Source organism: Iodidimonas sp. MBR-22, assembly GCF_029946565.1.
Taxonomy (GTDB): domain Bacteria; phylum Pseudomonadota; class Alphaproteobacteria; order Sphingomonadales; family Rhodothalassiaceae; genus Iodidimonas; species Iodidimonas nitroreducens.
In genome coordinates, this window is sequence record NZ_JARKVQ010000012.1 from 1 (window position 1) to 57368 (window position 57368).

55 protein-coding genes and 1 tRNA gene (1 of these 56 running past the window's edge) are annotated in these 57368 nt (G+C 56.7%); 27 read left to right on the top strand and 29 right to left on the bottom strand.

Features of this window, described 5'->3' with window-relative positions; translation table 11 throughout:
• Positions 1-199: 199 nt before the first annotated feature.
• From QK300_RS09875 to QK300_RS09910, 8 genes are all read left to right on the top strand, one after another.
• Positions 200-637 carry a DUF2285 domain-containing protein gene (locus QK300_RS09875; protein WP_281301613.1) on the top strand — a complete coding sequence of 146 codons (438 nt, stop codon included), beginning with the start codon at positions 200-202 and terminating at the stop codon, positions 635-637.
• A 69-nt stretch (positions 638-706) separates the two neighbouring features.
• The gene (locus tag QK300_RS09880) at positions 707-1375 is read left to right on the top strand and encodes a MarR family winged helix-turn-helix transcriptional regulator (RefSeq protein WP_281301612.1); all 669 of its coding nucleotides are present in this window, start codon (positions 707-709) and stop codon (positions 1373-1375) included.
• A gap of 43 nt (positions 1376-1418) precedes the next feature.
• The gene (locus QK300_RS09885) at positions 1419-1655 is read left to right on the top strand and encodes a thioredoxin family protein (RefSeq protein WP_281301611.1); all 237 of its coding nucleotides are present in this window, start codon (positions 1419-1421) and stop codon (positions 1653-1655) included.
• 5 nt (positions 1656-1660) lie between these two features.
• Entirely contained in the window at positions 1661-2404 is a 744-nt protein-coding gene (locus QK300_RS09890; protein WP_281302302.1) for a hypothetical protein, read from the top strand.
• A 4-nt stretch (positions 2405-2408) separates the two neighbouring features.
• Positions 2409-2984 (top strand): redoxin domain-containing protein, encoded by a 576-nt coding sequence (locus QK300_RS09895; RefSeq protein WP_281301609.1) that lies wholly within the window; start codon positions 2409-2411, stop codon positions 2982-2984.
• Positions 2981-3682 carry a glutamine amidotransferase gene (locus QK300_RS09900; protein WP_281301608.1) on the top strand — a complete coding sequence of 234 codons (702 nt, stop codon included), beginning with the start codon at positions 2981-2983 and terminating at the stop codon, positions 3680-3682. Before QK300_RS09895 ends, QK300_RS09900 begins: the two co-directional genes overlap by 4 nt.
• Before the next feature lie 4 nt (positions 3683-3686).
• The gene (locus QK300_RS09905) at positions 3687-4463 is read left to right on the top strand and encodes a YggS family pyridoxal phosphate-dependent enzyme (protein ID WP_281301607.1); all 777 of its coding nucleotides are present in this window, start codon (positions 3687-3689) and stop codon (positions 4461-4463) included.
• The gene (locus QK300_RS09910) at positions 4460-5452 is read left to right on the top strand and encodes a universal stress protein (RefSeq protein ID WP_281301606.1); all 993 of its coding nucleotides are present in this window, start codon (positions 4460-4462) and stop codon (positions 5450-5452) included. Before QK300_RS09905 ends, QK300_RS09910 begins: the two co-directional genes overlap by 4 nt.
• On the opposite strand, the gene QK300_RS09915 is transcribed toward QK300_RS09910, so the two are convergent.
• The 11 genes from QK300_RS09915 to QK300_RS09965 all read right to left on the bottom strand — a co-directional run bounded on the left by QK300_RS09915 (position 5444) and on the right by QK300_RS09965 (position 19425).
• Complete coding sequence (locus tag QK300_RS09915; protein WP_281301605.1) at positions 5444-6841, bottom strand: FAD/NAD(P)-binding protein; 1398 nt, start codon at positions 6839-6841, stop codon at positions 5444-5446. The genes QK300_RS09910 and QK300_RS09915 overlap by 9 nt on opposite strands.
• A 48-nt stretch (positions 6842-6889) precedes the next feature.
• Complete coding sequence (locus tag QK300_RS09920) at positions 6890-8041, bottom strand: sulfate/molybdate ABC transporter ATP-binding protein (RefSeq protein ID WP_281301604.1); 1152 nt, start codon at positions 8039-8041, stop codon at positions 6890-6892.
• A 9-nt stretch (positions 8042-8050) separates the two neighbouring features.
• On the bottom strand, positions 8051-8893 hold the full coding sequence (gene cysW, locus QK300_RS09925) for a sulfate ABC transporter permease subunit CysW (RefSeq protein WP_348651870.1): 843 nt from the start codon (positions 8891-8893) through the stop codon (positions 8051-8053).
• Between the two features lie 34 nt (positions 8894-8927).
• Positions 8928-9785: a sulfate ABC transporter permease subunit CysT gene (gene cysT, locus QK300_RS09930; protein ID WP_281301602.1), complete on the bottom strand. Its 858-nt coding sequence runs from the start codon at positions 9783-9785 to the stop codon at positions 8928-8930.
• A gap of 113 nt (positions 9786-9898) precedes the next feature.
• A complete protein-coding gene (locus tag QK300_RS09935) occupies positions 9899-11368 on the bottom strand; it encodes an alginate export family protein (RefSeq protein ID WP_281320841.1) in 1470 nt (489 codons plus the stop codon).
• A 178-nt stretch (positions 11369-11546) separates the two neighbouring features.
• Positions 11547-12593 carry a sulfate ABC transporter substrate-binding protein gene (locus QK300_RS09940; protein ID WP_281301600.1) on the bottom strand — a complete coding sequence of 349 codons (1047 nt, stop codon included), beginning with the start codon at positions 12591-12593 and terminating at the stop codon, positions 11547-11549.
• Between the two features lie 154 nt (positions 12594-12747).
• A complete protein-coding gene (locus tag QK300_RS09945) occupies positions 12748-13218 on the bottom strand; it encodes an Rrf2 family transcriptional regulator (RefSeq protein WP_281301599.1) in 471 nt (156 codons plus the stop codon).
• Positions 13219-13329: 111 nt separating this feature from the next.
• Positions 13330-16455, bottom strand: a complete 3126-nt coding sequence (locus QK300_RS09950) for a CusA/CzcA family heavy metal efflux RND transporter (protein WP_281301598.1) — start codon at positions 16453-16455, stop codon at positions 13330-13332.
• Positions 16448-17713: an efflux RND transporter periplasmic adaptor subunit gene (locus QK300_RS09955; protein WP_281301597.1), complete on the bottom strand. Its 1266-nt coding sequence runs from the start codon at positions 17711-17713 to the stop codon at positions 16448-16450. Before QK300_RS09955 ends, QK300_RS09950 begins: the two co-directional genes overlap by 8 nt.
• Positions 17710-18855, bottom strand: coding sequence for a TolC family protein (locus QK300_RS09960; RefSeq protein WP_281301596.1), 1146 nt, complete (start codon positions 18853-18855; stop codon positions 17710-17712). Before QK300_RS09960 ends, QK300_RS09955 begins: the two co-directional genes overlap by 4 nt.
• 201 nt (positions 18856-19056) lie before the next feature.
• Positions 19057-19425 (bottom strand): hypothetical protein, encoded by a 369-nt coding sequence (locus QK300_RS09965; protein ID WP_281301595.1) that lies wholly within the window; start codon positions 19423-19425, stop codon positions 19057-19059.
• A gap of 174 nt (positions 19426-19599) precedes the next feature.
• Here QK300_RS09965 and QK300_RS09970 point away from each other — a divergent pair, with 174 nt between their 5' ends.
• The gene (locus QK300_RS09970; protein ID WP_281301594.1) at positions 19600-21822 is read left to right on the top strand and encodes a copper-translocating P-type ATPase; all 2223 of its coding nucleotides are present in this window, start codon (positions 19600-19602) and stop codon (positions 21820-21822) included.
• 23 nt (positions 21823-21845) lie between these two features.
• Here QK300_RS09970 and QK300_RS09975 read toward each other — a convergent pair whose 3' ends face one another.
• The 6 genes from QK300_RS09975 to QK300_RS10000 all read right to left on the bottom strand — a co-directional run bounded on the left by QK300_RS09975 (position 21846) and on the right by QK300_RS10000 (position 27449).
• Positions 21846-23138, bottom strand: a complete 1293-nt coding sequence (locus QK300_RS09975) for an MFS transporter (RefSeq protein ID WP_281301593.1) — start codon at positions 23136-23138, stop codon at positions 21846-21848.
• Positions 23139-23209: 71 nt separating this feature from the next.
• Entirely contained in the window at positions 23210-25537 is a 2328-nt protein-coding gene (locus QK300_RS09980) for a molybdopterin cofactor-binding domain-containing protein (RefSeq protein WP_281301592.1), read from the bottom strand.
• Positions 25521-26003: a (2Fe-2S)-binding protein gene (locus tag QK300_RS09985; protein WP_281301591.1), complete on the bottom strand. Its 483-nt coding sequence runs from the start codon at positions 26001-26003 to the stop codon at positions 25521-25523. The genes QK300_RS09980 and QK300_RS09985 overlap by 17 nt, the downstream gene beginning before the upstream one ends.
• A 133-nt stretch (positions 26004-26136) precedes the next feature.
• Positions 26137-26213 (bottom strand) — tRNA-Pro (locus tag QK300_RS09990).
• A gap of 70 nt (positions 26214-26283) precedes the next feature.
• Positions 26284-26832, bottom strand: a complete 549-nt coding sequence (locus QK300_RS09995; RefSeq protein ID WP_281301590.1) for a DUF192 domain-containing protein — start codon at positions 26830-26832, stop codon at positions 26284-26286.
• A 35-nt stretch (positions 26833-26867) separates the two neighbouring features.
• Positions 26868-27449 (bottom strand): cold-shock protein, encoded by a 582-nt coding sequence (locus QK300_RS10000; RefSeq protein WP_281301589.1) that lies wholly within the window; start codon positions 27447-27449, stop codon positions 26868-26870.
• A gap of 229 nt (positions 27450-27678) precedes the next feature.
• On the opposite strand from QK300_RS10000, the gene QK300_RS10005 reads away from it, so the two are divergent.
• From QK300_RS10005 to QK300_RS10015, 3 genes are read left to right on the top strand one after another with little or no spacing between them, the layout of a single operon-like run.
• A complete protein-coding gene (locus tag QK300_RS10005; protein ID WP_281301588.1) occupies positions 27679-28314 on the top strand; it encodes a carbon monoxide dehydrogenase subunit G in 636 nt (211 codons plus the stop codon).
• 4 nt (positions 28315-28318) lie between these two features.
• Complete coding sequence (locus tag QK300_RS10010) at positions 28319-29413, top strand: XdhC/CoxI family protein (RefSeq protein ID WP_281301587.1); 1095 nt, start codon at positions 28319-28321, stop codon at positions 29411-29413.
• Complete coding sequence (locus QK300_RS10015) at positions 29413-30081, top strand: nucleotidyltransferase family protein (protein ID WP_281301586.1); 669 nt, start codon at positions 29413-29415, stop codon at positions 30079-30081. Before QK300_RS10010 ends, QK300_RS10015 begins: the two co-directional genes overlap by 1 nt.
• On the opposite strand, the gene QK300_RS10020 is transcribed toward QK300_RS10015, so the two are convergent.
• The 3 genes from QK300_RS10020 to QK300_RS10030 all read right to left on the bottom strand — a co-directional run bounded on the left by QK300_RS10020 (position 30023) and on the right by QK300_RS10030 (position 33006).
• Positions 30023-31153: a fatty acid desaturase gene (locus QK300_RS10020; protein ID WP_281301585.1), complete on the bottom strand. Its 1131-nt coding sequence runs from the start codon at positions 31151-31153 to the stop codon at positions 30023-30025. The genes QK300_RS10015 and QK300_RS10020 overlap by 59 nt on opposite strands.
• A gap of 129 nt (positions 31154-31282) precedes the next feature.
• Positions 31283-32308 (bottom strand): NAD(P)-dependent alcohol dehydrogenase, encoded by a 1026-nt coding sequence (locus QK300_RS10025; RefSeq protein WP_281301584.1) that lies wholly within the window; start codon positions 32306-32308, stop codon positions 31283-31285.
• Positions 32305-33006, bottom strand: coding sequence for a regulatory protein RecX (locus QK300_RS10030; RefSeq protein ID WP_281301583.1), 702 nt, complete (start codon positions 33004-33006; stop codon positions 32305-32307). Before QK300_RS10030 ends, QK300_RS10025 begins: the two co-directional genes overlap by 4 nt.
• A 70-nt stretch (positions 33007-33076) precedes the next feature.
• Between QK300_RS10030 and QK300_RS10035 the strand changes: the two genes are divergently transcribed.
• On the top strand, positions 33077-34006 hold the full coding sequence (locus tag QK300_RS10035) for a DMT family transporter (protein WP_281301582.1): 930 nt from the start codon (positions 33077-33079) through the stop codon (positions 34004-34006).
• A 12-nt stretch (positions 34007-34018) separates the two neighbouring features.
• Here the strand turns inward: QK300_RS10035 and QK300_RS10040 are convergent, their stop codons facing one another.
• A complete protein-coding gene (locus QK300_RS10040) occupies positions 34019-35233 on the bottom strand; it encodes an aminotransferase class V-fold PLP-dependent enzyme (RefSeq protein WP_281301581.1) in 1215 nt (404 codons plus the stop codon).
• A 222-nt stretch (positions 35234-35455) separates the two neighbouring features.
• Here QK300_RS10040 and QK300_RS10045 point away from each other — a divergent pair, with 222 nt between their 5' ends.
• The 4 genes from QK300_RS10045 (at position 35456) to QK300_RS10060 (ending at position 39992) form a co-directional block, all read left to right on the top strand.
• Positions 35456-37306: an AMP-binding protein gene (locus QK300_RS10045; RefSeq protein ID WP_281301580.1), complete on the top strand. Its 1851-nt coding sequence runs from the start codon at positions 35456-35458 to the stop codon at positions 37304-37306.
• A 13-nt stretch (positions 37307-37319) separates the two neighbouring features.
• Entirely contained in the window at positions 37320-38339 is a 1020-nt protein-coding gene (locus tag QK300_RS10050) for an SDR family NAD(P)-dependent oxidoreductase (RefSeq protein WP_281301579.1), read from the top strand.
• A gap of 128 nt (positions 38340-38467) precedes the next feature.
• Positions 38468-38710: an acyl carrier protein gene (locus QK300_RS10055; RefSeq protein ID WP_348651871.1), complete on the top strand. Its 243-nt coding sequence runs from the start codon at positions 38468-38470 to the stop codon at positions 38708-38710.
• A 7-nt stretch (positions 38711-38717) separates the two neighbouring features.
• On the top strand, positions 38718-39992 hold the full coding sequence (locus tag QK300_RS10060) for an aminotransferase class I/II-fold pyridoxal phosphate-dependent enzyme (RefSeq protein ID WP_281301577.1): 1275 nt from the start codon (positions 38718-38720) through the stop codon (positions 39990-39992).
• Here the strand turns inward: QK300_RS10060 and QK300_RS10065 are convergent.
• Together QK300_RS10065 and QK300_RS10070 are read right to left on the bottom strand one after the other, a co-directional pair.
• Positions 39910-40923, bottom strand: coding sequence for a hypothetical protein (locus QK300_RS10065; protein WP_281301576.1), 1014 nt, complete (start codon positions 40921-40923; stop codon positions 39910-39912). The genes QK300_RS10060 and QK300_RS10065 overlap by 83 nt on opposite strands.
• A gap of 15 nt (positions 40924-40938) precedes the next feature.
• Positions 40939-41934: a diacylglycerol kinase family protein gene (locus QK300_RS10070; RefSeq protein WP_281301575.1), complete on the bottom strand. Its 996-nt coding sequence runs from the start codon at positions 41932-41934 to the stop codon at positions 40939-40941.
• Between the two features lie 379 nt (positions 41935-42313).
• Between QK300_RS10070 and QK300_RS10075 the strand changes: the two genes are divergently transcribed.
• From QK300_RS10075 to QK300_RS10095, 5 genes are read left to right on the top strand one after another with little or no spacing between them, the layout of a single operon-like run.
• Positions 42314-43618, top strand: coding sequence for an LptF/LptG family permease (locus QK300_RS10075; RefSeq protein ID WP_281301574.1), 1305 nt, complete (start codon positions 42314-42316; stop codon positions 43616-43618).
• 2 nt (positions 43619-43620) lie between these two features.
• A complete protein-coding gene (gene lptG, locus QK300_RS10080; protein WP_281320842.1) occupies positions 43621-44739 on the top strand; it encodes an LPS export ABC transporter permease LptG in 1119 nt (372 codons plus the stop codon).
• A gap of 2 nt (positions 44740-44741) precedes the next feature.
• Positions 44742-46310, top strand: coding sequence for an oligosaccharide flippase family protein (locus QK300_RS10085; protein WP_281301572.1), 1569 nt, complete (start codon positions 44742-44744; stop codon positions 46308-46310).
• 37 nt (positions 46311-46347) lie between these two features.
• Positions 46348-47496 (top strand): GNAT family N-acetyltransferase, encoded by a 1149-nt coding sequence (locus QK300_RS10090; RefSeq protein ID WP_281301571.1) that lies wholly within the window; start codon positions 46348-46350, stop codon positions 47494-47496.
• Positions 47497-47538: 42 nt separating this feature from the next.
• Complete coding sequence (locus tag QK300_RS10095; protein ID WP_281301570.1) at positions 47539-48204, top strand: DUF502 domain-containing protein; 666 nt, start codon at positions 47539-47541, stop codon at positions 48202-48204.
• Here the strand turns inward: QK300_RS10095 and metC are convergent.
• From metC to hspQ, 3 genes are all read right to left on the bottom strand, one after another.
• The gene (metC, locus tag QK300_RS10100; RefSeq protein WP_281301569.1) at positions 48201-49370 is read right to left on the bottom strand and encodes a cystathionine beta-lyase; all 1170 of its coding nucleotides are present in this window, start codon (positions 49368-49370) and stop codon (positions 48201-48203) included. The two genes, QK300_RS10095 and metC, sit on opposite strands and share 4 nt — an antisense overlap.
• Before the next feature lie 50 nt (positions 49371-49420).
• The gene (sseA, locus tag QK300_RS10105) at positions 49421-50305 is read right to left on the bottom strand and encodes a 3-mercaptopyruvate sulfurtransferase (protein WP_281301568.1); all 885 of its coding nucleotides are present in this window, start codon (positions 50303-50305) and stop codon (positions 49421-49423) included.
• Positions 50306-50420: 115 nt separating this feature from the next.
• Positions 50421-50744 carry a heat shock protein HspQ gene (hspQ, locus tag QK300_RS10110; protein ID WP_042084789.1) on the bottom strand — a complete coding sequence of 108 codons (324 nt, stop codon included), beginning with the start codon at positions 50742-50744 and terminating at the stop codon, positions 50421-50423.
• Positions 50745-51013: 269 nt separating this feature from the next.
• Here hspQ and queF point away from each other — a divergent pair, with 269 nt between their 5' ends.
• The 5 genes from queF (at position 51014) to leuD (ending at position 55746) form a co-directional block, all read left to right on the top strand.
• Complete coding sequence (gene queF / locus QK300_RS10115) at positions 51014-51478, top strand: preQ(1) synthase (protein ID WP_281301567.1); 465 nt, start codon at positions 51014-51016, stop codon at positions 51476-51478.
• A gap of 235 nt (positions 51479-51713) precedes the next feature.
• Positions 51714-52826, top strand: coding sequence for a hypothetical protein (locus QK300_RS10120; protein WP_281301566.1), 1113 nt, complete (start codon positions 51714-51716; stop codon positions 52824-52826).
• The gene (locus QK300_RS10125; protein WP_281301565.1) at positions 52823-53572 is read left to right on the top strand and encodes a glycosyltransferase; all 750 of its coding nucleotides are present in this window, start codon (positions 52823-52825) and stop codon (positions 53570-53572) included. Before QK300_RS10120 ends, QK300_RS10125 begins: the two co-directional genes overlap by 4 nt.
• 135 nt (positions 53573-53707) lie before the next feature.
• Positions 53708-55138 (top strand): 3-isopropylmalate dehydratase large subunit, encoded by a 1431-nt coding sequence (leuC, locus tag QK300_RS10130; RefSeq protein ID WP_281301564.1) that lies wholly within the window; start codon positions 53708-53710, stop codon positions 55136-55138.
• Positions 55138-55746 carry a 3-isopropylmalate dehydratase small subunit gene (gene leuD / locus QK300_RS10135; RefSeq protein WP_281301563.1) on the top strand — a complete coding sequence of 203 codons (609 nt, stop codon included), beginning with the start codon at positions 55138-55140 and terminating at the stop codon, positions 55744-55746. Before leuC ends, leuD begins: the two co-directional genes overlap by 1 nt.
• A gap of 25 nt (positions 55747-55771) precedes the next feature.
• On the opposite strand, the gene alc is transcribed toward leuD, so the two are convergent.
• The 3 genes in view from alc to puuE are tightly spaced (at most 35 nt apart) and all read right to left on the bottom strand, a layout consistent with a single transcriptional unit that may run on beyond the window.
• The gene (gene alc / locus QK300_RS10140; protein WP_281301562.1) at positions 55772-56779 is read right to left on the bottom strand and encodes an allantoicase; all 1008 of its coding nucleotides are present in this window, start codon (positions 56777-56779) and stop codon (positions 55772-55774) included.
• A gap of 35 nt (positions 56780-56814) precedes the next feature.
• Complete coding sequence (uraD, locus tag QK300_RS10145) at positions 56815-57333, bottom strand: 2-oxo-4-hydroxy-4-carboxy-5-ureidoimidazoline decarboxylase (protein WP_281301561.1); 519 nt, start codon at positions 57331-57333, stop codon at positions 56815-56817.
• Between the two features lie 19 nt (positions 57334-57352).
• Positions 57353-57368: the final stretch of an allantoinase PuuE gene (gene puuE, locus QK300_RS10150; protein ID WP_348651872.1), read on the bottom strand. It continues 875 nt past the right edge of the window; 16 of the gene's 891 nt are visible here — the last part of the coding sequence; the start codon falls outside the window, past its right edge; the stop codon is at positions 57353-57355.

Here is a 57368-nt window from a genome sequence, read left to right on the forward strand (position 1 = left end):
AGACGCTCCAACGTCTGAACACGAGTAGAATCAACACCGTGCATCATGTCCACAAATTTAAACCGGACAGCAGTGGGTCGATCCGGAGCTCGACGCCGCCGACGCGCCGGTCTTCTGGAATCCCGAGGACGCGCCCGCCGTAACTCAGATTATCGCGCCGCTTCCGACCAAGATGCGGAGCGCTTCGCTGGCTCGGCTCGTGCAGCCCGCGCAGACGCGCGATGGCTACGGCCTCAAATGGGCGCGCCTGAATAATGGAACCGTGCTCGTCGGCGCCGTCGATGATCGCGATCGGAAGCCCTTCGGTATCCTTCTGCCGCTCGATGATGACTGGCCGATCCGTCTGGCCGCCGCCGCCGATCTGCGCCGCGCGCTGATCGACCGGACGGCCGACCCGCCCCTGTCCCGCCAGCGCCGCGACCGGCTCAAGCGGGCCCTTAGGTGCGTGGACGCCAGACGCGCCGGGGCCAGCTATCGCGAAGTGGCCGCGGTCTATTTCGGGGCGCGGCGCGTGAGCGCCGAACCCTGGAAAACCAGCTCGCTCAAGGCCCAGATCGTGCGTCTGGCGGCCTATGGCCAGAGCATGATCGATCGCGGTTATCGCGATCTCCTGCGCCTCGCGCCCCGGCGCCGGTAAGCGTGTCGAAAATGCAGCTTGCTTTTACATAGGACTCCTATCAATATATGCTCCGAAAGGCGGAGCATCATGACGACGCAAACACATATCGCGACGGGACTGGCCAAAATCGGGCTGTTCCTGCGGACCGAGAGCTGGCGGCAGGCCGACGCCGCCGCCCTGTCGCCGACCCAGGCGCAGATCCTCGTGCATCTGACCCAGCGCGGCCCGGTGCGGATCACCGCGCTCGCCGAAGCGCTCGGCGTCACCCAGCCCACGGCCAGCGATGCGGCCGGCGCCCTTGTCCGCAAGGGCCATGTCGAAAGACATCCCGATCCGGACGATGCGCGGGCGTCGCTTCTTCATCCGACGCCAAGCGGTCGACGCGCCGCCGCCGAGACGGCGGTCTGGCCGGACGCGCTGCTCGGCGCCATCGACTCGCTCGGTACGGACGAGCGGGCCGTGTTCCTCAAGGCCCTCGTCAAGATGATCCGCGAACTGCAGGTCCGAGGCGCGATTCCCGTCCAGCGGATGTGCGCGACCTGCCGCTTCTTCCGGCCGAACGTCCATGACGATCCGGCCGCCCCCCATCATTGCGCCTTCGTGGACGCCGCATTCGCGGACGCGAGCCTGCGCCTCGATTGCGGCGAGCATGAACCGGCCGGCAAGCCGGAGGCCGACGCCCTGTGGCGAAGGTTTCTCGGCGCGCCGTCCGAACAAGCGGACGCCCCGCCCGCGGCAACGGGCGAGGCGTCCTGATGTCTGAACCCGCCTCTCAACAAAGACAGGAGACACCCATACCATGACACAGAAAGCCATCTTCTACCACGCCGGCTGCCCGGTCTGCGTCGCCGCCGAGAACAGGATCACCGAGATAATCGACCGCAGCCGCGTCGACCTTGAAATCGTCCATCTCGGCGATGCCCCGGACCGGATCGAGGAGGCCGAAGCCGCGGGCGTCAAGTCCGTGCCGGCGCTTGTCGTCGACGGTGCGGCGCTGCACATCAATCACGGCGCCGACCTGTCGGCGCTGCGGTGATCGCCATGAAGAACGCCATAGCGATTGCGGCGCTCGCCGCCACCCTGGCCGCGCCTGCACTGGCGCATGAGCATGGCCACGAAGGCGGCATCGCGGCCGAAGCCACGGACGCCGTCGCGGCGCCGTTCGACATCGTCCATGCCCGGATCACGACGGACGGCAATGTCGCGGTCTTTCATATCGCCGTCTCCGGCCGCGCGGGCGAGAGCAAGCCGGCGCCATCGGGCCAACTCGCTGGCAGCGACGTCTTCTCCTATGTCTGGCCAACGAGCATCGACCCTTACGAGATCGGGTTCGAACGCGAGGCCGGCATCCTCGCGCTAGCGGTGACGTCGCATCCCGATTTCGACGACACGCCGCTCTTCGACGAGAACGGCGACGGCGATCCCGCCAATGACGGCGATGTCTGGCACAGCCACTGGGTGGTGCTCGGGCCGGACGAGACGTGCGGGCCCGGCGCGCTGAAGGTGATCGACATCCCCGAGGGCGCGAGCCCGCGGCTGCCGAAGACCTGGCCCGGCCTACCGATCCTGATCGACAGTCCGGGCTGGGACCCGCTCATTGACGGAGAGTCCGTCGTTGTGCGCGTGCCATTCGACGATATCGCGGTTGTCGAAGGTGCGTCCTATGACGGCGTGGCCGCCGGGCTCCGCGTCAATGAGAGCGTCCATGCACCGCTGCTCTGCGTCGCCGACGTCTTCGACGTCGCCTCCGGCGATCTGAGCCTGCCCGGAAGGGTGAATGAGTAAGGCGATGACTGTCCGTCTCAGACCCGCCCAGGCGCTTCACGTGGCTCGGTGGCTGAACGCCGCCGAGCCGCTCGGCCTCGACAGGCTGCGCGGCCGCGTCGTGCTGATCGAGGCCTTCCAGATGCTGTGCCCGGGCTGCGTCAGCCATGGCCTGCCCCAGGCGCAGCGCGTGCGCGATACCTTTCGGGAGGCGGACGTCGCGGTGATCGGCCTGCACAGCGTATTTGAACATCACGACGCCCAGACGCCGGTCGCGCTCGAAGCCTTCCTGCACGAATACCGCATCTGCTTTCCCGTCGCGGTCGATGAACCGGACGAGGATCGCGGCCTGCCGCGCACCATGGCCGCCTATGGCCTGCAGGGCACGCCCACCCTTGTGTTGATCGACCGGCAGGGACGACGCCGCGCGCAGCATTTCGGGCACGTTCCCGATCTGCGTCTCGGCGCGGAGATCATGGCGCTGATCGCCGAGGCGGCGGACGAGGTTGTGGCCCCGGAGACTGCCGCCGTTGCGTCCGCTCCCGCCTGCGACGAGGCCGGATGCGTTGTTCCAACCACGCAAGGAGAGCGCCCCGCATGAAGTCCGCCGTCGCCATCCGTCATGTCGGGTTCGAGGATCTCGGCGCTTTCGCGCCCGCGCTCCGCTCGGCCGGTTATCAGGTCCATTATTGGGATATCGGCGAGCAGGAGCTCTGGACGCTGGAGCCGGTCAAGACCGACCTCCTGATCGTGCTCGGCGGTCCGATCGGCGCCTATGAGGACGAGGCCTATCCCTTCGTCGCCGAGGAGATCGCCATCCTGGAACAGCGTCTCGCCGCCAACCGGCCGACGCTCGGCGTCTGTCTCGGCGCGCAGCTCATCGCCCGCGCGGCGGGCGCGCGCGTGTTCCCGAGCGGAACGAAGGAGATCGGCTTTGCGCCCATCAGGCTGACGGACGCGGGACAGTCCTCCTGCCTCGCGCCCTTCGCCGACGAACCGGTCACGCTGCACTGGCATGGCGACACGTTCGACCTGCCAGAAGGCGCCGAACGGCTTGCCTCGACCGATCTGTGCGATAACCAGGCCTTCGCTATGGGGCCCAACGTCATCGGCTTCCAGTTCCACCCCGAGACCTCGGCGAAGGGCTTCGAGAAATGGCTCGTCGGCCATGCGGCCGAACTCGCTGCCGCGAAGATCGACGTGCCGGGCCTGCGTGCAGACGGCCAGACTTACGGACCGGAGCTGGAGCGCAAGGCGCAGGCGGTGATTTTAGCCTGGCTCGCCGGGATCGAGGCCTGAGGCGATGAGCGGGACGCCGGTCAGCCATGGCGGCTTCCCCGAAGCGAAAGGCGCGGGCGATATCGCGCGCAATCTCGCCGCCGTGCGGGCGCGCATCGCGGCTGCCTGCGCGCGCGCCGGGCGCGACCTGGCGGGAGTCCGTCTGCTGCCGGTCTCCAAGACCGTCGAGGAAGCCCGCATCCGCATGGCGCATGCGGCGGGGCTGACCGAATTCGGAGAGAACAAGGTCCAGGAGGCGCGCGAAAAGGCTGAGGCGATGGCCGATCTTCCCATCGCCTGGTCAGTGATCGGGCATCTGCAGACCAACAAGGCGAAATATGTCGCCCGCTTCGCCGCCGAGTTCCAGGCGCTCGACAGTCTCAAAGTGGCCGAAGTCCTCGACCGCCGTCTGCAGGCCGAGGGTCGTTCGCTCGACGTTTTCGTGCAGATCAACAGCTCGGGCGAGGCCTCCAAATACGGCCTTGCGCCTGAAGACGCGCACGCCTTCCTGCGCGCACTCCCCGCTTTTTCGGCGCTGAAGGTGCGCGGGCTGATGACGCTGGCGGTGTTCTCCGCCGATGCGGCGCGCGTGCGCGCCTGCTTCCGGCTGATGCGCAACCTGCGCGACCGGCTGCGCGATGCGGCGCCGGACGGCGTCGCGCTCGACAACCTCTCCATGGGCATGTCGGGCGATTACGAGATCGCCATCGAGGAAGGCGCCACCGTGGTGCGCGTCGGTCAGGCGATCTTCGGCGCGCGCCCGCTGCCCGACAGCCATTACTGGCCGGGCGGCGCGCCATGAGCGAGCCCGCGATCGTCTCGATCCAGTCGCAGCTCGTCTTCGGCTGCGCGGGCAACAGTGCCGCCGTGCCGCTGTTGCAGCGGCTCGGCGCGACTGTCTTCGCGGTACCGACCACGCTCCTGTCGAACACACCGCATTATCCGACCATCGCCGGCGGGCCGCTCGATCCCGCGCTTATCGAAGCGCTTTTGGACCGGCTGCTCGACCGCGCCCCGCCCGCCGGGATCGGCGCCATCTTGACGGGCTATATCGCCAGCCCCGGCGCCGCCGCCTCCGCCGCGCGCTTCATCGACCGGGTCAGGACCGCCCATGCTGGCGTGCTCTTCCTGTGCGACCCGGTGATGGGCGACACGGACACCGGCCTTTATGTCGACGAAGCGGTCGCCACTGCGATCACCGAAGAACTCGTTCCGCGCGCGGATATCCTGACGCCGAACCTGTTCGAGGCGCGGCGCCTGACCGGCCTGCCGGAGGGCGATCCGGACGCGGATGCGCGCATCATCGTTATGGGGCGAAAGGGGGCGGGCAGCGGCGAGAATGTGAAGGCGCTTGGATCGCATATCGAACAGATCATTCGTCGGGTTCACACGCCGGTTTTGATCGTGAGCCGGGATTTTGTTGAACCCAAAGATTTCATGCTGGCCTATGATGGCCGGGAAACGGCGGATAAAGCCGTTAAACGGATCATCGAAGGCGGATTGCTTTATAACATGACCTGCCATCTGGTAACGGTGAATAATAATCAGGCGGGCCTGTTCGATAAATTCAAAAGCACCGAAGCCATGCTGGTGGAGCATGGATTTAATGTGCAATCCAGTTTTCTGGAAGGCAATGTTTTTAATGTGCTGATGGATTACAAAAAAGATCAGCATGTGGATCTGCTGGTGATGGGGGCCTTTTCACGCTCTAAATTGGCCACTGTTTTTCTGGGCAGCAACACCTTGAAAATGATCGAAAATACCCTGCGCCCCCTGCTGGTTTTACGTTAAGCGGTTTTTAGGCGCTAAAAATTGGGCGGCCTGATTGACCTGAGAGACGATTTCAGGGATTCCGCTGATTTCAAACAGGCTGCCAAGGCCCAAAGGACCAAGGGCAAAGAGATCCTTTGATGCTGTGCCATCGGCCTTGATGATCGCGCCGCGCTGATCCACCTTCAATCCCAGATGATGATCATCGATGAAGGCGAGCCCCTGATTGATAAGCGTTTGGACCGCACTATGCGCAATATTCGGGCGATGGCCTCGGCAATCGATGATGATATCCGATTGCAGTTGCTCATCTTTTTGGTCGGGCTGCGCCCCTTTGCGGCGAAAGGCAACACTGCCTTTTTCGGGGTCGAGCCCAGTGATGCGGCCGCGTTCGATCCGAAGGCTGCCTTTTTCCATATCTTTCAATAAACGCTTGCGCAGATGTGTGGGCATCCGATGGCGGAAGCTGTCCCAATAGGGTTTGATATGTCGCAAAAATCTTTTTTGTTGTTTAATATCAAGATTTTGCCATAAGATTCTGGCCTGTTTGCGCAGGCTGCGGAAAATGGCCTGTTCGCCATAGCCTGCATCCTGCAGGCGGCGGGCCTCGGTGCGTACAAGGCGGGTCATCTGCCTTATGCTCAGGCCTTTGAGATCAGGCAATTCATAATCCGGGGCGCAAACCGGCTCATGGGGTTGGGGCATCAAAGCCCGGCGCGATAAGGCTGTGACCACACCCTCATAGCCCGCCTCACGCAAAGACAGATAAGCATCAACCATGGAAAGCCCGGTGCCTAAAAGCAGGGCTGATTGGGCTTCTGCGGCCATATCTTTGGTGATCCGATCATAGGGGCCCAGCAGCCCTTTGCGATGGCGGCTGAGCGGGCGATGATAGCCCGCAGCCAGCATAACCTTATCAACAGACAGGCCATCACCATCGGCAACATCAAGATGATAGCCTGCCTGATCAGGATGAATGGTATCAACAGATTGATTGACATAAAAAATATTGACATGAGGATTTTCCAGGCGCGCTTCATTGAGCCGATCTTCGAGATAATCACGCAGCAATTTTCGCGGCAGGAAGCGATGGCTGAGTTCCGCCTTCAGATCGCTTTCCTCATGACCGCATCCCAGCCGTCCCAAACACCAGACGAGAAAATCATCGGGCTGATCGGGGATCACCGAGACTTCATGAGCGCGGATATTGAGCAGATGATAGGGAGCCGCTTCACCATAAGCAATGCCCCCGCTGACACAGCCGCTCGGCTCGAAAAGCCAGAGTTCAGCCGGATTGTTGATATGTTTGAGGCAGGCAATCGCAGCCGCAATGCCGGTCAGGCCACCGCCGATGATGGCATAGCGGGGATTGCGTCCATCCTTCATATCCTTCATGGGCGGATAGGTCATTAAACCTCCATCAATTGCATTTCGATCCTCATGCGTGCGTTCATGGATTCAGCCCGCGCTATCCTGGATCACCCTGAGATGCGGATGGATCTGGCTGATTTCAGCGCTTTTGGCTGCGGAATCACTGCGGCTGGGGAAAAGCCCGAATTGGCGCGGGCGGATCAGAATGCGCGCCCCCACAGCCAAGGCTGCGCTTTCTTTGGCAGAGTTGCGTTGCATTTCGACAGTTATCAGCCGCTCCAGCCCGGTCACCGCAATTTCCAATCGGGTCATCCCTGAGAAAGAGCGGATCATTCGAACGATACCGGGAATGGCATGATGGCGTTCATCGCAAAGCTCAAAATCATGGGGGCGGACAAAAAGCTCGCCGCGTCCATCGACCAGCGTTTGATGCGATCCATTGGGATTTTGGGTGGCGATGGTGGTTTCAAAGCCCTCGAGGCGAATGTGCCCATCGCGCACATGAACGGGCAGAACATTTGCCGAGCCGAGAAATTCATAAACAAAAGGCGTGGCCGGATGATCATAAACCTCATTGGGGGTGCCCACCTGTTCGATGGCGCCCGCGCTCATCACCACCACACGATCAGCCAGTTCCAAAGCTTCTTCCTGATCATGGGTGACAAAAACCGTGGTGTGTTTGGTTTGGGCATGAAGGGCGCGAAGCCAACGCCGCAGATCTTTACGGACCTGAGCATCCAAAGCCCCGAACGGCTCATCGAGCAATAAAACCGTGGGATCGATGGCCAGCGCCCGGGCCAGGGCTACACGCTGCCGCTGGCCGCCGGAAAGCTGGGATGGATAGCGCTTTTCAAGGCCCTGCAATTGCACCAGTTCGAGCAATTCATACACCTTTTTCGCGATCAGCATTTTATCGGGCCGCACCGATTTTTTCCGAACCTTGAGGCCAAAGGCGATATTGTCAAACACCGTCATATGCTTGAACAGCGCATAATGCTGGAAAACAAAACCGATATGGCGATCCCGCACGCTTTTGGCGCTGGCATCCTCGCCCCCGAAATAGATCGAACCACGGGTGGAAAATTCCAGCCCGGCGATCAATCTGAGCAGGGTGGTTTTGCCCGAGCCCGATGGCCCCAAAAGGGCGATCAATTCCCCCGAACGGATATCGAGGCTGACATCCTTTAAGGCGATGGCACCCTGAAATTCCTTGCGAATATTTTTGATGCTGACATCCATATCGGCTTCCTAATGAGTTTTATTGGCAGCCAGCTCGGCCCCATGCCGCCATTCCAGAGCCGTTTTCAGTCCCAAAGTGACAAGCGCCAGCAAGGCAAGCAGAGAGGCAATGGCAAAGGCCGCCATGAAATTATATTCATTATAAAGAATCTCCACATGGAGAGGCAGGGTGTTGGTCAGCCCACGGATATGGCCGGAAACAACGGAAACCGCGCCAAATTCCCCCATGGCGCGGGCATTGCACAGCAATACACCATAAAGCAGGCCCCATTTGATATTGGGCAGGGTCACAAGCCAAAAGCTTTGCCAGCCCCCGGCACCAAGGGAAATCGCCGCTTCTTCTTCTTCGGTGCCCTGTTCCTGCATCAGGGGGATCAATTCCCGCGCGACAAAGGGAAAGGTGACAAAGATGGTGGCCAGAACGATACCCGGAACGGCAAAAATAATCTCGATCCCATGCCGATGCAGCCATGGGCCCAAAAGCCCCTGGGCCCCGAACAGCAGGATATAGATCAGCCCAGAAATCACCGGAGAAACGGAAAAAGGCAGATCGATCAGGGTAGTGAGCAGGCTTTTGCCCTTGAATTCAAATTTGGCAATGGTCCAAGCGGCGCACACCCCGAATACCATATTGAGGGGAACCGAAATCGCTGCGACCAGCACAGTCAGTTTCATGGCGGCGATGGCATCGGTTTCACCCCAGGCTTCGAAAAATCGGCCCCAGCCTTCGCGCAGGGCTTCGGTAAAAACGATGATCAGGGGTAAAAAAAGCAGGAGTGCCAGAAAAATAAGGGCCGTTCCGATCAAAAGCCCGGTGATCAAGCGGCTTTCCTGCAGGCTTCCACGGCGCAGTTTTGCGCCCGGATGGCCATCATAATGAGCGGGATTATCCACGGCCAAATCTCCGCCGGCTGACAGTTTGGATGAGATTGATGAGCAAAAGAATTGAGAATGAAATCAGCAACATGGTTGCTGCCACAACGGTGGCTGCGGGCACGTCAAATTCTTCGAGCCTGATCACGATCAGAAGGGGCGCGATTTCACTGACATAAGGGATATTGCCGGCAATGAAGATGACCGAGCCATATTCCCCCACGCCGCGCGCCAAGGCGAGGGCAAAGCCGGTGAGAAGAGCAGGCAGAACCGTGGGGAGAATAACTTTCGTGATGGTTTGAAAGCGGCTCGCGCCCAAGGTTGCTGCGGCTTCTTCCAATTCGACTTCGACTTCTTCCAAGACCGGTTGCACGGTCCGCACCACGAAAGGCAGGCCGATGAAGATGAGAGCAATGGTAATCCCCAAAGGCGTATAGGCGACCTTGATCCCCAATGGGGCCAGCAGGCTGCCGATCCAGCCATTGGGGCCATAAAGGGTGGCGAGAGCAATGCCCGCCACGGCGGTGGGCAGGGCAAAGGGCAGATCAATCGCCGCATCAATGATCCTTTTCCCGAAAAACTGATACCGCACCAGCACAAAGGCCAACAACAAGCCCATCACGCCATTGATCAGGGCGGCGACGAAAGCGGTGCTAAAGCTGAGTTTCAAGGCCCCAAGGGTGCGAGAACTGAAGGCGATTTCCCAAAATTCTGTCCATCCCAAAGAGGCGCTTTTGAAAAGAAGGGCACCCAATGGAATGAGCACGATGAAACCGAGCCAGAAGATCGTGACCCCCATGGTCAGGCGAAAGCCGGGCAGGATGCTTGGAGCACGAAACCAGCTTTGGGACTGTGTGGCAGATAAAGTCATGCGCACGGCTTTCATCTATATAAAAGATAATATCGACCTATATAGTAGAGTTATACTGACGAGTGGGCGATCCTGATGCAAGGATTTATTCGTGCGCCCAGTTATTTTTTTGATCAGAAGCTGAAAGTGATATCGCTGAAGAAAAAGATCGGATCGCCATTGCCAGAGGCCGCAGGGGCATTTTTCAAAAAGTTGCCTTCAATGAAATAGGCAGCTCCCACCTCGATACGGACCGAATCCTTGAGCAGCCAATAGCGGGTCCGTCCTTCGATCTGATGGCCGCCAAAGCTGCCGGATTGGCCGGTGGCATCGCGCACACCCGAACGGGCGAAGGTGTCGTTGTTTTCATCGAGCCAATTGGCCCGCCAGGAAATAAACCCATCGGTGCGGGCATTGGGCTTGGCCGAAATGCGCAAACCCGGTGAGATGATATTTTCACGCCCCAGGATTCCGAAAATGCCGGTGGGGCCGAATTCGGCACGGCGCGGACCGAACAGGCTATCGAATCGATTGGCATCGTCATCAGTGGTGGAGCTTTCACCGCTTGCGAAATCAAACTCGAAATCAAGACGCGGCGACCAGGGGGCTTTCCATGTATAGCCGACCTCGAAATGATGAAAATGTGCAAAGACATCAAGGTCTTCGGTGTCGGTCACCGCAGTTGAGGCGCGCCTTGTGCCAAATTGCAGGGTGTTCTCGATATCGAAATCCCACTGACCTGCTTTCGGGCTTTTGATCAGCCGAAAGCCCGGCGTGTAAAGTTCGCGATTACGGGTTTGGCGTTCATTGGGATCATCATCTTCATTGAGGCCATAAACATAAAATTCACCTGCCGCACCGAGCAAAAGATTGGGCCGCTTATAAAATGCACCCCATAAACGCAGATCGAAATCTTCCTCATTAAATTTTGATTTGTTTTCAAGCAGGCTTTCGCGATCATTTGGTAATATGAGAACAGGCAAAACATAAAACAGCCGCAGCTCCGATTTGTCTGCCCCTTTCCAATGGGCATGAACGCCCGTGAAGGCCTGAATCGTATCGCGATGTCGATTGCGGGCAATGAGCCTGCGACTGCCGATGTCGATGGTTTGCCGCCCGCCGGTGAGATCGAGGATCGATCCTTGAGCCAAAACATCGTCGAAACGGACATTCACATAGCCTTGCAATAGTTCAAAACTATCGACGACGATGGTCGAAACAGCACTGTTTTCATCGGTGAAAAGAGCGCGGCTGTCCTGCATTTCCCCAACAAAGCTGACATTGCCGAATTTGGCCTCGGCCTTCAGCAGGGTACGAAAGCTCAGCGCTTCATCATTCTCATCGAGATTGGCGCGAAACTGATTGGCCAGATGGGAATAGCGCACCCGGTGCGAGCCGCTCAAGGTGAGCCAATCCGGTGTATTCAGAATTTCATCGATCCGAAAGGGCTTTTCATCTTCGGCCTCGGCTGGCAATGCGCCAAAGGCATAGGACGCCCCAAGTACAGAGATGGCCGTGGTCAGCGCCAGAGAGGACAGGCGGCGCGAAGGCCGCAGCTTGGATGGATTTTGGTTATGGCCGTTCCCTGTTTGATTATGGGGCATCATGAGTATATCCAATTTCTTCAAATTCTTTGTCAGATTATTTTTTGATTGATCAGGCGAGCGGGCTTTTGCCATCGGCATCAAGACCACGCCAGCGTGCCAGCAAAAGCTGTTTGCGTTCTTTTTGCAGGCTTTCGAGACGGGCTTGTTCAGTGCATATTTTCATGTATGGGGGCTTTCAACGTTGCGGCTGATAGATCTGATCGAAAATGCCGCCTTCACCAAAAAAATGCGGCTGGGCTTTGGGCCATCCTCCGAAATCATCAACGGACGCGAGATCAAGTTCGGGGAAGCGTTCCAAATCCTTGGGATCGGCATGTTCGGGCTGATAGGGGCGATAATAATGCTTCGCCGCCAAGCGCTGACCGATGGGGCTGTAAAGATAGTTCAGATAAGCTTCGGCTTCGGTGCGGGTGCCCCGTTCATCAACATTGCCGCTCACCAGCGTGACCGGCGGTTCGGCCTTGATCGAGACCGAAGGCACGATGATTTCAAAAGCATCGGGGCCAAGTTCTTCCAAAGCCAGAAAGGCTTCATTTTCCCATGATAATAAAACATCGCCAATGCCCCGGCGCACAAAGGTCGTGGTGGATCCCCGGGCGCCGGTATCCAATACGGGAACATTTTTATAAAGCTTTCCGACATAGGCACGGGTTTTGGCTTCATCGCCATCATAGGCCTTCAATGCCCAGCTCCATGCGGCCAGAAAATTCCAGCGCGCGCCCCCTGAAGTTTTGGGATTGGGGGTGATAACGGCCACATCCTGCCTGATCAGATCATCCCAATCCTTGAGATTTTTGGGATTACCCTTGCGCACCAGAAAAACGATGGTCGAGGTATAAGGGGCGCTGTTATTGGGAAGTTGGCCACGCCAATCGGCAGGGATTTTGTCGGTTTTTTCAGCTATGGCATTGATATCGGCTTCCAAAGCCAAAGTGACCACATCGGCTTGCAGGCCTTCGATCACCGATCGTGCCTGTTTGCCCGATCCGCCATGCGACATCCGCACAGATAGATCGTCTCCGGTTTTCTCTTTCCAGTATTTGGCGAAAGCCGCATTGAAATCGCGATAGAGTTCCCGCGTCGGATCATAGGAAACATTGAGCAGGGTCACATCTTTGGCCATTGCGCTGGTGCTGATGGATGGCAAGGACAGGCTTGTGGCAAGGCCGATGGCCAGAGCAAGTCCAGACCCTTGACTGAGAATTTTTCGAATGACTGACATAGTTGGATCCTTGTTTTTTTATTACCTTTAAATCTCTACAGAATTAATCGAGATTAGCAATCAAAAAATTTTACATAGATGCATAAGAACATCTGAATACAAAAAAACAATTAATTATGTGATTTATTCCCGTGAGCCTCGCAAGCCCCGCCGATCAGGCGGTGACGCGCTGGGCGCTCTCGATCTCGCCATCTGCGAGCAGGTCTTTCGGGCGGTTGATCAGGGCATCGGCCAGGGTCGTGCTATCGAGAATTTTGGCCGATTGATCATAGGCGCGGGAAAAAACCCGGCGGATTTCACAGATCGTTTCATCATGGCAATCTTCGCAGCGGCGATAGGCCATCCGGCTCAAACAGGGCAGGGGCGCCATGGGGCCATCGATAATCCGCATGATCTGGCCAAAGGTGATCTGGCGCGGATCTTTCAAAAGCCCATAGCCGCCATTTCGCCCACGCCGACTATAAACAAGGCCATGATGCTTGAGATCGAGCAGGATTTGTTCCAGAAATTTTTTGGGAATCCGCTGATGCGAGGCAATATCCGTGATCAATTGCGCATCACCTTCTTTGGCCCTGGCCAATTCGATCAGCGCCCGCAAGGCATATTTGGCTTTTTGCGAAATCATTCGAAAGTGCAGCTTTCTTTAGACCGCGAGAGATTTATCTGGATGATGAGAACACCCTATAAAACACATCGTCTTATAGAATTATTAAAGGCATAAAGCCATATTTTTCGCTCAGTTTGTCCTCTCCATCAGATATTTCTTCCATTCATAATAAACAACCGGCAGCAAGAGCGTTGTGAGCAGTAAGGCGCTTCCAAGCCCGCCGATCATGGGGGCGGCAATCCGGCGCATCACCTCAGCCCCCGTGCCATCTCCCAGCATTACCGGGAAAAGCCCGATCATGGTGGAGGCGACCGTCATCACAATCGGGCGGATTCTTTGCAAGGCGCCATCGGCGACTGCCGCCATCAGATCATCGGGGCCAAATATTTTACCGAACTCGCTGATTTCAAGCTTTTTGCGGGCCATCGCCTGATCCAGATAGACGATCATCAAAACGCCGATTTCCACTGCCACCCCGGCCAAAGCGATAAAGCCCGCGCCCGATGCCACCGACATTTTATAACCAAGCCCATACATCAGCCAATAGCCCCCTACCAGCGCCAAAGGCAGGGTGCCCATGATCATCACAACGGCACTGAAGGCCCGAAAATTGAGATAAAGGAGGAAGGCGATGATCGCCAGAACCAGCGGAATGATGGTCATCAAGCGACTTTTGGCGCGCTCCATATATTCATATTGACCCGACCATTTAAGGGCATAGCCCGTGGGCAGATCGATCTTTCTGGCCACCATCTTTTTCGCCTCATCCACGAATTGGCCCAGATCATAATCGGCGATATCGATGGTGACCCAGCCATTCAACCGGGCATTTTCACTGCGGATCATCCCCGGGCCATCGGTGATTTGCAAGTCTGCCACAGCGGATAGGGGAATATCCGCGCCATCGGCGGTCAGGATGGGCAGCAGCCGCAGATTGTCGATCTGATCGCGCAGGGATTGGGGGTAGCGGATATTGATGGGATAGCGTTCGCGGCCCTCGATGCTTTCGCCAATGGTCATCCCACCGATGGCCGATCGCACGAAATCATGAATATCCGCGATATTGAGCCCATGGCGTGCGGCGGCCTGGCGATCAATGGACATATCCACATAGCGCCCGCCAACCACCCGATCCGCAAAGACCGAAGCCACACCGGGAAGAGGGGCGATGACCGTTTCGATGCGCTGGCCCAAATCGGCGATGACCGAAAGATCAGGCCCGGAAATCTTGATGCCCACGGGGGTTTTGATGCCGGTTGCCAGCATGTCCGTGCGATTTTTGATGGGCATGGTCCACACATTGACCAGCCCCGGTATCTGCACGCGTTCATCAAGCTCGGCAATCAGATCTTTCATGCTTAATCCGGGTCGCCATTCGGATCGCGGTTTTAGCCTGATGGTGGTTTCCATCATCGAAAGGGGGGCGGGATCGGTGGCGCTGGTGGCGCGCCCCGCCTTGCCATAAACGCTCGCCACTTCGGGCAGGCTTTTGATCATCTTGTCGGTTTGCTGCACGATCTGCGCCATTTTCCCGGCTGAAACTGCGGGAAAAGCACTGGGCATATATAAAAGATCACCTTCATCAAGGGCAGGCATGAATTCATTGCCGATGCGGGTGAAGGGGATGAGGATGCTGAGCAGGGCCAGAAAACAGAAAGCGAGGGTTGTTTTGCGGTGGTGCAGAACAAAATGCAGAAGCGGCCGATAGCCTGCGATCACAGCGCGGCTGACCGGATTTTCCCGCGTTTTTCCATAGGGCCTGCGAACCAAAAGCCCCATCAAAACCGGCAAGATGGTAATGGCAATGCCCGCAGCCGCCGCCATGGCATAGGTTTTGGTGAAGGCCAGAGGGTGAAACATCCGCCCTTCCTGCGCTTCAAGGGCGAAAATGGGGGCAAAGCTCAGCGCGATGATCAACAGCGAGAAAAAGATCGAAGGCCCCACCTCGGCCGCAGCATTGGCCACGATGGGCCAGCGCGGATCGCCTTTCTGGGCGCGATCCAGATGTTTGTGATAATTTTCGATCATCACGATGGCCCCATCCACCATCGCCCCGATGGCAATGGCGATCCCACCCAGGGACATGATATTGGCGTTGATCCCCTGGATGTGCATCAGGATGAAAGCGGTGAGCACCCCCAAAGGCAGGCTGATGACGATCACCAGCGATGATCCGGGATGAAACAGGAACAAGGCACAGATCAGGGCCACGATGATCAGTTCTTCGGTCAGCGTTGTGCCCAGGGTTTTCACCGCCCGCTTGATCAGATCCGATCGGTCATAGGTTTCAACGATCTCGACTCCCTCGGGCAGGCCCGCTTCCAGCGCCTTGATCCGTTCTTTCACCCGATCGATGGTGGCAAGGGCATTTTCCCCAAAGCGCATGATCACCACACCGCCCACCGCTTCACCCTCGCCATCAAGCTCGCCGATGCCACGCCGCAGGTCTGGCCCGAAGCGGATTTCGGCCACATCGGCAAGGGTGATGGGGGCATCCATCGCATCAACCCCTAAGGGAATGGCGCGCAGATCATCGAGATCATCAATATAGCCCGATGCCCGGATCATATAATCGGCCTCGGCCATCTCGATCACCCGCCCGCCGGTTTCCTGATTGCCCCGGCGGATGGCGCTGATCACCCGGCTTAAGGGAATTTGATGCGCCCGCAAACGATCAGGATCGACCACCACCTGATATTCGCGAACCATGCCGCCGATGCTGGCCACTTCGGCCACGCCCTCAACCATTTGCAGCTCGAATTTCAAGAACCAGTTCTGCAGGCTGGTAAGGGCCGCCAGATCATGGGTGCCGCTGCGATCTATCAGAGCATATTGATAAACCCAGCCAACGCCGGTGGCATCGGGGCCCAAAGCCGGGCGTGCGCCATCGGGCAGATTGGGCACCACCTGTGAAAGATATTCCAAAACCCGCGACCGTGCCCAATAAAGATCGGTTCCTTCTTCAAAAATCACATAAACAAAGGAATCATTGAAAAAGGAAAAACCCCGCACCGTCACCGCCCCCGGCACCGCCAGCATGGCCGTGGTAAGGGGATAGGTCACCTGATCCTCCACCACTTGCGGGGCTTGCCCGGCATAGGTGGTTTTGATGATCACCTGCACATCGGATAGATCGGGGATCGCATCAAGGGGGGTGCGCAGCAGGCTGTTGATCCCCCAGCCGGTGAGCAATAAGGCAAGCAGGATCATGGCAAAGCGATTTTTAACCGACCAGCGGATGATGAAATCAATCATGGCGGCTGGCCCCTTGATCTTCATGGCTCAAAAGACGCAGCAGCCCGCCCCGGATGCTGGCTTCGGAATCGAGCAGGAATTGCCCCGATGTCACCACGCGGTCTCCGGGTGCGAGGCCTTCAAGAATTTCGATCTCATCGCCCGATAAAATCCCGGATCTGACCTCAGCCGGGCGAAAGCGGCCTTCCCCCAGCGCCACAATCACCCGCTCCATATCGCCGGTGCGAATAAGGGCCATGGATGGGATGGAAAGGCGGTTTGGCAGCGGATCGGCCATGATTTCAAAGCTCGCATACATCCCCGGCATCAGGGCCTGATCAGGGTTTTGCAGCACCAGCCGCACCTGCCCCGTGCGGCTTTTGGGGTCGATGGCGGGATACACATAATCAACCACTGCAGTAAGGGGTTCACCCGGCTGCGATGGCAGGGTCATGCTGGCCTGCTGGCCTTTTTGGACCCAGTTGATCCGGCTTTCATGCACCGCCATCCGGGCCCAGACCCGTTCCAGCCCGGCAATGCGCATGGCAGTTATCCCCGGCTTGATGAAGGCCCCTTCGCTGATGTCAAGTGAGAGAAGAACGCCTGCGCGCGGCGCCAGAATATCGATATGGGGCATGACCTTACCCTCCAGACGCAGCCTATCGATCTGGGCTTTGGTCATCCCCAAAGACAACAGCCGCTCTTTGGCGGCCTCGCTTAAAAAGGGATGGCCCGCTTTCAGGGCTTGCAGATAATCGGCCTGGCTGGCGATCAGCGGGCGGGAATAAAGCCGGAACAACAGATCCCCTTTGGCTATCGGCTGGCCTGTTTCATTGGCCTTTAAATCTTCCACCCAGCCTTCGCTGCGCACATCGATGCTGATGATGGTGCTTTCATCATAAGTGAGCATCCCCACGGCGCTGATCGCGCGGGCCATGGGGCCTTCCTTAACCCGCGCCGTGCGAATCCCCAGATTTTGCACCATCCTTGGGTCAATCTGAATGCTGGTGCGATCGCGGCCATTGACGGGATCATCGCAGATCGGGATCAGGTCCATCCCCATGGGCGATTTGCCCGGTTTGCTGGATCGAAACGCTGGGTCCATCGGGGCCTGCCAATAAAGGGCTTCGCGCCCGGATGGGCAATCGGTGCTTCGTGCCTGATTTCTTTCACCGCTCCCAAAGCCGCTGATCGGCGCAAAATAACAAAAGACGAGGATAGCCATCATGATGATTGTGATCAGGATGGGCATTATATAAGGCTTGGAATACAGGCTCATGGCAGACGGCCTTCAAAAAACAATAAATGCGCTTGGGCTTGCAGATGATCGATGCTGAGCCGATCCAAAGTGAGCTGGGCATCAAGCTCGGCCAAACGGGCGCGGATCAGTTCGGGGAAATCGGCCAGCCCGTTCTGATAGGCCAGGGCGGAGGCCTGTGTGGTCTGCTCGGCTTTGATGATGACCGCCTTTTGATACAGGGCCTTGCGTTCGGCCAGCCTTTGCCATGCGGCATGGCTGCGCTGCAAAAGCTGTTTCAGATCGAGCAGGCGGGCTTCGCGGGAAAGCCGGACCGCTTGCCGCTCATGGCGGGCAGCGGACAGGCTGCGATCCTGTCGCTTAGCTGTGAAAAGGGGAATATCAAGGGTGATCCCGGCACTGATGAAATCATCCCGGTTGCCGCCGCGCACGCCATATCCCGCTTCAACCGACCAATCGGGCTTATATTGCTGGCGGGCCAGATCCACGGCATGATCCTGCGCTGCGATCTGGCTATCGGCCGCCAAGATCATCGGATGGTTGATCAGGCCGGCTTCCAGCGCGTTGATCATCTCGGGGTGTTTCAAGGGGGGCAGATTGGGCGGCAAAGGGCGGCTTGCCTCTGTGGCACCGATGGTCCGGGCAAGATCGGCTTTGGCCATATCCAGCCTGCGTTCGGCTTCGATCAGGCGATCATCCAAAAGGCTTAATTCCAGATCCGTGCGCCAGACGCTTTGGCTGCTTCCCGAACCCGATCCATAGCTGGCCGCGCTCGATTGCAGCAGATCGGTTACGGCGTCCCGGCTTTTTAAAATGCGCTCCCGGGCCCGGGCCCAATAAAAGATTTCAAGCCATGCCAGCCGGGTATCACGGATGATTTCCAATTGCCGCAAGCTGGCGGCAAGACGGGCGCTTTGGGCTTCGGCCTGTTTTTGATCATGGCGCAGGGCAAGGGTGCGACCAGCTGGAAAGCTTTGCCGCACCATGGTTTGATATTGCGTCATCGGCTCCTGATCGGGATCAAAGCTGGTGGGCAGATTTTGCATCCGGAATGAAATCTGCGGATCGGGAAGCTGGGATTGCGCCACCGATTGATCATCAAGGGCTTTTGCCTGTTCGCGATGGAGCACGACCGATGGATCATCGATTTGCAGTGCTGTCATCACCGCCTCATCAAGATGAAGCGGCTGTGTTTGGGCTAAAGCCTGTGGCGCACTGAAAGCGAATAACGCGCTCAAAAGCCCCGGCGCATAGAAGGGGAGACGGATCGATTTCATACCGCACCTCAAAGAGGGTGTCTGACATTTTGATGAGGATCACAGGCTTTGCGCCGCCTTTTTCGGGGCGCGCCTATGGGTTCATTGTCAGGCGGTTCGCGGGGGGCGGAGCATGGTTGCCATCGTCATCCCGATGAGATGAAATCCGCTATGATGGGCGATGCTTTGGGGAGTGGGATGACCAGCCTGCTGTGGGCTCAAGGGAGTGATGCCACTGAGGCTTTGCGCGCAATGCTGGGCGCAATCGGTGGCCGACATATCGCAGCTTTGTGCCATGGCTGTGCAATCGGGAAGGCCCTGGGATGCAGTGCTGTCTGTCGCCATATCAACGGAATGTATCCCGCTTTCCATAGAGCAAAAGGCATAGGCTGAAGGCGCAACAAGGATTGACAGCAGCATAGAGAGCAAGCCGATCACAGCGCTCAAGCGCATTTTATGCTGTCTTGCTGTGTTCATGTCGTCAATTTGCTTTGCGTCATCCCTGAAAATGCGAACATGAAAATGCGGATCGGCCATCACGCTTTCATTGTGCTTAGCATGGCTTGGCGATGCTTGTCAGCCTTGAATATGCCGATCCTTATTTGCATCTTAATGATGGAACAGAAAAAAATCGTGAATTCAGGATTTTAAATGACCCAACAAGCGCATCCACATCCCGATCATGCCTGTTGCGCGGCTGCATCCAAACAGGCTTCGAGCAAAGCCCCTGAAAACGGCAAGGATGATCCATCCGCAGATGCCGTTTATACCTGCCCGATGCATCCTGAAGTCCGCCAGCCCACGCCCGGATCATGCCCCATCTGCGGCATGGCTTTGGAACGATCCGGACTACCCGCAGGGGAAGAGGCCGATAATCCCGAACTGATCGATTTCAAACGCCGCTTTCTTGTGGGGGTGGCGCTGTCCTTGCCGGTTCTGGTGCTGGCCATGGGGCCGATGCTGGGCCTGCCGATCCGCGATTGGCTGGACACAAGCCTTGCCCTGTGGCTTGAAATGCTGCTGGCAACCCCGGTGATTTTTTATTCCGGCTGGGTGTTCCTCAAGCGCGGGGCGATATCCTTTAAAACCGGCCATCTCAATATGTTCAGCCTGATTGCCATCGGGGTGCTGGCGGCCTGGGGCTTCAGCGTGGTGGCGGTATTGGCACCAGAGGTCTTCCCGCCGGGCTTTCGCGGGGTCGATGGCCATGTGGGCGTTTATTTCGAGGCCGGGGCGGTGATCGTGGTGCTGGTTTTGCTGGGGCAGATATTGGAATTGGGGGCGCGGGATCGCACCGGTGCGGCGCTTTCGGCCCTGCTTGATCTGGCCGCCAAACAGGCTTCGGTGATCCGTGCGGATGGCCGCGAGGAGATGATCGCCATCGAAGATGTGGCCGTGGGTGATCATCTGCGCGTGCGCCCCGGCGAAAAAGTGCCCGCCGATGGGGTGGTGATCGAAGGGCGATCATCGGTTGATGAATCGATGATCACGGGGGAAGCCGTGCCGGTCGAGAAAACAGCGGGCGATCCGGTCACGGGGGCGACCCTCAATGGCACCGGCGCGCTGGTGATCGAGGCTAAAAGACTAGGCGAAGACAGCACGCTGAGCCAGATTGTTGAGATGGTTGCGAATGCGAGGCGGTCGCGCGCGCCCATTCAAAAACTGGCCGATGCGGTGGCGGGCAAATTTGTGCCTGCGGTGATCGGGGCATCTGTTTTGGCCTTTATTGCTTGGGCGGTTTTCGGGCCATCCCCGGCTTATGCCTATGCGCTGGTTTCGGCGATTGCGGTTTTGATCATTGCCTGCCCCTGTGCCCTTGGTTTGGCCACCCCGATGTCGATCATGACCGCGACCGGGCGCGGCGCCGAGGCGGGGGTTCTGATCCGCAATGCCGAAGCGCTGGAGCGCTTTGCCAGGGTTGATATCCTGATCCTTGATAAAACCGGCACGCTGACCGAAGGCCATCCAAAGCTGATGGGGATCGAGGCCGGAGCCGATTATAAGGAGCAGGATCTTTTACATTTTGCCGCAAGCCTTGAACGGGGATCGGAACATCCGCTGGCCGAGGCTATCGTGAAAGGAGCCATGGATCGCGGGCATGAACTTTCCAAAGCGGTGGATTTTGAAGCCATCACCGGCAAAGGCGTGAAAGGCCGGGTGGATGATCATGATATTGCCTTGGGCACGGCCCTTTTGCTCGATGAATTGGGGCTTAAGGCCGATGATTGGTCTGCCCGGGCCGACGCCCGGCGCGATGAGGGCGAAACCGTGATGTTTGTGGTGATCGATGGGGCTGTGGCGGGATTGGTGCGCGTGGCCGATCCGGTGAAGGAAAGCACGCCCGCAGCCCTTACCGCCTTGCATAAACTGGGGTTCAGGATCGTGATGGCGACGGGCGATCATCAGCGCACGGCCAAAGCGGTGGCCGGAAAGCTGGGGATCGATGATATTCGTGCCGAGGTATTGCCGGAAGATAAGGCCCGCATCATCAAGGATTTTCAGGCTCAGGGCCATCGGGTGGCCATGGCCGGGGATGGGGTGAATGATGCCCCGGCCCTGGCGCAGGCCGATGTGGGGATCGCCATGGGCACCGGCGCTGATGTGGCCATCGAAAGTGCCGGGATCACCTTGGTAAAGGGCGATCTGAACGGGATCGTGCGGGCCCGAAGATTGGCCTTGGCGACCATGCGGAATATTCGCCAGAATCTTTTTTTCGCGTTCATCTACAATGGTTTGGGTGTGCCCGTGGCGGCGGGGGTGCTTTATCCGTTTTTTGGGTTTTTGCTCTCCCCCATGGTGGCGGCAGCGGCCATGAGCCTGTCATCGGTTTCGGTGATCGCCAATGCCTTGCGGCTCCGCACCGCAAGGCTGTGATTGGCAAATCTATGACGGTCAATTTATGATGGGTGTTTTTTGACCTGCCAGCTTCCGCGCTTCTTTTCGATCAGGCCGAAAATTATGTAAAGCACGGTGAGCACACCCAAAAAGGCGGCCAAGGATTGCCAAACGGCATCGGGATTATTTTCAACCACAAAAGGCTCGATCAGCAAGGCAGAGAGAAACTGCCCCATGAACATGGCTGTGGTCACGAGCCCCACGGCCATGCCCCGGCGGCTGGGGGCGGTAAAAGACATGATCCAATCGCTTTGATTAGGGATAAAAAGCCCAAATCCAATTCCGGCAATCAACATGCCGAGCAAAGTTGAATAATAGCCGGGCATCAAGGTGAGGATCAGATAGCCAAGCCCCATGGTGCCAAAGACCAAAGCATAGATCGATGTGTAATTGAGCCGTGATTTGACCTTGTTATACCATATCGAAACCAGCGCCCCCATGCCATTGGCCACAACCACGGCCCAGCTGAAATAAAGCGGCGAAAGCCCGAATTTATCTTCGTAAAAAAAGCGTAATTGCACGGGCGTCACAAAAAACAACGCAGAAGCCAATGTAGCGGAAATGAACACGAACAAGGCCGGGCCTTTGGGGATGGCCTCGAGCTTGTAGGCGGCCCGGGATGCTATGGTGGATGGGCCTTTTTCGGGCATGCTTTCGGTAATTTTGAAAATCACGAAGGGCAAAAGCACGAAGCTCAGCAAATAGCCCAGAAAGGGCGATTGCCAATCCAGTTCGGCCAGATAGCCACCGATGAGCATGAAACCAAGGCCGCCGAATTTGACCGCCGAACCCTGCCAGCCCAGAAATTTCTTGCGTTCTTCGCCCACAAAAAAATCGCCAACCATGGCAACGGTGGATGTTTTGATCCCGGCAATGGCAATGCCAAGGATGGCGCGGCCGACGAACATGAACAGGAAGCTATCGGCCCAATAGGTGGAAACGCCACTGATGCCGAAAACCACCAAAGAGACATTGAGCAGGGATTTCCGCCCCCAGCGATCGCAGATCCAGCCGGTAACCGGTGCCCCGATGATAATGAACAAAGCGGGCACCGAAAGCAGCACGAATTTAACCAGAAAGCGCGGCCCGGTTTCCCCAAAAATGGCTTCTACAAGAGCCATGATGGCCAGCGCGAAAGGCTCATTCTGTGCCTGATCGGTAAAGGCTTCGACGATCCCGGTCATGGCGGGGGCCGCCAATGGGGTGGACAGCAGCGCCACGGCTGTGGCCAGCAGGATGGTGATTTTTCCGACGAAGGAAAGCGGCGGCAGATCGCTGGATTTGGCCCCTGTCATCATATGTCCCTTATGGTTTATGTTATGGATGCGTGCCCGCCCTGATGGGGTCAGGCGGCACGGGTTTATCTTCATCGATTGACGTTCGGCCTTCTGGCCATGGCGTTTTTGAGCTTTTCGGCGGTCAGGGGCAAAGCGCGCAAACGTACCCCGCTTTTATCCATGATCGCATTGGCAAGGGCAGCGGCCATTGGGCCTTGCGCCACTTCACCAGCCCCCAATGGCGGGCTATCGGGGCGATCGATGAGGGCGATTTCGATGGTGGGGATCGTCTCGAAGCCAAGGATCGGATAGCTTGCCCAATCGCGGCTCATTACCTGATCATTCTTGAAATCAATGGCTTCGGAAAGGGTCCAACTCATGGATTGCATCAAACCGCCTTCTATCTGATTGCGCAGGCCATCGGGATTGATCACCTCGCCGCAATCAACGGCGGCATAGATATGCTCGACAGCGATGGCCCCGCTTTCGGGATCGACATCGATGATCGCACTACAGGCAAGATAGCCCCCGAAATTCTTGTAGCGGGCAAAGCCCATGCCATAGCCCTTCCCGGGCCGTTTAGCAGACCAGCCGGCAAGCTCTGCACAACGCGTGATCACCGTGCGGGCGCGCGCATCCTGCAAATGCTGAAGACGCAGGGCAAGGGGATCGAGATTGGCAAGATGGGCCAGCTCATCAATGAAGGATTCGATGGCAAAGACATTGGCATAAGCCCCCAGCCCGCGCAGCGCCCCCACCCGCAAAGGGGATTGCGGAATGAAATGCTCGGTAATCCTTGCCCCGGCAAAATCATAAAGCGGCACAGCATTGCGCCCAAGCCCGCCTCTCGGCTGTGGCGTATTATAGGGGGGTGGCGCTGGAATGGGATTGCCGATCATCTGGGCACTGAGCAGATTGCCCCCGCGCCCGGGTCCGGTGCGGGTGCTGTGGGGGAACCCATGAACATCAAAGCGCCAATCGCCGATTTTTCCTGTGATCTGGCCCCCATTTTGGGTTTGGTCATCGATCCGGGCGGATAAGGTCATGACCATGGCTGCCCCATAAGGTTCGCGCAGGAATTCATCATCGCGCATATACTGCAGGCGGACCGGCTTTCCCCCGATAGCCCGACAGATGAGGGCGGCATCGAGTGCCGCATCATCGGCGGCATTCTGACCATAGCAGCCAGCCCCTTCGGCATGGATCACATGGATCGATTCCTGGGGCATGGCAAGGACTTCTGCCAAACCGGCCCGCAGCGGGAAAACACCTTGGGTATGGCTCCAGATGGTGAGAACACCCTTGTTCATGCGGGCCAGTGCGCAGGATGGGGCGAGGGAGGCATGGGCCTGGAAAGGGCGACTATAGCGGGCCTGATGCTGGGCCGCTGACTTCAGCCCATCGGTCGCCATCAGGTTTCTGGCCAAGCGTTGCGGGGTGATATCATGGGCCTGAGCCAGGGGATGGTCGAGGATGAACTGATCAAGATCCTCTATCGCTGGCAAGGGATCGGGACGGGTCCATCGGCAGCTTTCCTTTAAAGCCGCAGCGGCCTTCACCGCTTGATATTCCTGCCTGGCCACCAGCGCCAGAAAGCTGCCATCATGGATGATCGCTTCGATCCCCTTCCATCCATCCAGAACGGCGGGGTCATGCTCGATCAGCCGGGCATTAAGGGATGGCGGGCTGATGATGCGGGCGTGCAGCATTCCGTCAAGGCGGATATCCTGAATGAAACTTGGATGCCCAAAGACTTTATCCTCCAGATCAATCCGTGGCATCGAGGTGCCGCAGATTGCCCGGCGCGCAGGGTTCAGGGGGGTGGGATGCCCTTTGGCCCTGCCTTCGGCTCTGGTGATGAAGGGGGATTGTTGTGCCAATGTCCAATAGCTGATGGAACCGCCAGCCCCGGTGATCAGGCCATCTTTTACGCGCAAAGTCTCGATTGGGGTTTTGAGATGCGCGGAGGCCAGTTCGAGCAGCAAGGCACGCAATTCAGTGGCCACCTGCCGGATGGCCATGCCACTTTTTTCAATCGACAAAGAGCCGGATGTGAAGCCCTCATTGGGAGTATTGGCGGTATCGGCAGAAATTATATCCACATGATCGGGGGTAATCTCAAGGGCATCGGCAGCGATCTGCACAAGGGCTGTGAGGATGCCCTGGCCCAATTCCGCTTTACCGGTGAACAACGAGACCCGATCATCGCCATGGATTTTGATCCAGCTGCTGAGGGCGGGATTATCCGCCAAAGAGCCGATCAATGAACCGGGTGGGGAAGACGCGGGATCGGAAGGCTGCCCGGCCTCCCCACAAGCAGAGAGCGGGAGGGAAAAGGCCATCACAATGCCCGCACCGGCGCTGGCCCCCCGGCTTAAAAGCGCCCGGCGGCTGATGGCTTTATCTGGGGTCATCATGGTCTAGTTCCCCTTTTGGGGTGAAGGCCGACAAAACAGCCGCTAAAATGCGCTGTTGAGTGCCGCAGCGGCACAGATTGCCCGCCAGGGCGGTGCGGATTTCCTCTCGTGTGGGGGCAGGGTTCTGCCCTGATAAAGCGGCGGCGGTCATGATCATGCCATTGGTGCAAGTGCCGCATTGGGCCGCCTGATAGGTGATGAAAGCCGATTGCAGGGGGTGGGGCGCATCCTTGCTCCCCAAGCCTTCAAGGGTGATGACCGTGCTGTTTTGAACAGCAGAGAGGGGTGTGATACAGGATCGGGTGGCCCGACCATCCACCAGCACTGTGCAGGCACCGCATTGACCAAGCCCGCAACCGAATTTCGGACCCGATAAACCCAGATGATCGCGCAATACATAAAGCAGCGGCGTTTCGTCATCGCAGGCGATATCCGGCTTTTTGCCATTGATCGTCAGCCTTGCCATAGAAAGCCCCTTCTAATGCGCCTCTTCTAAAAAGTAACGCAAACGTTTGTGCCTTGGCATCTTAGCACAGCCCCCGAAATGTTCAAGAGCAGGATAACGGGCTTTTAAATGGGGAAATGGTCGTGAGGGGGAATGGTCGGGGAGACAGGATTCGAACCTGCGACCCTCTGCTCCCAAAGCAGATGCGCTACCAGGCTGCGCTACTCCCCGACAGCGCCGTTCATAAGGCGCATCAAAGCCCAGCGCAAGGGGCGATCTGCGCTGATCGCTCTGGAAAATCTCAAGGCTGCGGTTGGTCGGGCTTGGTTTCAGTCTCCAGATTGCCAAAAATAGCATGACGAACCAGATCGCCGGGCTTGATCCCAAGCTTTTGGGCCGTTCCCTGATTAAGCTCCAAAACGCCTAAAACCCGGCCGCGAGACTGCACCGGCGGGCTGATTTGATGCGGGATGCCCGGCTCGATATTGGCAATCCGCCCATCAGAGCGGATAAAAATCAGATCAAGGGGCAGAAAGGTATTTTTCATCCAGAAGCTGGCGCGCACCGGCATGCCCATATCAAAAAGCATGCCTTCATTTTCGGGCATGTCCCGGCGATACATCAGCCCGATGGTGCGTTTCTCCTCGTCATTGGCCAGTTGCACGGAAAAATGCACTGGCCCCTGATCGGTTTCGATCAAAAGATCCGAAAGGGGCAGGGATTGCGGCTCCTGGGCGCTGGCATATGACAAAGGCGCCAAAAGCAGCAAAAGACCAAGCAGAAAAACGCGCGCCTGCAAGGCATTGGGCAAGGCATGAGAAGGTCGGCGAAGACGGGCAAAAAAGGACATGTTCAGATCCATATGGGCGCTTTGCGGCGCTGATTTCAATCGGCAGGGGGCAGGATATGGGTCACAAGCGGGCCGCGCTCGCTGTGGCCCAGAATGGCTTTCACCTTTTGGCCGGGAAAAAGTTCCAGAAATCCGGCCTGCCGCACGGTTTCCATATGCACGAAAATATCCTGATAGCCATCACCTTGCGAAACAAAGCCATAGCCCTTTATGCGATTGAACCATTTGACCGTGCAATCAATCGGATCATCGGCAGATTTTGGTGGCGGCGGATGATCATCCATCTGCCGAGGTGGGGAGTGCCGGATAAAACCATCCCGATGGTTGATCTGTTCATCATCGGGGGATCGTGCGGTGGACAGATCAAGGGTGATCACTCGCACGGCCTGCCATCCTCGCGCCTGTTTTGCCGCCTTGCAGACAACGCTGGTGCCTTCGGGAACCGACCGCCGCCCCACATCGCGCAAGACCGAAAAATGCAGCAGGATGTCCCCTTTATCGTCATCGGTTTCGATGAAGCCAAAGCCTTTCATCGCATCGAACCATTTGACAACGCCGCTCACCGTAACGGCCGATGCCTCGATATCCTTTAAAGGCTTGTGCCCAAGAGGTGCCATCCTCTGCTTCCCTCATCACGTCTATCTGTTTATTAAATATTATCACCAGAAAAAAGAATGCTGCAATCCTCAAGACAAAGCCAAGGCTTTGTAATCAGCGAGAAAGCGCTTAAATCATAGCGCGTGATTGTATTGAGCCGGATGATGGGGCTCATCAGCCGGGCTTGATGGGCCTTCAAGCCTTGCTCGGGATCTGCCTTGATGGGCTCAGCTTTTTTGGGAGCGAGCGATGAAATTAAGTGGTGAAACGGTTATAAAAGCCCCGCGCGCGATTGTGTGGGATGCCTTGAATGATGAAACCCTGCTGATCGAATGCATTCCGGGGTGCGAAGCTTTGGAACGCATCAGCGATGATGAACTGGCGGCAGCGATCACCGCGAAAGTGGGGCCGGTCACGGCAAAATTCAAAGGCGAGGTGCGCCTTGAGAATGTCAATCCGCCGCTGTCTTATACTCTGATCGGGCAGGGCAAGGGGGCGGCGGGCTTTGCCCGGGGCCGCGCCGATGTGGCTTTGCATGGGCTATCGGATGATCAAACCCGCCTTGATTGGTCGGCAGAGGCCAGCATTGGCGGTAAGCTGGCACAGATGGGGGCGCGGTTGATCGATAGCACCGCCAAAAAATATGCCGAAGGATTTTTCAGCAGTTTTTCCGCCCTGACCGAGGCGCGCGCCGCCCAAGCCCGTGAGGCCGCGGTGCCTGATGATGAAGGTACGGCGCAGGCCGAGATGATCGGAGACCAGCCCCCATCGCCAGAATTGGGGTCAAAGCTTCAACCAAAGCTTCGGAAAGGGCTGCCCTCATGGATATGGGTTTCGGTTTTGCTGCTCATGATCCTGGCCGTGCTTTATGCCTATGGGGCTTGAGATCATGACAGCGCAGCATGATTTCGGGCCGGATCACGGTAGGGGGGCGGATGATCCGCTGGTTCATGGGGTGGCTTGGGCGGAACAGGACCATGGCGTGGCACTGGCGACGGTGATTTCCACATGGGGATCGGCCCCGCGCCCGGTGGGCAGCCAGCTTGTCATTCGCGATGACGAAGCGTTTGAAGGCTCGGTATCGGGGGGCTGTGTGGAAGGGGCGGTGATCCTTGATGCCCTTGATGTGATGAAAAGCGGCGTGCCGAAAATCGTTGAATTCGGGGTGGCCGATGCCACCGCTTTTGAGGTGGGGCTGGCCTGCGGCGGGCGGATCGCCATTTTTATCGAGCCTTTATCCCTGAAAAGCGATGGCTTTAAAGCGGCCAAGGCCCTGCTGGCGGCAAAAAAAGCCCGGCGCAGTCTTGTTCGGCTGATTGATCTCAGGCAGCAAAAATCATGGCTGTTTGATCTGGCAGATGGGCCGCCATCCGACCTTGCCACGCTTTTTTCCGGCACGACGCTGGATCAGGCCCTGCATTCGGGGCGGTCGCAGTTAATCGAAGAGGACGGCCAGCGCCTGTTTTTCCAGATCGAGCAACCCGCCCTGCGGCTTTATCTGATTGGTGCCGTGCATATCGCCCAGGCTTTGGCCCCCATGGCAAAAGCGGCAGGCTATGATGTGACGGTGATCGATCCGCGCGGGGCTTTTGCCACCAGCGCCCGCTTTAGCAATGTCAGGCTTTTGGAAGCCTGGCCTGATGAGGCTTTGTTGGCCGAGCGCCCCGATGAACGATCCGCTGTGGTTACGCTGACCCACGATCCGAAACTGGACGATGCGGCGCTCAGGGTGGCGCTCGACTCAAAAGCCTTTTACATCGGTTCCCTAGGCAGCCGAAAGACCCATAAAGCACGATTGGAACGACTTTCTGCTGATTTTGGCAAGAATGACACACTTTTAAGAATATGCGGGCCCGTTGGGCTTGCAATCGGGGCGCGAACACCGGCAGAAATCGCCATTTCCATCATGGCTCAGATGACCCAATATCTGCGATCAGGCCCGGAGAACCCGATTCCCCCTGCGGCGGGGCAAAAGGAGGCCTGATGGCCGGTTTGTCCTCAGAGTCTCATTCTGTTCCCTGCGCTCTTCTTGCGGCTGGCCTCTCCCGGCGTATGGGCGGGCCGAACAAACTTTTAGAGGATTTGCACGGGCATCCGGTGCTGGCACATAGCGTTGCGGCTGCCCTTGAGGCCGATATTGGCCCGGTGTGGGTGATTGTGGGGCATGAAGCTGAAAGCGTGCGGGCAGCCCTTGCGGCCTATCCCGTGCAGATTGTGGATAATCCCGATCATGGGCAGGGGCTTTCCACCTCGATCCATGCGGCCATGGCCCTTGTGCCAGCAGATAGCTTGGGCCTGATGATCCATCTGGGGGATATGCCGCTTGTGCGGGCCGCCACCATCCGGGCGATTTATAATGAATTTTGTAGGGCAAAGGCCGGGTTGAAGGCTGCCGGGATCATCGCCGCAAGGCCGATGGCCGCCGGGCGCGCGGGCAATCCGGTGCTGTGCGGGGCGGCGATGTTTGATGATCTCCGCCGCCTTGAAGGGGATCAGGGGGCAGGGGCGTTGCTTCGCTCCAAGCCCGATGCGCTATTGCAGGTGGCGGTGGATGATCCCGCCATTCATTGGGATGTGGATGATCCCGAAGCCCTCAGACGGGCGTGGATGACGATGGATCAGATGGAGAGAGAGAGGAAGGCCCCGGGCTGATGGGTGTGCGGCGGTTTTTTTTGGCCGCTTCGGCTTCGGCCCAGATCCGTTTCAGGGCATCGAACATGCTGTTGCGGCTGGCCTTCAGATAAAGCCGATTATCGGGCAATTCAGCCACCAGCTTGCGATGGGCCGCACCCAGAGCATGATAGGGCAGGGATGGAAACAGATGATGGGTGGCATGATAGCGCAGGCCCACCGGCGCCCATAAAGGGGTCCATAAAGGATTGCCCGGCACATTCACGCTGTCGAGAAATTCTTCGGCCGTGCTCATGGGCTGATCGCCGGGATTGCGATAGGCATGGGCACACAGGGTGCGCAGGGAATTGAACAAAAACACCAGAACCGTCACCACATACCAGATGGCAAGGGCGGCCAGCGGCAATATCCCGTTGATGAACAGGATGGTAAAGCCGATGGCGGTGAGCATGGTGGCGGCTTCCTGCCAGGCCCAGCTTTTATCATCGCGCTTGGCAGGCGGCGGGCGTTCATAGCTCATATCGATGGTCAGCGATGAGGCACGGGCCCACAGCCAGCGCCGCAAAGGTGGCAGCAGATAGCTGATCGGGGTGAGAATGAGAAAGCGCCCAACAAATAAAAGCGGCAAAAAGAACGACAGCAAAACATAGCCGATCAGCTTCAGCCCCGAGCCGGTGGCAAAGGGGACATATTCACCATCTTCATGGGTGCCGTAAATCTTGCGCAGATGATGATCGGTATGTACGCCGGAATAGGTATAGGCCGGCACCAGCATGGGAAAGCCGCACAGAATATTCCATGCCAGACGAAAAAATTTAAAGGTACCGCGCTTTAAATGCGCCAGTTCATGAATGAAGATCACCGCCCGATAGAGGGCAAAGGTGGCGATGAAAATGGCAGTAAACTGCCCGGCGCTGAAGCTGGGGGCGATCACGGCATAGATGAAGGCCGCCCAGCCAAGGCCAGCGCTGAACAGGAAATCCGCCCAGTAAATGAGGGGCTTTGGCCGCGCCAGACCCTTGACGATCTCGCGCGCTTCTTTCAGCGGAAAGTCCTGCTCCGGGGCTTTCAGTTCGGTATCTTGCCGTGCCATATCATTCTTCCAGATCCATCATCGCCCCGGCTTTATGGCCATCCCGGCGATATTGCAATCATTAAGGGCCCCTTGCGTCCTTTTCAAGGCCGTGGAGCAATCGGCGCGAAATGAACACAGAACGAGGGATCAATCGATGCTGATGGCGATTTTGCCAAAATGTTTGCGGCTGATCATATGCTGATAGCTTTGGGGCAATTCAGGATAGCTGAATATGCGATCATCCAGAACCGGCCTGATCTGATGATGGCTGAAAAAACGGTTCATATTGATCTGCATATCGCGGCTGCCCACGCTGATGCCCTGAAGCTGCGCATGTTGCATGAATAAAAGGGGCAGGGTCAAATCGGTTTTGATCCCGCTCAAAACCCCGATCGAAGCGATGCGCCCGCCGATCCGAATGGATCGCAGGGCCTGTTCCAGCGTTCCCGCGCCGCCCACTTCGATCACATGATCAACGCCCCGGCCATCGGTCAGGTCGCGGACGTTTTTGCTCCATTGCGGGTTGGTTTTGTAATTGATCGTTTCATCGGCCCCTAAAGCCCTGGCGCGCTCGAGCTTTTCATCGGATGATGAGGTGATAAGGGTGCGCAGCCCCATGGCATGGGCGATTTGCAGGGCAAAGATCGAAACCCCGCCGGTGCCTTCAATCAGCACGCTTTCCCCCGGTTTTGCCGGGCAATCCTCGACCAGCGCCGCCCAGGCCGTGAGGGCCGCACAGGGCAGGGTGGCGGCTTCCAGATCGCTTAGATAATCAGGCGTTTTCACAAGGCCCAAAGCCGGGAACACCCGCCAATAGGATGCAAGGCCGGGGGTTTCCCCCGCCCCCAAAGCATGGCTCAGGCGCTCCCGATCAGGCGGTCCCGCCTGCCAGCCCTGATGAAAAACGCTGCTCACCCGATCCCCTATCTTCAGATCGCGCACATTTTCCCCCACCGCTTCGACCACGCCCGCCCCATCGGACAGGGGGATGAGGGGCAAAGGCTGTTTGCCGCCATACATGCCATGCACGATCAGCGTATCGCGAAAATTCAGGCTGAGAGCGGTCATGCGCACCCGCACCTCATCTGGGCCGGGATCGATGGGGTGGCAGGGCTTTTGCGCCAGATGATCAAGGCCAAGACCGCCATCAAGCTGCCATTGGGTTTGGGTCATTCTAAATCCTCATGAAAAGATGGTTCACCCAATAAACGCGATCGGGCCGTTTCCTGATCGGGGCTATCGATGATTTTCTGCGCCAGATCAAAAGAGAACCCGGCCCGGGCAAAAGAGGCAACTTCCCTGTTTCGGCGGTTTAGCGCCGCTTTCCTGTCCTCTGGCTCTCTATCGGGCTTTTCTTTGCCTGATCGCCCCCAGGGGCCAAGGCGTTTTTTGCGGGCATGGGTGAGGGCGGCCTCGGCATCAGGATGCAGATCGTCATCTGTGTCTGCCATCAAGAAGGAACCCGCCGCATCGGCTTCCTGCATTGCCTGTTCGATCAGATCATCAGGGATGAAGCGGGATTTGAGCCATTGGCGAATGGCGCGGGACGATTTCCCCTGCCGCCGCAAACCATTCACCCGGGCGCGGGCATAGGCTTCATCATCAATCAATTCAAGGCGAATGCATTTTTCCACCAGATCATCGATCCACCCCGCTTGTTCTGTGCTCAAGGGGGCAAAATCATCATTGCGGCGTCTGATCTTGCCTTCCAGCACCCGCTTCAAATTGCCGCTGGAACTGGCAAAGCGTTCCAGATAATGATAGGCCGCCTTTTCCAGCCTTTCCGCCGTCATTGGCTTTAAGGGGCGCTGGGGCTTTAAGGGGCGCTGGGCGCGGGGATCGGTTCGGCCTGAGGCGGGCCCTATGCTCATTCGCTTTTTCATGGCCCCAGCATGGCGCACAATCCGGCCTGAAGACAAGATCAGCTAGAAATGGATTATCGTGAAACCGATCAATGCCCCAAAACCGGCTGATTTCATGGGGCTTGCGCTCCTTGCACTGTCCTGGGGGTCGTCTTTCTTTTTTGTGGAATTTGCCCTGATCAGCTTTGGTCCGCTGGCTATTGCCGCCATCCGCATCAGCATTGCCGCCTTTTTGCTTGTTCTGATCGCCCGCATAAAGGGTCATCGCCTGCCGGATAATCGCAAGGATTGGGGCCTGCTGATTTTGGCGGGCGCTGTGGGCACCAGCATCCCGTTCAGCCTGATTGCCTGGGGGCAAACCCATATCAACAGCTCGGATGCCGCTATTTTGATGGCCTTTTCGCCTCTGTCCACCCTGTTTTTTGCGCATTTCATGACACGGGATGAAAAAATCACCGGCGGTAAGATTTTCGGTCTTTTGCTGGGTTTTATGGGCGTGATCATTCTGGTGGGGGGCAGTGAAGCCCTTGATCTTGATGGCGGGCTTTGGCCTGTTCTGGGCCGGGTCGCAGTGCTGACGGCCGCCCTTGGCTATGGTTTTTCCAGCCTGCTTTTGCGCAAGGCCAGCCGGATGTCGAGCTTTTCCAGCGCAGCCGGGGTGATGATCGTGAGCGCCGTGATGATCATCCCCTTTGCCCTTGTTTTCGATAATCCCTTGCAGCTATCGCATGTTGATATCCGCAGTCTTTTGGCAGTGATCTGGCTGGGGCTGATGCCTTCGGCGCTGGCGGTTCTGGTGCTGGTGATTTTGCTGGGGCGGATCGGGGCCACCTTTGTAGCACTCAATAATTATCTGGTGCCGGTGGTGGGCAGCCTGCTTGGCGTGTTTATTTTGGGGGAAGATTTTGGCCTGCTGCGGGGCTTTGGCCTTTTGCTCATCCTGTCGGGTATTTTGCTCACCCAATATGTGCAGCGCCGCCAATTACGCCGCCTGCGCAAAAGCTTATAAGCGGGGCCGGCATTATAAAGCGGCTAAAGCCTCGCACAAAAGGCCGATATCTTCATCATGATTGATATAATGGGGCGATAGGCGTAGGGCGCTTTCAATCCCCCGGGCTTCCAGATCAAGACGCGTGTGCATCACCGATGCCACCTGCACGGCGATATTGCGCTGCTCAAGGGCCACTTTGATCTCTTGGGGGGAGAGCCGATCATGCTGGCAGGTGATGATCGCCGAATGCTTGTGGCCCGGATCGGTCAGGCGAAAGCCCGGCAGATCGTGCAGCTTTTGCCGCAGTTTGCGGGCCAGCATCTGGCTGCGATCCGATGCGGCCTTCACGCCAATGTTCAGCAAATAGCGAACCGCCTCGGCCAACCCAAGCTGGGCCGCCACATTGCGCTCCCATGCCTCCATCACCTGCGCATCGGTGCGAAGCTGGTAGCTGTGGGCGGAAACCCAAAGCGCTGCCTGATTGGTCAGCATCACCGGTTCGAGCCGGGATTGCAGGCTTTTGCGGATATATAAAAATCCGCTTCCCCGTGGGCCGCGCAGAAATTTGCGGCCGGTGGCGGTGAGCATATCACAGCCGATGGCCTCGACATCGATGGGCAATTGCCCCACCGATTGGCAGGCATCAAGCAAAAAGGGGATATGATGGCGGCGGGCTAATTTGCCCACTTCATGCACAGGATTGATCTGCCCCGATGATGAGGGAACATGGCTGATAGCGATCACTTTCACGCGATCATCAAGGGCCGCTTCCATTGCTGCCAGATCCAATTCGCCTTTCTCATCGGGGCCGATCACGATGATCTCGATCCCCGATTTTTGCTGCCGATCAAGCAGGCTGACGAAATTCGAGCAATATTCGTTGAAGGCGGTGACGACCTTGTCGCCGGGGCCGAGTTTCAGGCTGTAGAAAGCCCGCCCCCAGGCATCGGTGGCGCTGGGCAGGATGGCAATCTCGGATGGCTGGGCATGGATCAGCTGGGCAATCAGGCTATAGCTTTCGGCCAGTTCGGCGCTTTTGCGTTCCTGTGCCACATAGCCGCCAAGCCTTGATTCCAATTCCAGATGATCGACCATGCATTGCACCACCGGGCGCGGCATCAGCGATGATCCCGCATGATCGAAATGCAGCCGGTTTTCCATGCCCACAATATCGGCGTGGATCCTGTCCATATCCAGATTATTGGATGGGTCGTTGTTCCGTTGGTCATTCGGTGGATTGGTCATGCTTTGGTCATATTTCCCATTTAAGCGGCCTCATCAATAAGATGTAGGCAGACAAAAAGCTTGCGGATCATCTGCACTCTCTTGTATTTGAGCTTGAGAGTGATTGGAAGCCATGCTTGCTATCGGGCAGGATCGGCTTGCTTTCTTTCCGATTTTTGACAGTTGTATCGATCCGGCTCCTCTATCCTTATCATGATCCAAATCTGAGGCTTTTCATTGAATTTGACGGCTTTAAAAGAAACCCATGGCGCGACAGAGCTATTGCCAACCCCGACGCAGGATAATCTTCCGCGTCGCTTTGGTGATTTTCCAACCCTGATCGATGCTTTGGAATATGCGGCCTTGGGCGCACGCGGGGTGAATTTTTATTCGGCGCGCGGGGATCTTCTGGTCTCGGCGCGCTATGCCGATCTGCGGGCACGGGCGGAAAAAATTGGCCGCAAGCTGATCGCCATGGGTTTTGCGCCGGGCGACCGGGTGGCTTTGATCGCCGTTACCCATGTTGATTTCGTGGCCTTTTTCCTTGGTTGCCAATATGCCACGGTGCTGCCGGTGCCCTTGCCTTTGCCCACGTCATTTGGGGGGCGGGATGGCTATATCAGCCAATTGCACACCCAAATGGAAAGCTGCCGGGCCAGTGCCATCATCGGCCCCGATGCCATGGATGATTTCGGCAAAGCGGCGTCTGCGGGATTGGGCCTTAAATTCTGCGGCTCTTATGAAGATTTCGATGCTTTGCCGGTTGATCTGGATGGGCCTTTTGCCGATAGCGATGGCCAGCCGATCCGGCCCATGGCGGGTAGCCTTGCCTATTTGCAATATTCTTCCGGCTCCACGCGTTTTCCCCATGGCATTGCCATCACCCATAAGGCGCTGATGGCCAATTGTGCGGGCCAGGGCCGGGATGGTGTGCGGCTTATTGATGATGATCGCTGCATTTCCTGGCTGCCTTTTTATCATGATATGGGCCTTGTGGGCACCTTGCTCACGCCGATTGCCAATCAGGTTTCGGTTGATTTTCTGGCCACCGAAGATTTTGCCAGACGGCCGATGCAATGGCTTGGCCTGATGTCGCGCAATCGCGGTACCATCACCTATAGCCCCAGCTTTGGCTATGATATCTGCGCCCGGCGGGTAGGTAATGATCAGTTAAAAGAGCTTGATCTCTCGGCCTGGCGGGTCGCGGGGATCGGGGGCGATATGATCCGCCCCGAAGTGATCCGCCGTTTTGCCGATATCTATGGTCCGGCGGGATTTAAGCCCACCACATTCGTACCCAGCTATGGCCTTGCGGAATGTACCCTTGCGGTGAGCTTCGCGCCAATCGGCCGGGGGATGGAGGTGGATCTGGTCGATGAGCGGGTGTTATCGGGGGAATATGACGGCAGTATCAAGGTTGCCCGGCATTTTGATGCAACCTCTGATGCCTTGAAGGGGGCTGCGGGGGCGGCGCTCAAACATCATGAGGTCCAGGGCACACGCTATCGCGAGATCGTTAATTGCGGCATTCCTTTGCCGGATTATGACATTGAAATCCGCGATGAGGATGGCGCCGTTCTGGGTGAACGCGAAATTGGCCGCATCTATGTGCGCGGTGCCAGTGTGATGACCGAATATTTCGGCGATCCCGATACCACAGCGGCGGTTTTATCGGAAAGCGGCTGGCTTGATACCGGCGATATGGGCTATATGGGCGAGGGTGCGCTTTATGTGATTGGCCGCGCCAAGGATATGATCATCATCAATGGTCGCAATCATTGGCCGCAGGATATTGAATGGGCGGTGGAGCAATTGTCCGGGGTGCGCAGTGGTGATGTGGCCGCTTTGTCTTTGCCCGGCCCGGATCATCTGGAAATCGCCACGGTGCTGGTGCAATGCCGCTTGCGCGAAAGCCATGAACGTCAGGCTTTTGTTGAGCAGATCAAAAAGCAGATTCTTAGCGTTACGGGTGTGCAGTGCCGGATCGAACTGGTGCCGCCGCGTTCCTTGCCGCGCACCTCATCGGGCAAGCTGAGCCGGTCGAAGGCGCGACAGCAGTTTCTGGCTGGCAGCCTTATTGCCCTTGCATACTGATCCCGGGGGTCCGGTGTCTTCTGTTTCCGCCCCAGATGCGCCTTTCAAAAGGGTTGCGGTCACCGGCGGAACCGGGTTTTTGGGCCGTCATCTGATCACTGCCTTGCTTGGTGCCGGTTTTGATGTGCGTGCTTTGGCACGGTCTGCGCCTCCTGCCGGGCAGGCAAAGTCGGCACATGTGCGATGGATCATCGGCTCATTGGAGCAACCCGCAGCCCTTGAAGCTTTGGTGGATGGAGCCGATCTGGTGCTGCATCTGGCGGGGCTGGTAAAGGCCCGGCGGGCATCGGATTTCATGGCCACCAATCGCGATGGAACAGCAAAGCTTTTGGCGGCGATTGTCAAAAAAGCACCGCAGGCGCGGATCATTCATGTGTCAAGCCTGGCGGCCCGGCATCCCCATCTTTCCCCCTATGCGGCCAGCAAACAGGCCGCAGAGCAGCTTTTGCAAGAAGGCCCGGCAGCAGACCTGCCGCGCCTGATCCTGCGCCCGCCGGGCATTTACGGGCCGGGGGATATCGAGATTTTGAAGCTTATCCGCACCGCCAGAGGGGGGCTTTTGCCCGCCCCGATTTCGGTTGATCATCGGGTATCCCTGATTTATGCCCCTGATCTTGCCGCATTTTTATGCGCCCTTGCCAAACAGGGAACCGGAGAAAACGCTAATCTGGGCGATGCCGCGTTCTGGTCGGGCAGCATATGGGAGATCGATGATCAAGCCTGCGGGGCTGATGGGCGGGGCGGCTATGATTATCGGGATCTGGCGGCTATTTTGTCAGCGCTTTTGCGGCGGCGGGTGCGGGCAGTGCCGGTGCCAAAGGGGCTTTTGTCGCTGATCGGCGGTGCTGGGGATGCTTTTTCAAAGCTGAGCGGTCAGCCGCTGATCATCAGCCGTGGCAAGATGCGCGAATTGGCCCATGGGGATTGGGTGGCGCGGCCCTTGCCACCGGCTTTGGCCGATCTTATGCCGCGTCCGCGCGATTTTAAGGCCGGGCTGGCTGAGACCCTGGCTTGGCTGAAGCGGGGCGATTAGCCCTGTTTTTTTCAGCTGAGGGCCTTTATATGGCATGAAGGGCAGTGGCAGGCTTTGCCAAAAGGCTTTTAGGCGCGGTTGATATTTTGATAGTTGATGAGGACCATGCAGCGATGAGCAATAAAGATTTGACCAACAAAGACATCTATGAGCGTATTTGCAGGATCGTTGCCCCTTTCAATCAGAAAGATGTGTCGCTTTTCCCGGCCACAAGCTTTGCCAATGATCTGGATTTCGATTCACTGACGGTGATGGATCTGGTTGCGGCCATCGAGGATGAGTTTGATATTGTTTTGCCCTTGAATATGTTGCCCGATCTGGAAACCATTCAGCAATTGAGCGATGCTGTCGAAAAGATCATCAAAAGGTAATCATCTCATGGATTTGCTCGATAAATTTGATCCCCTGATCGCCGAGCGCGCCCGGATGGGCGATAGCCAGCCCGATCCCCTGAATATCGTGATGGATGAAATGCTTTCGGCCACCGAAGCGATGATCGGTGGTCGCAAGATCATTCTGGCCGGCACCAATAATTATATGGGCATGACCTTTGATCCCGATGCCATCGAAGCCGCGAAGGATGCCTTGGATGCCTTTGGTACCGGCACCACCGGCAGCCGTATTCTGAATGGCACCTATCAGGGCCATAAAGCGCTGGAACAGGCGCTGATGGATTTTTATGGCATGGATCATGCCATGGTCTTTACCACCGGCTATCAGGCCAATCTGGGGATGATCTCCACCTTGGCCGGGCGGGGCGATTATGTGATCATCGATGCCGATAGCCATGCCTCGATCTATGATGCCTGCGCCATGGGGAATGCGGATGTGCTGCGTTTCCGCCATAATAGTGTCGAGGATCTGGAAAAACGCCTGAAAAGGCTGCCCGCCGAGAGTGCCAAGCTCGTGGTGCTGGAAGGCATTTATTCGATGCTGGGGGATCGCGCGCCTTTGCGTGAATTGATCGCGGTGGCCAAGGCGGCTGGCGCGCAGGTTTTGGTGGATGAAGCCCATTCCATGGGGTTTTGCGGTGAAACCGGGCGCGGCGTGGCGCAGGAACTGGGGGTTGAGGATCAGGTTGATTTCATCGTTGGCACCTTTTCCAAAAGCGTTGGCACCGTGGGGGGCTTTTGTCTTTCAAACCATCCGAAATTCGAGGTGCTGCGCTTTGCCTGTCGCCCTTATATGTTCACCGCATCACTGCCGCCATCGGTGGTGGCGTCGGCGATCAGCTCCATTCGCTCGTTGAAAAATGCCCATAACAAGCGGGCGCATCTGTGGGGCAATGTGGAACGCCTGCACAGTGGCCTGAAAAATCTGGGCTTTAATTTGGGTACCGAAAGCGTTGAAAGCCCGATTGTTGCGGTGTGTCTGGAAACGCAGGATCAGCTTTTTGGCATGTGCCGGGCTTTGCTGCTGGAAGGGGTTTATGTGAATGTTGCCCGCCCACCCGCAACGCCTACGGGGCTTTATCTGTTGCGGTGCAGCTTAGGTGCCGGGCATAGCGCTGATCAGGTGGATCGCATTCTGGAGGCCTTCAAGGCGGCGGCGCACAAGCTTCAATTGCCGCTCAACGAAAAGCCCCGCGCCGCTTCAGCTTCAGAAAATGCAAAAGCCCCGCAAGCACGGGATGCCGCCGTTGCCACGGGCTGACGACCAGCTTCACGCCTGAATGGCGCTCGATCTTCCAGGCCAGATAATCGATGCCGCCATCAAAGGTGGCGCTGGCCTTGATCAGGCGCAGAAAGGTGATGATCTTGCCAGCCAGCCGCCGTTTTGCCCAGGTGCGCCTGGCCCGGGTGCGGGCGGTATCCGAAAATTTTTGGATCATGATCGGCTTGCCATTTTCATCGCGGCCATAAGCGATGCCCAAACCATCCAGCGCCGGTGCAAAAAAGCGCTGATAGCGCGTGGCATCCAGTGCATAAAGCTCTGCGCCCTTGCCGGGCGGTTCGGATCGCAATTCGGCGCCATAGGTGTGGGCAAAAGCCTTGGGCCAGATCCGATCCGGCCCATCCCCATGGCTGCACAGAGGCAGGGTGGCCCCCAATGTGGTGCGAATGGCCTGCGCCACCGCTTTGGTCATATCGGGCAGCACCCGATCATCGCGGGGGATGAGCAGCGCCAAAGGCTGGGCAAAGCGCGCCCATAAAGAAACGGTGCGGCATTCGGGGCGGACCAGTTGATGGAGATGATCGCGGCTGATGATATTGTATTTGCTGCGGATGATCTGGCCATCATATTGGCATTCATCATAAAAAACATTGGGGGGCAGCCATTGATTGGCTGCGGCCAGCCAGCGTTTATCATAGGCTGAGGGATAATCGCTGACGATCACATAAAAATCGAGGATTTTGTCAGCTAAAAGCCCGGTGCGCAGACATGATCCATAAAATAAAACACCCAAAACGCAGGATCGTTCAGCATCGGCCCCCTGAAGCCGGGCTGCAGCATGGCGGGCGGCGGCCAACACCGCTTCGGGCTGAGGGCGGCACAATTCGGCGGCAATCAGGCTTTCCAGCCGCTGATCGGCATTGGAACCCGCCGATGGATGGGGGTCGGTCCTTGTCAGTGATGTGTTCATGGCCGGTTTATGGCCCTAGAGGCGTAAAAAATTCAATGATTTTTCGCAATCAAGGTGGATCGGTTTGCCCGGGGTGGGGGTATAGATTTCCCCATCCAGGGTCACCGGATCATCCCCATCGATGAGCATATGATCAGTGCGCGCGGTATAAACCCCGGCTACTTTTCCCTGATGAAAACGTCTGGTCAAAAGGGCAAGCAAGGCTTGGCGCATCACCCCGGGCCGGGAATCGATAATCGCCGTTTTCAATCCGCCATTGCCCTCTCGGCCAAAGGGACGCAAACCCATGATCAGCCGGGAGAGGGTGGTGACGAGGATGAGATAAAATTCGCCATTATAACGCTGTTCAGTGCCCATGCTGATCGTGGTTTGGCCCGAGCGCAAAGGCGACACTTCTTTGCTGAAAGCGGCCTTTAAAATCAGCCGCATTATAGCCAGAGCATGGCCGAGCCGGGTGGGAAGCTTGCTTTGATGAATATGGGTGCGGCTCCATAAAATGCCTTTGATCACCGCAGCACCGCCAAAAAACATCCCATAGCGGGGGGGCTTGCCATCCGCCAGATCAAGGGCGATCAGATTTCGTTCAACCAGATGTTTTTTTAATTTGCCCCGGCGCACGGTTTTGATCACGCGCTTGAGCACGCTGGCCGGGCTGCCTTTGCATTTCAGATCATCGGCAATGAGATTGGTTTTGCCGCCGGGCAAAATGGCGATGGGGGGAATGATGGTGAAGGGCTGATTATTGATGATATGGGTGAGTGTTGCCTGAATGGTGCCATCGCCGCCATTGATGATGAGCAAAGCCACACCGGCATCGGCCATCAATTGCAGGCCTTCGGGCAGGGCGGCGATATCGTCGAATTCATAATGAAACAGATGCGGGCTTTGACCGATCACCGACCGCACCCGATCGAGCTGCTCGCGATTGGTGCTGCTCACACAATTGGAGATAATACCGATCAGGGCCTGCGAGGGCCGGTGGCTTGTTGCTGAAAGAGATTGTTGCCGCATCTGTGGTCTGTCGCTTCCTCGGTCGATTAAGGTTTATCAGGTACAAAAATCGAAAGTGGCCTCTACCAATCTGTGCATAAAGCAGATGACTGCAAATGCAACAGGGTTGAGGCATAGGGATCGCTTTGCTTTTAAACCTCTGCTATAGCCTTTGAAGGGCTTTGATCCGGCGGCAAAAGAGAAAGAGCCTTTCGCGCCTTGCTCGGGTGTTCATGATAAGATCTTCGTGTCATAAATATGTTGAACTGCTGTTTGCTCATAATTAAAGCCCTTTTACCAGCCTTTTCCGGCCTTAATCACATGATCAGGCGTCAATCTCACGCTTTTCTGATCCCTATGGGTGCGCTGTTCGACCTGATTGCCTTTGAAGGGGGCTTTGATGCTGCCAGGATTTAGCCGTCTTGACTATTATGTGCTGCGCAAGGCGGCTGTGCCCCTGCTATCCACCGTGGTCATCACGGCCGCCCTGCTTTTGCTGGAGCGGATGCTGCGTTTGTTTGATTTCGTGGTCAATGAAAATGGCCCCATCGATATCGTGTGGCAGATGCTGGCGCATCTTGTGCCTCATTATATGGGGATGGCTTTGCCGGTTGGGTTGTTTTTGGGGACTTTGCTGGCGTTTCGCACCTTATCCTTGAACAGCGAACTTGATGGCATGATGGCCAGCGGTGCCGGTTTGCCCCGGCTGGTGCGTCCGATGGTTTTTTTGAGCCTGTTTCTGGCCTTGCTTGAATTTGGCCTTTTGGGCTTTGTGCAGCCCCATAGTCGCTATGAATATCGGCATCTGGATTTCGAGCTGCGCAGTGGGGCTTTGGGGGCCAGCGTTGATGTTGGGGAATTTGTGTCTTTATCGGATGGCCTGTTGCTGCGGGTTGGCGGCACCCAATCCGATGGGCAGGAACTGAAGGATATTTTTCTGCGGCGTGGGGTGGGAAGCGCGGAAGAAATCGTTGCCACCGCCAAGCGGGGCGCTTTTTTTGCCACCAATAATACGCAAACGGTTTTGTTGCGGCTTTATGATGGACGGCTGATCGATTTCGATCCGGGCAAGATAAAGCCCCGTGTTTTGTCCTTTGAATCCCAGGATATCGTCATCAACCTACCTGAAATCGAGGAATTTCGCCGCCGGGGTGGCGAAGAATTGGAAATGACCCTGCCCGAACTTTATTGGGCCATGCAGGGCACCATGCCCCAAACCGCCGCCACGAATGTGCAGCCAAACAAGGGCATCGCCCCCAAAGGGGCGGCGGCTCAGGAAATGGGCCGATCATCGGAAAAAAAGAGCGTGCAATCCGATGCACAAACCATGCAGCAGCGCTATCGGGCGACCTATCATTGGCGGGTAATCAATATTATGATTTTGCTGGTCATCCCCTTTCTGGCTGCGCCTTTGGGCCTGGCCAATAAACGAACCGGCGGGGCCGGGGGGCTGGTTGCGGGATTATCGGGGTTGATTGTGTTTAACGAATTTCTGGAAGCCGGGGAAAGATTGGTGGGTTTTGATGGCATGTCCCCTTATCTCGCCTTATGGGGGCCGTTTGCACTCTTTGCGGGTTTCAGCGGCTTTTTATTCTGGTCTTCGGTGATCCGCCCCGGGCGCGGGGCCGCCGGGATCATCGATCGCGGCTTTGAACTGATCCTGTGGCCCGTGCGGCGGGTTTTCGCGGCCATGAAAAGGGCTTGATGATGAGCATTTTGCGGCCATTGCGGCGCTATTTTCTGCCGTCCCGCACCATGGGGCGCTATATTGGCAAGGTTTTCTTCGTCCGCTTTCTGGGGCTTGTCATCGGGGTTGTGGTGGTGTTGCAGATGCTGGATCTGCTGGCGCAATCCGATGCCATTCTGGCCGCGCCGGGCAATGGCGATGCAGAATTATGGCGCTATATCGGCCTGCGCTTTCCCGAATTGCTGAGCCGCTTCATACCCTTCAGCGCCCTGCTTGCCGTGCTTTTGACCTTATCGAGCCTTTCCCAGCATAGCGAGATTGTGGTGATGAAGGCGTCGGGCATGTCGGCGCATCGCATTTTGCTGCCTTTATTGCTGGCATCAGCAGCGATTTCTGTGGTGCATTTCATTCTCGATCAAAAGCTGGTGGCCCCCTCCACGGCGGAACTGGAATATTGGAAGCGCTTTGATTATGCGTCGGATCTGCCCCCTGCACCCGATATTCTCGATGATCTGTGGCTGGTGGATGGCAATGCGCTGGTTTTGGTGAAGGCGGTCAGCCGATCGGGCAGCCGGGTTATTCTGGATAAGGTGACGATCTATCAGCGCAATGAACAAGGCCAGTTGGCCGGGATCGTGCGGGCCGATTTTGCCTGGCATACCGATGGCGCCTGGACCTTATATGCCGTACGCCGCTTTGATGCCGAAACCCACGCCATCACCACCGAGCCTTCTTTGCCCTGGACCCTGCAATCCCCACCGGAACGGTTTTTTTCCTTGCGCGTGATCCCCGAACAGCTTTCTTTCAGCCGCTTGGAAGAACAGATTGATCAATTAAAGGCGGAAGGCAAACCTGTGGCGGAACTGCAAGCCGCCCTTTATCAAAAAATTGCCGGTCCGCTGGCCACTTTGCTGATGCCGATTTTGGGGGCGATTGCAGGTTTCGGGGCGCAAAGGGGCGGCAAAATCTTTGCCCGCGTGGCTGCCGGAATGGGGCTTGGCTTTGCTTTTTTCGTGGCGGATAATTTCATGCTGGCGATGGGGAAATTCGGGGCCGCACCTGCCTTTCTGGCGGCTTTTGGCCCGATGCTGATTTTTACAAGCCTCGGGCTCGCCGTTATTTTCTATTCCGAGGAATGAGCATGAAAAAGGGCGGTCCATCCGGCGCGGAGGAGTCCGCGCCGAGCCGGGCGGGGCAGGATCAATCCAGAAAAGAAATGACCCGAGGCGCCGGGCTTGCCTTGCTCGGGCGTCTGGGGGCTTTGGTCGAAGCGGCAGGATTTCCAATCTTTCTCTGGCTTTATGGCTCTGTCACCTTTGGCTTGTTTGCCACCCTTTATGCCATTGTGCGCATGGCCAGCGGCGTGACGCAGATGGGCATGGATGTGGCCTTGCAGCGCTTTATCCCCTCTTATGATGATGAAGATGCGATCCACCGCACCTTGGCGATTGCCCTTTTGATCACCATGGGGGCGGGGATCATCGGCGCGCTTTTATTGATCTTTTATGCGCCGATGCTGGCGCGGATGATCGATGGCGATGGCGAGGATACCCAGCATATCGTGACGGTGATCCGCATTTATGCCGTGACCCTGCCGCTTTGGACCAGTGTTGAAGTGCTGACCGCCAGTGTCAGATCGCGGCGGAAATTCGGGCCGGAAATCAGGATCAGGTTTTTCTATGAACAGATTTTGCGCATTGTGATTGCGGTTGGTTTAGCCTTTGTCGGGCTGACCACTTATGGGCTGTTTCTGGCGCATATCCTGTCTTTGGCGATTGCGGCCCTGCTGTCATTTTTTCTGGTCGCCCGCTTTTATGATTATAAGCGCTTGTTCATGGCGGGCTATGATCCAAAGCTTGCTAAAGCCATGCTGCATTTTGCCCTGCCGATGATGCCGGCAACCCTGATCCAGCGCATTTTTTCCGAATTTCCGGTGCTGGTGCTCAATATCATCATTCCGGGCGCTGCCGGGGCTTCGGCGGCGGGCTTTTATTCCATCGCCCGTAAGCTTTCCAGTGTTATGCAGGTGATCCACAATAGCTTTGATTATGTGGTGGCACCCCTTGCGGCCTTCCAAAAAGGGCGGGGGGATCGCGAAACCCTCGCGGATATGTATGCCTATTCAACGCGCCTGATGGTTGCCTTCGGGGTGATTTTGGCCGGTGCCATGGTGGGCAGCCATCATGCCTTGCTTGATATGTTGGGGCCGGAGTCCGAACCGGCGGCGGTGGCGCTGGTCATTCTGGTTCTGGGGCGGTTGCTCACCTTTTTTTTCGGACAGGCCCCGGCCATGGTCCGCAGCCTGTCATCAACATATTGGACATTGGGCAATGGCCTGTTAGGTTTGTTGGCGATGCTTGGGCTGCTTTATCTGCTGGTGGAAAGCCATGGCCCGGCAGGAGCGGCGCTGGCGGCGGCAGCGGGCCTTATTCTCAGCCGGGGGGTGGCTTTGATCGAGGTTTATTTTCTGTCCCGCCTATGGCCCTATAGTAAAGAAATGTGGAAGCCTTTATTTGTTTCTATTTGTTTATCCCTCATCTTATTCACTTCCGGGGTTTTACTGAAAAATACGCTCGCGCCCGTTCAAATCCTCGTGCTTGTCGTGCTGCTTATCTTGAGCATTCTAGCCTTTTTCCGCTATGGTTTATCGGCTCCCGATGCCAAGGCGCTTGGGCGGCTGGCACATTTTGCACGGCGCGGGCTTCATTGAGGATAGGCCCGCCCATCAATCAACTGGGCGACCGATCATGTCATTATATGGAGCCATCGCTTTATCCGAAGTGAAGGCGAAAAAAGACCTTAAAACATTCATTCGGGTTGCCGAAGAAATCTATGCGCAGGACCCCTGCTGGGTGAAGCCATTGATGATCGAACGGCTGGCGCTTTTAGATCGCGCCAAAAACCCTTATTTCGATCATGCCCGGGCTGCCTATTGGATCGCTTGGAAAAATGGTCGCCCGGTGGGGCGGATCAGTGCCCAGATCGATCAATTGGCACAAGAGCACCGGGGCGATACCATTGGCCATTTCGGCATGATCGAAGCCATTGATGATCGCGCGGTTTTTGCAGCCTTGTTAGGTAAGGCCGAAGATTGGCTGAAGGCCGAAGGCTGCACGCGGATCGAAGGGCCCTATAATCTTTCGAGCAATGGCGAATGCGGGCTTCTGGTGGATGGGTTTCATACGCCGCCGGTTTTGATGATGGGCCATGCCCGGCCTTATTATCAAAAGCATTTAATGGCTTTGGGTTATGAAAAGGCAAAAGATTTATTGGCTTATGAGCTTGATCTGCTCAAGCCTTTGCCGCCCCGTTTGGCGCGCTTTATCAAAACGGTTGAGCAGAATGAAAAAATCACTCTGCGCGAGATCGATATGCGACGCTATCAGGATGAATTGCATAAGATCATCGATATTTATAATGATGCCTGGTCGGATAATTGGGGCTTTGTGCCGCTAACGGCAGAAGAAGCCACCCATCTGGCGCAGGATATCAAGCCGATCGTTGCCCCGCATCGGGTGCGCTTGTGCGAGGTGGATGGAAAACCCATGGGCATGTTTGTCACCCTGCCGGATGTGAATATGGTTTTGCGCTCTTTCAATGGCAGGCTTTTTCCTTTGGGCTGGCTGCGATTACTCACTGGATTATTCATAACATATCCGAAACGGTTACGGGTTCCCCTGATGGGTGTCCGCAAGATTATGCAAAAAAGCCGCTATTCCGCAGCGCTGGCGCTGATGATGATCGAACATACCCGGCAGGACGTGGTGCGCCGGGGCGCGCGATGGGCGGAATTATCCTGGATTTTGGAAGATAATTTTGGCATGCGAAATATTCTCGACGAGATTGGCTGTGAAATCTACAAGACCTATCGAATCTATCAGAAATCGCTGCTATAAAAGCGTGATCTGAAACCGGATTTCATAGAAACGGACACGCTTGTGTGGCATCGATTGAGGACGTATTTTCTCGCTGGGCTCGTTGTTTTTGCGCCCATTTCCATCACGATTTTTCTGACCTGGAAGGTGATCGGGGGCATCGATGGCTTTGTCCGTGGTCTTTTGCCCACGGCTTATAATCCTGAAACCTATTTAGCGGTGAATATTCCCGGTATCGGGCTTTTGATCACTTTTGTCTTTCTCACCATGCTGGGGGCACTGGCCGCCAATTTTCTCGGCCGATCCCTGATCAGGCTGGGGGAAGCGCTGGTGGAGCGGACGCCGGTCATTCGCGGCATTTATACAACGGTGAAACAGATCGCCCAAACGGTGATGGCGCAAAGCTCCACCACCTTCCGTGATGTGGTGATGATCGAATATCCGCGGCCGGGTTTATGGGCGATTGCCTTTGTTTCGTCGAACACCACTAACGAAATTCAGCAGAAAACCGCTCAAGTTGAGATGCTGAATGTTTTCCTGCCGACAACGCCCAATCCCACCTCGGGATTTTTGCTGTTTGTGAGGAAAAGTGATTGTATCTATCTGGATATGACCATCGAACAGGCGATCAAATATATCATCTCGGCCGGCTTGGTCAGCCCGGAAGAATTACCCCTTGCCAGCCCGAAACATCGCCCATCAGAAGCCGCAAAATCGTCTGAATCTTAAGCGATAGCCTTTTCAAACCGCTCAAAGCCCGCAGCCAGATCATCAATCAGATCATCCGGATCTTCAAGGCCGATATGAAGCCGCACAAGGGGGCCTTTTGCCTGCCATCGGGTGGCGCTGCGCACCCGTGCGGGATCGGTGGGCAGGATCAGGCTTTCAAAGCCACCCCATGAAAAACCAAGCTTGAACAGGCGCATATCATCAACAAAATGATCGATCTGCTGATAGCTGCCCTGCTTCAGGATAAAAGAAAACAGGCCGCAAGAACCGGTGAAATCGCGCTTGAACAGGTCATGGCCCGGCATTTCAGGCAGGGCTGGATGCAGCACGCGATCAACCATGGGGTGCTTTTGCAGCCAGTGGGCAATCTTGAGTGCGCTTTTTTCATGCTGCTTCAAGCGAATGGGCAGGGTTCTAAGCCCGCGCAGAGCAAGCCATGCATCATCAGGGCTGGTGGTTTGCCCCAATTGCACCGCGCCCTGTTGCAGCTTTGGCCAGGCCCGGGCATTGGCCGTGGCAATGCCAAGCATCACATCGGAATGGCCAACGATATATTTGGTAGCGGCATGAACCGAAATATCAATACCCAGCTCCAGCGCCTTCATATTGAGGGGGGTGGCCCAGGTATTATCCAAAAGCACTAAAGCATCATGATCATGGGCAATGGCACAGATGGCGGGCAGATCCTGAATTTCCAAGGTCAATGAGCCGGGGGATTCGGTCACCACAAGCCTGGTGTTTTTCTTGAAAAGCTCAGCGATTCCAGCCCCGATGCACGGATCGTAATATGTTGTTTCGATACCGAAACGTTTGAGCATATGATCACATAAAGCCCGGGTGGGTTCATAAACGCTATCGGTGACCAGAATATGATCGCCGCTTGCCACCACAGCCAAAATGGCTCCGGCGATGGCCGCCATGCCCGATGGATAAAGCCAGCTATCCACACCCCCTTCCAATTGGGTGATAGCTTCGCGCAAAGCCCAATGGGTGGGGGTGCCCCGGCGTCCGTAAAAAAGCTTGGCATCAGGATTTTTGATCCCCGCCCGCAGATCATCCATGGTTTCAAAAAGACAGGTGGATGCCCGATAAACAGGCGGATTGACAATGCCATGGGTCCAATCAGACCGGCGTCCGGCTTCAATGATCTGGGTATCGCGTTTCATGGAAAAGGGGGTCCGGTCTTATTGTTCTGGAAGATCAGAAAGAGTGAAGATCAGGCGGGACGAGCGCTATCCGCCCGGACCTTGGCTGCGGTGATTTTAGGGAGGGTGGGCTGGCTGCCATATTCAGCCCAGGAGCCATCATAAACCGACCAATCCCGATGGCCGATGGCAGTAAGCGCCAAAGCGATAGAGCAGGCGGTGACCCCCGAGCCACAGCTTGTGATCACCGGCTTTTTGAGATCAACCCCTGCGGTTTTGAATATTTGTTGCAGGTCCTGCGGTGATTTCAGCGTGCCATCGGGCTGATATAGACTGCCATAGGGCACATTGATGGCACCGGGGATATGGCCGGGCTCCACCCCCGCCCGGGGCTCGGGCTCCTGCCCTAAAAAGCGGGGATTTCCTCGGGCATCAAGGATTTGGGCGGTTTGATGGGTGCTGGCTTTGATCGCGGCATCGAGATCAGCCACCAGATTATCATGACGCCGGGCGGAAAAATGCCGCTCCCGCGGGCCGGGGGGTAAATCTTCCAATGGCCTGTTTTCGCGCCGCCATTTACCAAGCCCGCCATCAAGCACAAACACATCGCGCTGACCAAAAACCCGAAACATCCACCATGCCCGCGCGGCAGAATGCAGATCGCCGGTATCATAAACAATGATCGTGCTGCCATCGCCGATCCCCAATCGCCGCATGGCGCTGGAAAAGGCTTCGGGTTCGGGCAGCATATGCGGCAATTCAGTATCGGGATCAGAAATTTCATCGAGATTGAAAAAAACCGCCCCCGGAATATGGGCGGCGCCATAATCGGCGCGGGCATCATGATCAGAATCCGGGAGGTGCCATGAGGCATCAAGAACGCGAATATCGGGCGCAGACAAATGCTGCTCAAGCCAATCGGTGGAAACCAGTGGCGATGGTGCTTGGGGTTTCATCGGGCAACCTTTGAAGCGAGTGAGAAAGATGAGATGGCCATCAAAGCCAGCACATTAAGATGGCATGCTTCAGGATGCAACGCATAGGGAGAAAACCGATGAACGCCAACTGCGCTCAATTAGGCAGAGTGCGCAGATGATAACTGCCATATTGCCCATTGCGGAAAAATTCCGGTACCAGCGGGTGTCTGATGGGGCTGGCGCTGTCATCGGATGCAATCAGATTGCGTTCGGCCACAAAGGTGACATGATCAGCCCCATCCACCATCACATGATACCAGGGCGAATCTTTGGGGGGCCGAGAGGCTTTGACCGACTCATACCAGGTTTCAGTATTGAAGAAAAATGGATCGACATCAAAAATCAGGCCCCGATAGCCAAACATTCTATGACGCACGACCTGCCCGATTGAAAAACGGGCCTGGGGCAGTTCAGCCATATGTTGCTCCTGCATCAAATATGTTGCTCCGGCATCCTTTAGGGCGTGTCGCAGATTTCGCTCATGCAGATAGCAGCCTGCATTCCACTAGCGCATGGGATCAAAACAGCCTGTTTCATCCCATTGCTATACATGATCACAGTGTGCCAATCATATTCTGAACGAAAACTGAACAAACTTTATGATAATGTGCAAAGACAGCAGATTAATGACTGCACAGCTTTTTATTTTCCGCATCAGACAGATTTGAAGGAGGCAAAAACCGATCCATGTCAAATAATATTTATGAGACTCTCTCACAGCTTGGTGGCAGCGCATCTCGGCCGGAAAAGCCCGAAGACGCCATTTTGGAAACGGTCGCCAATCCGCGTCCGGGGTCGGATTATCTGGTGCGTTTTACCTGTCCTGAATTCACCAGCCTGTGCCCGGTCACCGGCCAGCCTGATTTTGCTCATCTGGTGATTGATTATGCGCCGGCGCGCCTGCTGGTGGAAAGCAAATCGCTGAAGCTTTATCTCAGCAGCTTTCGCAATCATCAGGCTTTTCACGAGGATTGCACCATCGGCATAGCCGAGCGATTGATCGAAGAATTGCAACCGAAATGGTTGCGCCTTGGCGGTTATTGGTATCCCCGGGGAGGCATTCCGATCGATGTCTTTTTCCAAAGCGGCAAGCCGCCCTTGGGCCTGTGGATTCCCGATACCGGGGTGCAGCCCTATCGCGGGCGGGGCTGATTTGGCGGCTATGCGCCTTGCAAAATCACCGCTCATGGTCCAAAAAGCCCTTCATGACAGAGATTGCCATTTTTTTGCCTTTTTTCGGTGGCTTCTGTCATCTCTGTCTTTGGGCCATTTTTTTGGGCGTCTTTTGACCATTTGAATAAAAAGTCGGCTCTGAAAGCGCACAGCATGAAAGGCTCTACCCATAAAGCCGCGTGAAGTTTTATATGCCTTGCCCGATGATGAGGTCGTGGCCGATCTCGTCCCCCATGCCTTTCAGCATCATGTGGGGGTGGATGAGGCTTCGCGCCTGATCCGTTCGATCCCGGGTCTGGTGCCTTTGGCCATTGATCCGGCGGGCGCGGGGCGGGTGATCTGGGGCGATCTGGGCCGGCATCCCTTTCGTGAATGGCAATATATTTTCACGATTGCCGAGCTGGCCCGCCAGCAGGTGATCGGCACGGCTTTTTCTTCCCCTGTGGATATTCTTGATCAGGATGATCTTTTTGCCGATAGCCTTTATCCATCGGCCTTCATTCACCATGTGTCGCGCTGTGGCTCGACCCTGACCACCAAGGCCTTGGCCCGTCCGGCCCATCATATGATGATCAGCCAGGGCGCCCCCCTGCAGCGCGGTTTCTGGGCCCTGATTACGCAGAATTGGCAGCACAGGGCCGAGCCGACCCCATCGGTGCTCCGGCGTTTACGCAATCTTGTTCTGGCGATGACACGGCGGCGCGTGGGCAATGAGCGGCGGGCTTTTGTCAAATTCATCAGCTGGAATGTGGTTTATGCCGATTTGATCGCCGCCGCCTTTCCCGATGTACCGGGGCTTTTTCTTTATCGTGATCCGATCGAGGTGATTGCCTCGGTTAAAAAAGAGACAACCGCCGTTTTATTGACGAAAGGGAGCGCCCAAGGGGCCTTTTTAAGCGGATTGCCTATAGATATTGGCAAAAAATTAAGCAATGTGGATTATCTGGCTGCATGCTACGCACAATATTTTGAAGTTGTTCTGGGGTGCAAAGCTAATCTTTCTCTTGTGAATTACCGTGATTTGGGTCCAAACAGCTTTACACATATGATCGAACAGGGATTTCGATTTTTTCCTGATGAAAATGAGCGTCTGGAAATGCTTGAACAATTTCGCTATCACTCAAAAGATGACAGCAATTCACGCCGCTTTGAAGATGACCGGAAAGCCAAGCAGATGGCTTTGACGGACGAAGAAAAGGCTCGGATCAAGGTACGATGCTCTGACCTTTTAGACCAACTCGACCATTCGACGCGAAATCTTTTCGCTCCCGATACCCGCCTCCGGGCCGTGACCTCTTCGGAGACTTTTGCGAGACAGCGCCAATGAAATCACTTACTTCACCGGGCCTTTTGTCCGTTATCATCCCCAATTACAATTATGGCCGTTTCATCGCGGATACCATTGCCAGCGTTTTCCGACAGGATTACGATTCCATCGAACTGGTGATCGTGGACGATGGCAGCACCGATCATTCGCTGGAAGCCATTCGCGATGCCATCAAGCGTCCGAATGATCTTTCGCGGATCGAGGTGGTGGAAATGCCATCCAATGCCGGCAAGCTGGCCGCAATGAATGCCGGGCTGAAATATTGCGTTGGGGAATATGTGATTATTCTCGATGCCGATGATCTGCTGACGGACAGCTATGCCAGCCGATGCATTGCCGAGCTTAATCTGGCACGGAAATCAGATCCGCAGCTTGGTTTTATCTATACCAATTGCATATTGGTGGATGAAACCGGAGCCGAAATCGGTCGCGGAAAATCCACCGCTTTTGATCCATCCCTGATCGAACGGTTCAGCTTTATTCCCGAACCGGCGCTGACCCTGATGGCTGCCGTGATGGAAGCCAGCCCTTTTGATGAAGGTATCCGCAAGGGGACCAAGCATCATAAATGGCGGCGGATCATCGATAATGGCTGGCGCGGTACCCATATCGCCGAGCCGTTGTTTTCCTATCGCATGCATGGCGATAATCTGTCGGGCATTGGAAGCCGGGTGATTGATGAAATCGGCGGCGGTCATACTGGCGAGCGACTGCTATCAGGCTATTGGCCCACGCAAACCCGCTGATCGCCGTCCAATCCGGCATAAGCCAATCATGAAGATAAAGCGGGTGCAAAACAGCATCCGCTTTTTTATTGCCAAGTGCCCTTCATCCCTATAGGCACAGGAAATATCACAAATGGCCGTTGATGGAGGTGGATCATGTCGCAAGGACTGACGCTTTATGACAAGATATGGCGTCGGCATCTGGTTGCCGATGTTGGCGATGGATCGGGCCTGATCTATATCGACCGGCATCTGGTGCATGAAGTGACCAGCCCTCAGGCTTTTGAAAAACTCGAGGCCGATGGCAATCGGGTGCGCCGCCCCGATGCGGCTTTGGCGGTTCCCGATCATAATATCCCGACCACGGATCGCAGCCTGCCGATTGAAGATCCCCTGTCGCGTACGCAAATCGAAGTGCTGCGCCGCAATACCAAAGAATGGGGTCTCGAAATCTATGATATCGATGATATCCGGCAGGGGATCGTGCATGTCATCGGGCCTGAGCAGGGCTTCACCCAGCCCGGCCTCACAATCGTTTGCGGGGATAGCCATACCTCAACCCATGGGGCTTTTGGGGCTTTGGCCTTTGGCATTGGCACATCCGAAGTCGAGCATGTGCTGGTCACTCAAACCCTGACTTTGAAAAAACAGCGCAATATGCGGGTTACGGTGAAGGGCGCCCTGCCCATCGGGGTTACGGCCAAAGATATGGCTCTGGCGATCATCGGCCTCATCGGCACCAATGGCGGTACTGGCCATGTGATTGAATTTGCCGGCGAAGCCGTGCAGGCTTTGAGCATGGAAGGGCGGATGACCCTGTGCAATATGGCCATTGAAGCCGGGGCGCGTTCGGGTTTGATTGCCCCCGATGAGAAAACCTTTGATTATTTGCGCGGCAGACCCTTTGCCCCCAAGGCGGGGCAGTGGGAGGGGGCCGTGACTTTATGGCGCAGCCTTTATAGCGATCCCGATGCCCATTTCGATCGGGAGATCACCATCGATGCCAATGGGATCGAGCCGCATGTGACATGGGGAACCAGCCCGGAACAGGTGGCCCCCATCGGTGGCCGGGTGCCTGATCCCGATGATTTTGCCGATATAGGCAAGCGTGAAGCCGCTGGTCGTGCCCTTCAGTATATGGGATTGGAACCGGGGGCGGCGCTCGATGGCTTGGCGGTGGATCGGGTGTTCATCGGATCGTGCACCAATAGTCGGATCGAGGATTTGCGGGCGGCAGCGGCCGTGGTTAAGGGCCATGCCGTGGCGCCCGGGATCATCGAAGCCCTGGTGGTGCCCGGCTCGGGCCTTGTGAAATATCAGGCCGAGCAGGAAGGCCTGGACAAGATCTTTACCGATGCCGGATTTTTATGGCGCGAACCGGGCTGCTCCATGTGTTTGGGGATGAACCCGGATAAAGTGCCGCCGGGTGAGCGCTGCGCGTCTACCTCCAACCGCAATTTCGTGGGTCGCCAAGGTCCGGGGGCGCGGACGCATCTGTTGTCACCGGCGATGGCGGCGGCGGCGGCGATTACCGGGCATCTGACCGATGTGCGCCGATTGTCATCCAAAACTGCGGAGATTGCCTGATGGAACCGTTCCAAACCGTCAAATCGGTGCCCACGCCTTTTTTGCGGAATAATATCGATACCGATGTCATCATCTCGTCGCGTTATCTCAAAACCGTCTCCCGTCTCGGTTTGGGGGAGGGCACATTCGCCGCCGTGCGCTTTTTGGACGATGGCAGCCCCGATCCGGATTGTGTGTTCAATCAGCCGCGCTTTTCAGAAAGCCGGATTCTGGTCACAGGCGATAATTTCGGCTGTGGATCAAGCCGCGAACATGCCTTATGGGGGCTATCTGATCTGGGCTATCGCTGCATCATTGCCCCCGGATTTGCCGATATTTTCGCCTCGAACGCCTATAAAAACGGGATTCTCACTGTGGTGCTTGACCGCGCGCAGGTGGAACGGATCGCCGCCGAGGGCGAAGCCGGGCATGAGGTTCTGGTTGATCTGCCAAACCAAAATCTGCGCTTGTCGGATGGCACGGTCTATGATTTCAGCCTTGATCCCTTTCGCCGCAAATGCCTGTTGGAAGGGTTGGATGAGGTGGGCCTCACCTTGAAAGATCATGGCGAGGCCATTGCTGCCTTTGAAGCCCAGCAAAAGCAGCAGATGTCCTGGTTATATCGCTGATCCGGGCTTCATCGCTGATGCGGCTCTATCGCGCATCCTGAAGATGGGGCAGGCCATAAAGCCGTAGGCGGCTGATCCCGCCATCGGGATGAATATTGAGCCGCACATGGCTCACAGCCCCGATCTGTTTAATGCCATCGGTGATCAGATGTTCATGATCGGCTTCCAGAAGATGCGGCACTAAAAGCTCATCCCAGAATTGCGATTGCACGATCAGCAGTTCATCGGGGCTGTGAGGGCAAAAAGCGGCCTGCAGAGAGAAGCGATCGGGATAATTGCCTTTGAAATGGGCGGTATCGATCAGGATTTTTGAAATTACCCCGGGGCAGCCAAGGGCAAGAATCGCCCAATCATGGCCCGGCTCGCGGCGGCGGCGGGTTTCCCAGCCATCGCCCATATCAACGCCCCTGCCGGGTGCGATCAGATTGTCAGGCCTGCCAAAATGGGCATCATTGGCGGCCACCGCCCGGCCCCCATGGACCAAAGCCGCCAGATCGATGGGCTCGCCGCCTGCGATGCGGGCGGGATCGAAATCGACATGGCCATAAACGCGCAGCCGCGCCACCCCACCATCGGGATAGATATTGAGCCGCACATGGCTGGCCTTCATCGGCTGCGGCAGGCGGATCAACAGGCGATCATTCCCGGCCAGGGCAGTGACGCCGATGGCTTCCTGCCATGGGGCCCGATCATTGGGGATTTCATCCGTGCTCTGGCACAGATCGATCGAGGCGGCGGGGGGGAAATTGCCGGTAAAATGGCGGGTATCGATCTCGAACGCTGCGATCAGCCCGGCATGGCCCAGCCTGATGATGCAATGATCATGGCCCGGCCCGCGCTTGCGGCGGCTTTCCCATCCATCCATCCATTTGCCATTCGCATCATATTTGCCGGGGATGAACTGCGGCTCGGCGGGATCGATCAGCCGGGATTTGTCGGCAAAAAAATCATCATTGGCAAAAACCACCTGACTGCCAAGGCGCGGGCTGGCGAGGTCTGTCCATCCCCTGTCGATCACGGGTGCGGCCTGCATGCTGTCGTCTCCATCGAAAAAAAAGGGATGTATGTTCAATCTTGCATCGCATCGAGACGCAGACGGGCGATTTTATGGATTTCAGCCATGGCTGTTTGGAATTCCTGTTCGGCATCATGCTCCAAACGGCGTTCAAAAGCATTGAGGATCGCATTGGCATCCAGTCCGCGCACGGCGATGATGAACGGAAAACCAAAGCGCGATTTATAGGCCTGATTAAGGGTTTTGAATTGGGTGAATTGTTCTGGCGACAAACGATCAAGGCCTGCCCCCGTTTGTTCGGTAGTGGAATCTTTCGATAAAGCCCCGGCCAAAGCCGCCTTGCCCGCCAGATCGGGATGCGCTTTGATAAGGTTCAGTTTTTCATCATGGCTGGCGGCCTCTACAGCCTTGCGCATGGCTTCATGCAGGCGATCCGCCTGATCAAGGCTGCCGCCGGGCACAAGCGACCATATCCGCTCGGCCACCCAGGGGGAATGTTCGTAAATGCCGCCATAAGTCCTGATGAAATCGGCTTTCGTCAGGGCCGAAGGGCATGGGATCAACTTTGGCATGTCATCAACTCCCGGTTTTTTAGGCTTGTGGTGCC

Excerpts from the sequence above, each read along its gene's own strand:
- QK300_RS10060 (WP_281301577.1), top strand. The coding sequence starts at position 38,718 with ATGGATTTGCTCGATAAATTTGATCCCCTGATCGCCGAGCGCGCCCGG.
- QK300_RS10085 (WP_281301572.1), top strand. The coding sequence starts at position 44,742 with ATGAAAAAGGGCGGTCCATCCGGCGCGGAGGAGTCCGCGCCGAGCCGG.
- QK300_RS09895 (WP_281301609.1), top strand. The coding sequence starts at position 2,409 with ATGACTGTCCGTCTCAGACCCGCCCAGGCGCTTCACGTGGCTCGGTGG.
- QK300_RS10025 (WP_281301584.1), bottom strand. The coding sequence starts at position 32,308 with ATGACCCAAACCCAATGGCAGCTTGATGGCGGTCTTGGCCTTGATCAT.
- QK300_RS09885 (WP_281301611.1), top strand. The coding sequence starts at position 1,419 with ATGACACAGAAAGCCATCTTCTACCACGCCGGCTGCCCGGTCTGCGTC.
- lptG (WP_281320842.1), top strand. The coding sequence starts at position 43,621 with ATGAGCATTTTGCGGCCATTGCGGCGCTATTTTCTGCCGTCCCGCACC.
- QK300_RS09890 (WP_281302302.1), top strand. The coding sequence starts at position 1,661 with ATGAAGAACGCCATAGCGATTGCGGCGCTCGCCGCCACCCTGGCCGCG.
- QK300_RS10075 (WP_281301574.1), top strand. The coding sequence starts at position 42,314 with ATGCTGCCAGGATTTAGCCGTCTTGACTATTATGTGCTGCGCAAGGCG.
- QK300_RS09965 (WP_281301595.1), bottom strand. The coding sequence starts at position 19,425 with ATGAACACAGCAAGACAGCATAAAATGCGCTTGAGCGCTGTGATCGGC.
- hspQ (WP_042084789.1), bottom strand. The coding sequence starts at position 50,744 with ATGGCTGAACTGCCCCAGGCCCGTTTTTCAATCGGGCAGGTCGTGCGT.
- QK300_RS10090 (WP_281301571.1), top strand. The coding sequence starts at position 46,348 with ATGTCATTATATGGAGCCATCGCTTTATCCGAAGTGAAGGCGAAAAAA.
- sseA (WP_281301568.1), bottom strand. The coding sequence starts at position 50,305 with ATGAAACCCCAAGCACCATCGCCACTGGTTTCCACCGATTGGCTTGAG.
- QK300_RS09945 (WP_281301599.1), bottom strand. The coding sequence starts at position 13,218 with ATGATTTCGCAAAAAGCCAAATATGCCTTGCGGGCGCTGATCGAATTG.
- QK300_RS09960 (WP_281301596.1), bottom strand. The coding sequence starts at position 18,855 with ATGACAGCACTGCAAATCGATGATCCATCGGTCGTGCTCCATCGCGAA.
- QK300_RS09995 (WP_281301590.1), bottom strand. The coding sequence starts at position 26,832 with ATGTCCTTTTTTGCCCGTCTTCGCCGACCTTCTCATGCCTTGCCCAAT.
- QK300_RS10065 (WP_281301576.1), bottom strand. The coding sequence starts at position 40,923 with ATGAACACATCACTGACAAGGACCGACCCCCATCCATCGGCGGGTTCC.
- QK300_RS09920 (WP_281301604.1), bottom strand. The coding sequence starts at position 8,041 with ATGGATGTCAGCATCAAAAATATTCGCAAGGAATTTCAGGGTGCCATC.
- QK300_RS09975 (WP_281301593.1), bottom strand. The coding sequence starts at position 23,138 with ATGACAGGGGCCAAATCCAGCGATCTGCCGCCGCTTTCCTTCGTCGGA.
- QK300_RS09935 (WP_281320841.1), bottom strand. The coding sequence starts at position 11,368 with ATGCCCCATAATCAAACAGGGAACGGCCATAACCAAAATCCATCCAAG.
- QK300_RS10030 (WP_281301583.1), bottom strand. The coding sequence starts at position 33,006 with ATGAGCATAGGGCCCGCCTCAGGCCGAACCGATCCCCGCGCCCAGCGC.
- QK300_RS09980 (WP_281301592.1), bottom strand. The coding sequence starts at position 25,537 with ATGATGACCCCAGATAAAGCCATCAGCCGCCGGGCGCTTTTAAGCCGG.
- cysT (WP_281301602.1), bottom strand. The coding sequence starts at position 9,785 with ATGACTTTATCTGCCACACAGTCCCAAAGCTGGTTTCGTGCTCCAAGC.
- QK300_RS09905 (WP_281301607.1), top strand. The coding sequence starts at position 3,687 with ATGAGCGGGACGCCGGTCAGCCATGGCGGCTTCCCCGAAGCGAAAGGC.
- QK300_RS09955 (WP_281301597.1), bottom strand. The coding sequence starts at position 17,713 with ATGAGCCTGTATTCCAAGCCTTATATAATGCCCATCCTGATCACAATC.
- QK300_RS10070 (WP_281301575.1), bottom strand. The coding sequence starts at position 41,934 with ATGCGGCAACAATCTCTTTCAGCAACAAGCCACCGGCCCTCGCAGGCC.
- QK300_RS09910 (WP_281301606.1), top strand. The coding sequence starts at position 4,460 with ATGAGCGAGCCCGCGATCGTCTCGATCCAGTCGCAGCTCGTCTTCGGC.
- queF (WP_281301567.1), top strand. The coding sequence starts at position 51,014 with ATGTCAAATAATATTTATGAGACTCTCTCACAGCTTGGTGGCAGCGCA.
- QK300_RS10020 (WP_281301585.1), bottom strand. The coding sequence starts at position 31,153 with ATGGCACGGCAAGATACCGAACTGAAAGCCCCGGAGCAGGACTTTCCG.
- QK300_RS10000 (WP_281301589.1), bottom strand. The coding sequence starts at position 27,449 with ATGGCACCTCTTGGGCACAAGCCTTTAAAGGATATCGAGGCATCGGCC.
- QK300_RS10015 (WP_281301586.1), top strand. The coding sequence starts at position 29,413 with ATGGCCGGTTTGTCCTCAGAGTCTCATTCTGTTCCCTGCGCTCTTCTT.
- alc (WP_281301562.1), bottom strand. The coding sequence starts at position 56,779 with ATGCAGGCCGCACCCGTGATCGACAGGGGATGGACAGACCTCGCCAGC.
- QK300_RS09940 (WP_281301600.1), bottom strand. The coding sequence starts at position 12,593 with ATGTCAGTCATTCGAAAAATTCTCAGTCAAGGGTCTGGACTTGCTCTG.
- QK300_RS09970 (WP_281301594.1), top strand. The coding sequence starts at position 19,600 with ATGACCCAACAAGCGCATCCACATCCCGATCATGCCTGTTGCGCGGCT.
- uraD (WP_281301561.1), bottom strand. The coding sequence starts at position 57,333 with ATGCCAAAGTTGATCCCATGCCCTTCGGCCCTGACGAAAGCCGATTTC.
- QK300_RS09985 (WP_281301591.1), bottom strand. The coding sequence starts at position 26,003 with ATGGCAAGGCTGACGATCAATGGCAAAAAGCCGGATATCGCCTGCGAT.
- QK300_RS10040 (WP_281301581.1), bottom strand. The coding sequence starts at position 35,233 with ATGACCAATCCACCGAATGACCAACGGAACAACGACCCATCCAATAAT.
- QK300_RS10005 (WP_281301588.1), top strand. The coding sequence starts at position 27,679 with ATGAAATTAAGTGGTGAAACGGTTATAAAAGCCCCGCGCGCGATTGTG.
- QK300_RS10010 (WP_281301587.1), top strand. The coding sequence starts at position 28,319 with ATGACAGCGCAGCATGATTTCGGGCCGGATCACGGTAGGGGGGCGGAT.
- QK300_RS09950 (WP_281301598.1), bottom strand. The coding sequence starts at position 16,455 with ATGATTGATTTCATCATCCGCTGGTCGGTTAAAAATCGCTTTGCCATG.
- QK300_RS09880 (WP_281301612.1), top strand. The coding sequence starts at position 707 with ATGACGACGCAAACACATATCGCGACGGGACTGGCCAAAATCGGGCTG.
- metC (WP_281301569.1), bottom strand. The coding sequence starts at position 49,370 with ATGAAACGCGATACCCAGATCATTGAAGCCGGACGCCGGTCTGATTGG.
- leuD (WP_281301563.1), top strand. The coding sequence starts at position 55,138 with ATGGAACCGTTCCAAACCGTCAAATCGGTGCCCACGCCTTTTTTGCGG.
- QK300_RS10125 (WP_281301565.1), top strand. The coding sequence starts at position 52,823 with ATGAAATCACTTACTTCACCGGGCCTTTTGTCCGTTATCATCCCCAAT.
- QK300_RS09915 (WP_281301605.1), bottom strand. The coding sequence starts at position 6,841 with ATGACCTATCCGCCCATGAAGGATATGAAGGATGGACGCAATCCCCGC.
- QK300_RS09900 (WP_281301608.1), top strand. The coding sequence starts at position 2,981 with ATGAAGTCCGCCGTCGCCATCCGTCATGTCGGGTTCGAGGATCTCGGC.
- leuC (WP_281301564.1), top strand. The coding sequence starts at position 53,708 with ATGTCGCAAGGACTGACGCTTTATGACAAGATATGGCGTCGGCATCTG.